At 56.4% G+C, this 43,602-nt stretch carries 35 protein-coding genes and 1 riboswitch (1 of these 36 cut by a window edge); of the genes, 18 read left to right on the top strand and 17 right to left on the bottom strand.

All coding sequences use genetic code 11. From position 1 onward, the window contains the following. The first annotated feature begins 446 nt into the window (after window positions 1–446). Both ACR0CG_RS10700 and ACR0CG_RS10695 read left to right on the top strand, forming a co-directional pair. Window positions 447–2,075, top strand: coding sequence for a L,D-transpeptidase family protein (locus ACR0CG_RS10700; protein WP_480524728.1), 1,629 nt, complete (start codon window positions 447–449; stop codon window positions 2,073–2,075). 112 nt (window positions 2,076–2,187) lie between these two features. Then, window positions 2,188–4,932, top strand: coding sequence for an AsmA family protein (locus ACR0CG_RS10695; RefSeq protein ID WP_480524726.1), 2,745 nt, complete (start codon window positions 2,188–2,190; stop codon window positions 4,930–4,932). Between the two features lie 12 nt (window positions 4,933–4,944). On the opposite strand, the gene ACR0CG_RS10690 is transcribed toward ACR0CG_RS10695, so the two are convergent. The 3 genes from ACR0CG_RS10690 to ACR0CG_RS10680 all read right to left on the bottom strand — a co-directional run bounded on the left by ACR0CG_RS10690 (window position 4,945) and on the right by ACR0CG_RS10680 (window position 8,473). Further along, window positions 4,945–5,445, bottom strand: a complete 501-nt coding sequence (locus ACR0CG_RS10690; protein WP_480524723.1) for a hypothetical protein — start codon at window positions 5,443–5,445, stop codon at window positions 4,945–4,947. 86 nt (window positions 5,446–5,531) lie between these two features. Beyond that, entirely contained in the window at window positions 5,532–7,154 is a 1,623-nt protein-coding gene (locus tag ACR0CG_RS10685) for a mechanosensitive ion channel family protein (protein WP_480524721.1), read from the bottom strand. Beyond that, entirely contained in the window at window positions 7,151–8,473 is a 1,323-nt protein-coding gene (locus tag ACR0CG_RS10680; RefSeq protein WP_480524719.1) for a mechanosensitive ion channel family protein, read from the bottom strand. The genes ACR0CG_RS10685 and ACR0CG_RS10680 overlap by 4 nt, the downstream gene beginning before the upstream one ends. A 716-nt stretch (window positions 8,474–9,189) precedes the next feature. Here ACR0CG_RS10680 and ACR0CG_RS10675 point away from each other — a divergent pair. From ACR0CG_RS10675 to ACR0CG_RS10665, 3 genes are read left to right on the top strand one after another with little or no spacing between them, the layout of a single operon-like run. Then, window positions 9,190–10,407 carry an arylsulfotransferase family protein gene (locus ACR0CG_RS10675; protein WP_480524717.1) on the top strand — a complete coding sequence of 406 codons (1,218 nt, stop codon included), beginning with the start codon at window positions 9,190–9,192 and terminating at the stop codon, window positions 10,405–10,407. Further along, window positions 10,407–10,652 (top strand): hypothetical protein, encoded by a 246-nt coding sequence (locus ACR0CG_RS10670; RefSeq protein ID WP_480524716.1) that lies wholly within the window; start codon window positions 10,407–10,409, stop codon window positions 10,650–10,652. The genes ACR0CG_RS10675 and ACR0CG_RS10670 overlap by 1 nt, the downstream gene beginning before the upstream one ends. After that, on the top strand, window positions 10,649–12,151 hold the full coding sequence (locus ACR0CG_RS10665; RefSeq protein ID WP_480524714.1) for a sulfotransferase: 1,503 nt from the start codon (window positions 10,649–10,651) through the stop codon (window positions 12,149–12,151). Before ACR0CG_RS10670 ends, ACR0CG_RS10665 begins: the two co-directional genes overlap by 4 nt. Before the next feature lie 77 nt (window positions 12,152–12,228). Here the strand turns inward: ACR0CG_RS10665 and ACR0CG_RS10660 are convergent, their stop codons facing one another. Together ACR0CG_RS10660 and ACR0CG_RS10655 are read right to left on the bottom strand one after the other, a co-directional pair. Next, entirely contained in the window at window positions 12,229–13,578 is a 1,350-nt protein-coding gene (locus tag ACR0CG_RS10660) for an ATP-binding protein (protein ID WP_480524712.1), read from the bottom strand. Then, complete coding sequence (locus ACR0CG_RS10655; protein WP_170808303.1) at window positions 13,578–14,237, bottom strand: response regulator transcription factor; 660 nt, start codon at window positions 14,235–14,237, stop codon at window positions 13,578–13,580. The genes ACR0CG_RS10660 and ACR0CG_RS10655 overlap by 1 nt, the downstream gene beginning before the upstream one ends. 23 nt (window positions 14,238–14,260) lie before the next feature. Between ACR0CG_RS10655 and ACR0CG_RS10650 the strand changes: the two genes are divergently transcribed. Next, window positions 14,261–14,794 (top strand): hypothetical protein, encoded by a 534-nt coding sequence (locus ACR0CG_RS10650; protein ID WP_480524710.1) that lies wholly within the window; start codon window positions 14,261–14,263, stop codon window positions 14,792–14,794. Between the two features lie 285 nt (window positions 14,795–15,079). Beyond that, window positions 15,080–16,147, top strand: a complete 1,068-nt coding sequence (locus tag ACR0CG_RS10645) for a hypothetical protein (protein ID WP_480524708.1) — start codon at window positions 15,080–15,082, stop codon at window positions 16,145–16,147. A 226-nt stretch (window positions 16,148–16,373) separates the two neighbouring features. Here ACR0CG_RS10645 and ACR0CG_RS10640 read toward each other — a convergent pair whose 3' ends face one another. The 5 genes from ACR0CG_RS10640 to ACR0CG_RS10620 all read right to left on the bottom strand — a co-directional run bounded on the left by ACR0CG_RS10640 (window position 16,374) and on the right by ACR0CG_RS10620 (window position 21,191). Then, window positions 16,374–16,562, bottom strand: coding sequence for a hypothetical protein (locus ACR0CG_RS10640; protein WP_170617162.1), 189 nt, complete (start codon window positions 16,560–16,562; stop codon window positions 16,374–16,376). A 413-nt stretch (window positions 16,563–16,975) separates the two neighbouring features. Beyond that, window positions 16,976–17,758, bottom strand: coding sequence for an arginine deiminase family protein (locus tag ACR0CG_RS10635; protein WP_480524705.1), 783 nt, complete (start codon window positions 17,756–17,758; stop codon window positions 16,976–16,978). 3 nt (window positions 17,759–17,761) lie between these two features. Next, window positions 17,762–19,366 carry a 5-guanidino-2-oxopentanoate decarboxylase gene (locus tag ACR0CG_RS10630; protein ID WP_480524703.1) on the bottom strand — a complete coding sequence of 535 codons (1,605 nt, stop codon included), beginning with the start codon at window positions 19,364–19,366 and terminating at the stop codon, window positions 17,762–17,764. After that, window positions 19,363–20,547: a pyridoxal phosphate-dependent aminotransferase gene (locus ACR0CG_RS10625; protein ID WP_480524702.1), complete on the bottom strand. Its 1,185-nt coding sequence runs from the start codon at window positions 20,545–20,547 to the stop codon at window positions 19,363–19,365. Before ACR0CG_RS10625 ends, ACR0CG_RS10630 begins: the two co-directional genes overlap by 4 nt. Continuing rightward, entirely contained in the window at window positions 20,544–21,191 is a 648-nt protein-coding gene (locus tag ACR0CG_RS10620) for a TetR/AcrR family transcriptional regulator (RefSeq protein WP_480524700.1), read from the bottom strand. The genes ACR0CG_RS10625 and ACR0CG_RS10620 overlap by 4 nt, the downstream gene beginning before the upstream one ends. A gap of 92 nt (window positions 21,192–21,283) precedes the next feature. Here ACR0CG_RS10620 and ACR0CG_RS10615 point away from each other — a divergent pair, with 92 nt between their 5' ends. The 6 genes from ACR0CG_RS10615 (at window position 21,284) to ACR0CG_RS10590 (ending at window position 26,224) form a co-directional block, all read left to right on the top strand. After that, on the top strand, window positions 21,284–22,075 hold the full coding sequence (locus ACR0CG_RS10615) for an ABC transporter ATP-binding protein (protein WP_480524698.1): 792 nt from the start codon (window positions 21,284–21,286) through the stop codon (window positions 22,073–22,075). Window positions 22,076–22,113: 38 nt separating this feature from the next. Beyond that, a complete protein-coding gene (locus ACR0CG_RS10610) occupies window positions 22,114–22,878 on the top strand; it encodes a transporter substrate-binding domain-containing protein (RefSeq protein WP_170678949.1) in 765 nt (254 codons plus the stop codon). Between the two features lie 9 nt (window positions 22,879–22,887). After that, window positions 22,888–23,634, top strand: a complete 747-nt coding sequence (locus ACR0CG_RS10605) for an ABC transporter permease subunit (RefSeq protein WP_170617150.1) — start codon at window positions 22,888–22,890, stop codon at window positions 23,632–23,634. Further along, window positions 23,631–24,392, top strand: coding sequence for an ABC transporter permease (locus ACR0CG_RS10600; protein ID WP_480524695.1), 762 nt, complete (start codon window positions 23,631–23,633; stop codon window positions 24,390–24,392). Before ACR0CG_RS10605 ends, ACR0CG_RS10600 begins: the two co-directional genes overlap by 4 nt. Window positions 24,393–24,761: 369 nt before the next feature. Further along, complete coding sequence (locus ACR0CG_RS10595; protein ID WP_480524693.1) at window positions 24,762–25,352, top strand: hypothetical protein; 591 nt, start codon at window positions 24,762–24,764, stop codon at window positions 25,350–25,352. A gap of 158 nt (window positions 25,353–25,510) precedes the next feature. After that, entirely contained in the window at window positions 25,511–26,224 is a 714-nt protein-coding gene (locus ACR0CG_RS10590; protein WP_480524692.1) for a sulfotransferase family 2 domain-containing protein, read from the top strand. A 266-nt stretch (window positions 26,225–26,490) separates the two neighbouring features. On the opposite strand, the gene ACR0CG_RS10585 is transcribed toward ACR0CG_RS10590, so the two are convergent. The 4 genes from ACR0CG_RS10585 to ACR0CG_RS10570 form a co-directional block, all read right to left on the bottom strand. Beyond that, window positions 26,491–28,149, bottom strand: a complete 1,659-nt coding sequence (locus ACR0CG_RS10585) for a thiamine pyrophosphate-binding protein (protein WP_480524690.1) — start codon at window positions 28,147–28,149, stop codon at window positions 26,491–26,493. Window positions 28,150–28,152: 3 nt separating this feature from the next. Then, window positions 28,153–30,564, bottom strand: coding sequence for an FAD-dependent oxidoreductase (locus tag ACR0CG_RS10580; RefSeq protein WP_480524688.1), 2,412 nt, complete (start codon window positions 30,562–30,564; stop codon window positions 28,153–28,155). Continuing rightward, a complete protein-coding gene (locus tag ACR0CG_RS10575) occupies window positions 30,561–32,972 on the bottom strand; it encodes a GcvT family protein (RefSeq protein ID WP_480524686.1) in 2,412 nt (803 codons plus the stop codon). Before ACR0CG_RS10575 ends, ACR0CG_RS10580 begins: the two co-directional genes overlap by 4 nt. A 61-nt stretch (window positions 32,973–33,033) precedes the next feature. After that, window positions 33,034–34,572 carry a trimethylamine methyltransferase family protein gene (locus ACR0CG_RS10570; protein ID WP_480524684.1) on the bottom strand — a complete coding sequence of 513 codons (1,539 nt, stop codon included), beginning with the start codon at window positions 34,570–34,572 and terminating at the stop codon, window positions 33,034–33,036. Window positions 34,573–34,687: 115 nt separating this feature from the next. Between ACR0CG_RS10570 and ACR0CG_RS10565 the strand changes: the two genes are divergently transcribed. The 4 genes from ACR0CG_RS10565 to ACR0CG_RS10550 all read left to right on the top strand — a co-directional run bounded on the left by ACR0CG_RS10565 (window position 34,688) and on the right by ACR0CG_RS10550 (window position 38,983). After that, window positions 34,688–35,578, top strand: coding sequence for a LysR substrate-binding domain-containing protein (locus ACR0CG_RS10565; protein ID WP_480524682.1), 891 nt, complete (start codon window positions 34,688–34,690; stop codon window positions 35,576–35,578). A gap of 85 nt (window positions 35,579–35,663) precedes the next feature. After that, a riboswitch (TPP riboswitch) is annotated at window positions 35,664–35,768 on the top strand. A 32-nt stretch (window positions 35,769–35,800) separates the two neighbouring features. Then, window positions 35,801–36,781, top strand: coding sequence for a thiamine ABC transporter substrate binding subunit (gene thiB / locus ACR0CG_RS10560; protein ID WP_480524681.1), 981 nt, complete (start codon window positions 35,801–35,803; stop codon window positions 36,779–36,781). Further along, window positions 36,757–38,304, top strand: coding sequence for an ABC transporter permease family protein (locus ACR0CG_RS10555; protein WP_480524679.1), 1,548 nt, complete (start codon window positions 36,757–36,759; stop codon window positions 38,302–38,304). The genes thiB and ACR0CG_RS10555 overlap by 25 nt, the downstream gene beginning before the upstream one ends. Then, window positions 38,291–38,983 (top strand): thiamine ABC transporter ATP-binding protein, encoded by a 693-nt coding sequence (locus ACR0CG_RS10550; protein ID WP_480524678.1) that lies wholly within the window; start codon window positions 38,291–38,293, stop codon window positions 38,981–38,983. Before ACR0CG_RS10555 ends, ACR0CG_RS10550 begins: the two co-directional genes overlap by 14 nt. An 11-nt stretch (window positions 38,984–38,994) precedes the next feature. Here the strand turns inward: ACR0CG_RS10550 and ACR0CG_RS10545 are convergent, their stop codons facing one another. The 3 genes from ACR0CG_RS10545 to ACR0CG_RS10535 form a co-directional block, all read right to left on the bottom strand. Beyond that, on the bottom strand, window positions 38,995–40,086 hold the full coding sequence (locus tag ACR0CG_RS10545) for a transporter substrate-binding domain-containing protein (protein ID WP_480524676.1): 1,092 nt from the start codon (window positions 40,084–40,086) through the stop codon (window positions 38,995–38,997). After that, window positions 40,083–41,789 carry a hypothetical protein gene (locus ACR0CG_RS10540; protein WP_480524674.1) on the bottom strand — a complete coding sequence of 569 codons (1,707 nt, stop codon included), beginning with the start codon at window positions 41,787–41,789 and terminating at the stop codon, window positions 40,083–40,085. The genes ACR0CG_RS10545 and ACR0CG_RS10540 overlap by 4 nt, the downstream gene beginning before the upstream one ends. A gap of 445 nt (window positions 41,790–42,234) precedes the next feature. Beyond that, entirely contained in the window at window positions 42,235–43,272 is a 1,038-nt protein-coding gene (locus tag ACR0CG_RS10535; protein WP_480524672.1) for an endonuclease/exonuclease/phosphatase family protein, read from the bottom strand. A 226-nt stretch (window positions 43,273–43,498) separates the two neighbouring features. Between ACR0CG_RS10535 and ACR0CG_RS10530 the strand changes: the two genes are divergently transcribed. After that, window positions 43,499–43,602 carry the start of an alpha/beta hydrolase gene (locus ACR0CG_RS10530; RefSeq protein ID WP_480524670.1) on the top strand. Its footprint extends 823 nt past the window's final position, so only the first 104 of its 927 coding nucleotides appear in the window; the start codon lies at window positions 43,499–43,501; its stop codon lies off the right edge, out of view.

Below are 43,602 nucleotides of genomic sequence, written 5' to 3'. Positions count from 1 at the left end.
GTCAACCAGAAAAGATCAGACATGTTCACCGCTCGTTTTTCAGCCGTGAATCATGCCGACCGCTGGAAATCAATGGGTCCTGACCCTACGGGGCTTGTAAATGTATTGAGCTGCTAGCGCGGACATCCGTTTAAATCCGGCAAACCCTCGTCACTGACAACTACGCTTCAGTTGGCGATAGTTCGTCAATAGCACGACCCAGCCGGGCAGCAAACTCGGGAACCAGCATCTTTGGTTTGCGCCATTTGTAAGCCTCCATGTTCTACCAAGCTCATTAATGGGTAACAGTTTCCCATTCGTCATGCTCAGTGCAACGGTCTGTTTAGAAACGAAGTTTGAATCCAGATACTAAATTTACATCTATGGATTACTAAAACCCGAGTATACATCTGGTTGTAGAATTCTCCTCACCAAGGGATAAATGTAGATGAACGTCACGGGAGGGGATGGTGAAACACTATAAGTCGATGCTCGCAACGACGCTAACTGCAATGCTGTTGGTATGTCCCAACCTGAGTATTGCAAATCAAGTCTCGAAACAGATTGAAGCGTTTCTGGTGTCAAGCGACAACGCTGGTAGCGCACTTCCCAACAGCAAAAGCCTGAATGCGAAGGTCCTGGTGCCGCGTTTCTACGAAGAACGGGGCTTTGCGCCGGTATGGACACGCGATGAACTGGTTGACGAACTTTTTGAAGAGTTGGATGGGGCCATTGATCAGGGGTTCAGACCCGATGACTTCAAACTAGACGAACTTCGAACCGCCTTAATAACCTCACAGGGTGGGGATGCCTCGGATCAGGCTTTCTTCGACATTCTGGCGACCGATGCCGCCGTCAAACTTGTGCACCATCTGGTGTTTGGGAAAGTTGACCCAAACGCACTGGACGACGACTGGAACTTCTCAAAACCGGTAGTTCAACAAGATCCAGCCACGGTATTGAACCAGTTTCTTCAGGGGGAGGGCTTTAGCGCATTAATTGAACGCATCGACATCGACAACGCCCAATATGCGATGCTTGTTGACGCACTGAGCAAATACAGAGCCATCGCATCGCAAGGGGGCTGGACCAAAGTTCCCGAAGACACTGTTCTGAAGCCGGAAATGGTGGATCCGGCCGTTGCAAAACTGCGCGAAAGGCTTGTGGCAGAGGGTTATGCTGGAGCAGGCGCTTCGTCGGATACCAGCCAAGATGGTGAAAACCCGGCTTGGGTTTACGATGATAACCTGGTCGAGTTGGTTAAGAGCTTTCAAAGTCGCCACGGGTTGGAAGCAGACGGGGTTATTGGCGGCAAGACGTTCGGGTCACTCAATAAACCCGTAGAAGACCGTGTAAACAAGCTGCGTCTCAGTCTGGAACGAGGCCGTTGGCTGATGCGGGAAATCGACGACGAGTTCGTGCTGGTGAACATTGCCGGCGCCCGCACATACATGGTCAAATCGGATGGTACGCTTTGGACCACCAGGTCGATTACGGGGTCAGCCTATAGAAAGACCCCGGTGTTCCGGGATGAAATCGAATACATGGAGTTCAACCCTACCTGGACCGTTCCCGCTTCGATTTTTCGCAAAGACAAGTTGTCTCGCATCCGCCAGGATCCGACCTATCTGTCGCGTAACAATTATGTGGTGCGGAACAAAGACGGGCAGACAATTCCTGCCAATCTTGTGAATTGGGGGGCAAAGAACCCCGGCGTCACGCTGGTTCAGCAACCGGGCCCGGACAATGCGCTGGGTTTGGTCAAGTTCATGTTTCCCAACAAGTACGCGGTGTATTTGCATGACACCAACGACCCCAGTCTTTTTGACCGAAACGAAAGGAACCTCAGTTCCGGCTGCGTTCGCCTTGAGTATCCGTTCGAATTCGCAAGCCTTCTGATGGAAGGGGAGCCGGACTGGAGCCGACAAAAAATGCAGTCCATTCTGGATAGCGGAAAGACAACCCGCATCAACCTGCCCGAGCCGATGCCGGTTCTCCTGACTTATTGGACGGCGTGGGTTGAGGACGGGGTCGTTCACTTCCGCGAAGACCCATACGAACGGGATGCGCGCATCCTTGCGGCTTTGGACCGCTGAGTGCGCAAAGCGCGGCACAAGGAAACCTTGTTTTCGGGCCAAACTGCCAGAATGGTTGGAGATTTCCGTTTTCGAGGTAAACTAGCCTGTGTGAGCGGCGACAAGGGAACGCATGAGGACTTGGCTATTTAGAATATTCGGCATTGTCGCGTTTCTCGTTTTCGCAGCAATCGCCTTTGCCTGGTTGTTGCTGGCTGCGCCGTTGTTTTCAGACATGCGGCGCGGCCTTGTCGAACAAGTTCTTTCGGAACAAATCGGGCGACCACTTTTGGTCAACGACGATGTGAGCGTCGCGCTTGGACGTATCACGCACATCTATGTCGGCGGCGTGGTTATCCCTAGCTTGACAATGGCAGATACATCACTTGCCGAGCTAAGTCGTCTGGAGCTGGAACTGGATATTGCGGCTTTGGCCAACGGTCGAATTCAGTTTGACAATCTCGTGGTGGACGGCCTTCAGGCCAATTTTCTTACGTCGTCTGACGGCACGACAAGCTGGCAAAAGGGTCAAACGCCACCAAAGCCAAAACCCGCAAGCGCTCAGTCAGAGGACAATCAAGACGCTTTGGCCGAGGTCGAGGAGCCCGCCGAGAGTAACGCGGAAGGCAGCGGAATCCTCGCATTTCTCAGCGACAAGAACGTGAGTTTCAGTTCGATAGGGCTGACCATTGATGACCAAGTCTCGGGCTTTTCGTTTGTGTTTGACCTTCAGTCGCTCGGCCTCGAACAGGTGGATGACGGACAAAGAACAAAGGTCTCAGGGGCAGGTGCCGTCAATGGCCAAAGCTTCAAGATAGACGGCGATTATCCGCACGGCGCGCCGTTTACGACGCGCGCCAATTTCGGGGAGATGACGGTCAACTACGATGGCGAGCCGTTGTCGGAGGACAAAGGCGGAGGCTATCGCGCTGTCCTGCAGATGGACACTGGTGAATTCGGTGATTTTCTTGAAGTCATCGGGTTGGAGCGCGTTCTAGAGGGGAATGGCCAACTTGAAGCCGAGCTTGTGTCGCAGGACACTCTGAAAATCGAGAGTTTCGCAACCACGATTAGCCTCGCGGAGGGACAGCAGCTTTCGGCTGAGGGGTCCATTGAAGACCTCTACGCAGCCCAAGGCGTCGATCTGCTTTTTGACGCGCGACTTCACCCCGAAGGACAGCCACCGCAAGCAGCCAAGAGTATCCGGGAACTGAAGTTTACGGCGTTTGAAATGCACATGGTTGGATCGCTGGAGTCATTCGAGTTTGAAGAGCTTCTGTTTCAAACCAACGCATTTGACCAAGGATTGGACGTTATTGGGCCAGCCTCCATCGAACGCATTCGCCGTATGCCAGATGGTCGGCTTGCGATGTTGGGCATTACCTTGCAAGCCGGGCCGGTCGAGGATCCGGTCCTCAAGGCGGAAGGCGAAATCCTTGACCTGCTTCAGCTTCAGGATGTGACATTTGAGGGAACCCTAAACGGACCTGCCAGATTGATTCTGCCAAATCTGGATGAAGATTTCGTCGACCAGTTTGGTGGTATTAACGCCGACTTCAGCCTGTCCAACAAGGGTGGGCCGGTTTCTCTCGACAGGTTCAACGCAACCACCTACGGTACCGATCTCTGGGCGCTCGATCTAGCGCTGTCTGTGAACGAGATCAAAGGGTTGGCAGGTCTCGATTTCGACGTTGAACTGGATGTGGGTGACGGGGCCGAGTTTCTGACCGCGCTCAATCTGGAACCTGTCCCAGTTGGTGCGCTGGCCATTGATGCAGAAACCTCGAAACAGGGCGACGATTTCGATGCCTCGATCGTGTTTGAAGCCGGGTCGTCACACCTTCTGGCCGCATTGGGCGCAAAGTTTCCCGAGGGCGCTTCTGTTGTTCGTGGCAACGTTACAAGCGAAAGGCTCGATCTTGGCGACCTGAAGAACCTGACTGCGACGCTGAACCAACTTAAGAGCTTGGTGGGCGAGGCCGCGAAAGAAGTTGAAACCGACGTACAGCCCCTGGTTCTGCCGAAGGAAACGGATGTCCAGCCGTTGGTCTTGCCCAAGGAGAATGGCAAGCCTGCCGATCTTCTGGATGTGCAGCGGGTGCTGCAAGAGGCTGATGTTGAGGTGCAGATCGAATTCAAAGAGATTGTAGGCCAACAAGGGGTAACATCTGTTTCAAGCCAGTTGTCCGCAAAGGAAGGGACGGTTGATTTTGGCCCGCTCCAGATGGCCTATGGTGGTGGAAACTTCAGCCTGCGGGCGGTGATGGACCTGATTGACTCACCCGACTGGCTTTCCTTGTCCGGCTCCACGTCTGGATGGGAGTTCGGTGAGATCCTTGATGAACTGGGTATCGGAATCGATGCCTATGGGCGTTTGAGCGGTGAGTTCAACGTTTCGGGCAGTACGGCGTCCGGCAAAGCCTTCATCAATTCAATGCGCGGCGACGCCTCTTTGTCGATGTCGCAAGGCTATGTCAGCACCAGCCTGCTGGAACTGGCAGGGCTTGGTATTTTCCCGTGGCTGTTCTCCGAGGAGTTTCGTCAAGGGTACACCGACATCACCTGTGTGGTGGCGCCAGTACGCATTGAAGCCGGACAGGTGAGCTCGAACTCCATAGTGGTTGAGACGGGCTCGGTCCAATTGGTGGCCAGGGGGCAGGTAGACTGGTTGAACGATACAATTGCGATCAGAGCGGAGCCCCGCCGGGTTGGTAAACCTTTGTCCCGAAGTGCATGGCCGTTCGATGTGACCGGTCGGCTTTCATCGCCGAAATTCAAACTGGACGTGGGCGGTTCAAGAAGTGAAGCACCTGATGGTGCAGACGAAATGCCGGCAGACAGGCAACCTTGCGTGCCGGATATTTCCCAATTGGAATAGCCTGGCATGGTCTTATTCGTTTAGCGGTTGCGGCTGTTCTTCCTGACACGCCAGAACGGCCTCAATGGCTTTGGCGGACCCACTCAAATCGAGCTCTACCTCGGTTCCACTTTCGCCAATGATCGTGACGCTTTGACGCTTTCCGAATTCACCTACAAATGCAGGGTTATCGAAATAGGCGTAACCTCCCGGGACGCCATTCTTGAAAACCCCGACCGCTTCGCCTTCGAACTTAGCGTCACCGAAATCGAACTTAACAATCCCCGTCGCCCCATCCTCGATCTGAACCCAGGCCGGATTGTAGGCTGCGAAAAAGCCGCCACCCTGTTTGGGGGCGGCCCCTATTTCGACCGTCATATCGTTTTCAAAGGGTTTCCAGGCGAGACACCCGTTGCCTTTCTCAGGATCAATCAGGATTTTCCAGTCTCCGGACTTACCCCATTGTTCCATACCGGCAGCGAAAGCAAAGCTCCCACTAAGCACGAAAGCTGCGGACAGTGCCCATTTTATCATCTGAAACCTCCAAACGCCCTGAAGACTACATCTGTAACTCTACCTGTTGCGCGGCCCCGATCCAACTGCTCCCATAGTGGGCAAGGTCACTTGGTTTGTTCGGCTGTATTCGCGAGCTTTCCGTCCCATTCCTCTGTCGGAACTTTCGGTTCTGGTGGGTCCGCAATGTAGGACGGCGTCATTATCTGCGTTCCGTTTTCATTGAACACGTCGACAATGTTCTCATGAAGATCGGACAGTATCTTGGGCAGGCTCGATCCACGAGACGTGTACGCATTGATTTCATAGTTGATTGCGTAGTCGGCCAACTGGGTCCAAAGCACAAATGGTTCAGGGTTCTTTTTCAATCCTTGCGTGCGATGGGCTGCTTCCACAAGCATCGCCTTGATCTTCTTTGGTGACTCTTCGTATCCAATTCCCACCGTCGTATGCACCAATATCCCGCGACCATCCACTTTTCGCGAGTAATTTATGACTTCGGAATTGAGAAGCTGCGCGTTTGGAATACTTATCATTTCGTTTTTGACGGATTTGATAAGAGTTTCCATCAGCTTTATCTCGGTGACGTCCCCGATCTTGTCGCCGACCTTAATGCGATCACCTACGTTTGTACTGCGCCTGTAGATAACGAACAAACCAGCCATCATGTTTGAAACAACGGTGTTCGAGCCAAGCGAAACCATGATGCCGGCCAGAATTGTCAGACCCTGAAAGGCACGGGAGTCAGATCCCGGAATATAGGGGTACGCAAACACCAACGCGATCACGATGATCAAAGCCCTGACCAACATGTTCGTGGGTGCAATCCAGTGATCTTCGAAGTCCTTGAGCTCGAACACGCCGCTCTCAAGGTTTTCAAAGAACAGATCGATGCCGCGAATTGCCATCCGCGTCACAGCGGCAATGATCACAAGCATGATCAGGTTTGGGATGTACCCCACGATAGCCAACACGACACTGATGAGCGGCTCGCTGATGTATTTCAAAAGGATCTGGGCGATGTCCTGTGTTTCCGCGAAAGACAGCAGCACCAATGAAAGGTAGTAGTAAAAGAAGAACAGAAACAGGACCCACATCAATATGTGGATCGAGTAAACGATGATCGAGGCAATTGCCCTGCTTCTCAAGATCGACTTGGTGGCCTCCTCGACGCCTTCTGCTCTCTTCTCCAGACTATTTCTGATGTATCTCAACAGCTTTCGCCGCTTTGCAAAAAACCCATAAGACGCAAGGGCAAAGATCACCGTCCACGCAAATGCAGCCATCGCGCTGTCGACTCTGCCCTCATTGGACCTGGCATCCCGGTATTGCAGGATCGCAGCCTCGATCGCCTCTGCTTGCAGCCCGGCTAGGACTTCGATCGCCATCTGTTCATGCTCGGCATCCGCTTGGGTGGTTATCGTAACCATTTGCCCGTCGGCGCGGATCAGCTTCCCGAATTCAGCGTCCGAAATCAGCAACTGGACAATTGACTTGTTGGAAGCATCAGCGACCTGGGCTATCCGTTCTTCGATTTTTCTGGCTCGTTCCGTGGCAGGCAAAGCACTTGAGCCTCGAACCACGAACAACTCCTCACCGTCGATAACGACCGGAGCGATAAATTCTGGATCCTCTCTTTCTTCCGGCGGGGTAAGAGTTTCTTCTGACTGGGCAAATGCGACACCGCACACAAGCAGAAAGGACGCGAACCAAAGCGATACAGCTCTCATGACTTTGCTCCCTCCACGGGTATCAGATGAACATCCCGTTGTGGGAAGGGGATCGAAATGCCCTCTTGGTCGAACTTCTCTTTCGCTTGCCCAGTGAGGTCCCAATAGACCGTCCAATAGTCTTCGGACTTGGACCATGGGCGACAGAAGATATTGACCGAACTGTCTCCCAGCTCTCCTACGAAAACCTCGGGTTCTGGCGTCTTCAGACATAGCTTGTGCTGCGCCACCAGGTCTTTGAGAACTTCAATTGCCCGGGCCGCGTTGTCCGAATACGCGATGCCGAAAACCAGATCGATCCGACGTTCTTCCGACGCGCTTACGTTGGTTATCACGTCGCCCCAAATCTTGCTGTTCGGAACCACGATAATCTGGTTGTCGAATGTTCTGATTTTCGTTGAAACCACGGACATCTCGTCCACAAAGCCCGATGAACCGCCGACCTGTATATAGTCGCCAGTGTCGAACGGTTTGAGGACCATGATCATCAGGCCGCTTGCCAAGTTGCCCAACGTTTCTTGCAATGCAAAGCCCAGGATGAAGGACAAACCGCCCAGTATGGCAAACAGGGGTGTAACGTTCACGCCGAACAGTGCCAAAACGACCAGTATGCCAAGGACAAATACAGCCCAATATACGGTTGTGGCCACAAACCTTTTCAGCATCCTCGAAATCGTCGGAATTTTGTTTAATCCACGTTCGGTTACCCGTCGCACCATTCGGGCGACGAACATCATGGCCCAGACGGCCAGCAAGACCCCCAGACCAGCCATCAGCAGACCGATGCCCCCGTCCCAGGAAATCAGCCAGGCCCAGGCGTTCTGGAAAAGTGTTTGAAGATCAGTTGTTTTTAGGGCGCCGGCTTTCAGAGCGAGAATATAGTCGGTGTGCGGTGTCAGATCCTCGGCCTTCGCACCTTTCAATGTCCATGCCTCGAGCACCACGCGATAGCTGTCCAAAATTTCGGATCCGGTGTCATTCAAGGAAGACAACTGCGATCTCAAGCCATCTTCTTGAGTTTCGCTTGCTGACCGGAGTCTCAGATTAATCCGAGCAATGTCTTCGAGCTGAGAGCGCACATATCCCTGCCAAGTGGTTGCGACCTCGCTAAGCTCCTCAGCGGTCAAGGGGACTAGCAGGACTTCCAGGTCATCCGCCGATATTGCCTGATCGACGACCTCATCCAGAAGACTACTATCTTCCACTTCAACGGTTTCCGGCTCGGCCGTCGTTTCTTGCGCGCTGGCAGGAAACGTAGTTGAAATCGCTGCGAACCAAAGAAATAGCCAAATAAGCCCGGCTCCGAGTGGTCGTCTCATTTCTCTGTCCCCTCCTTCTATAACGGTTGAAAAAAGCACACAGAGACGCAACAAATCTACACTCATGTTTGAAATCGAATGTTTTGGTGTGATGAACTTGTTGCACGAGGGCTCTGTCGAACCAAAATGATACAGCTCTGGAAAGCTCCACAAATTAGCTCCATGTGACTTCAGTAAGGCTACTTTTGGATGAGCTTCCTGGATAGGCGTATCCGTTTGCTTTCAAACGGAAAAATTAACTGAAGATGAACGGGGCGTTTTCAGTGCGTTCAAAGCTGGTCAAGCATAGTCACCTTTAGGCTGTGAAGCTAAGTGAAAAGCATGTGTCTTGAGGGGGGGAAACAAAACGTTCGAAGAAGGCTGGATTGTTTGAAAATTACGGTCTTCGACCTCTAACTCATACTTCCAGGGGGTCATCTACAGATTTGAACGGCAGAAGTTTCTCGACGCCTCAATAGAAGCGAATTCAATTAGCTAAACAGAACGTTGGGCTATGAGTCTGAGCCGCGTGTCCGGTGACATGTTTGAGTATTGAGTTCGTTGATAGTGAATAAAGTGGGCAATAAGAAACCTAAGTTCGAAAAGCTGCCCGAACGGGTGTTCTGGGCTTGTCTCTTCATCACCGTTGTTTTTCTTCGGTGCTTTTCGGGATAGTCGCGCAAAGGAAAAACTGGCCGCCTGTTCCACAGCTCCGCTCAGTTTACAAAGTCCTATTCGTGGACAAATCCCTGACACGAGAGGCGCGGGCATACCATAAACATCTTCAGCCGACGCGCAAACAAGGCAGCGGTGTTGTAATCAATAGTCAGCCGGGCCGTCAGGACACCATTCTGCTGATGGGTTTCTTTGACGGTGAGAACCAGGTCAGGCTTGTGAACCGTGACGGTAGCGTCATCCGCAAGTGGTCGTTGAATTACACTAAGCATTTTCCCGATGCCGACACACGCCCTTGCGGTCATCTCACCAACCCTTTGATGACGGACGTTCATGGCGCATTGCTGATCGAGAAAGGCGAGCTTGTCTTCAGTTATGAGTATTGCGGAGCTGTGAAGCTGGACCGATGTTCCGGGGTTCTCTGGACGCTAAACGAAAAAACCCACCACTCGATAGTTACATCGGAAAACGGAGGATACCTGACGCGTGGCCGGGACGAATGGATGGCATCTGAAGTTGTTGATCGCTTTCCACCCTTTTCGACCCCCGCAACAAACGAGACGATACTGGAAGACACCATCCTGAGACTCGATCAACAGGGTCAGGTCCTTGAGCGCGTTTCGATACCCGGCATCATTATCGACAGCGGGCTGTCCGCGTTGCTGACTGCCAACGGACGGGAGATTAAGCCATCGCATGTGGCGCGTAATGAGTTGGTTCATGCCAACAAAATTGACGAGCTGCCTTTGGAATTGGCGGACAAGTTTCCATTGTTCAGCGCAGGAGATTGGGTGATCTCTATGCGGGGGCTCAATCTTTTGATGGTAGTTGATGCGACCACCCGGAAAGTAAAGTGGTACCAGACGGGTCCCTGGGTTCGGCAGCACGATCCCGAGTTCCGCTCGGACGGGAAAATTTTGATCTTCAACAACAACGCTTACCTTACGTCCTACACACCAACCGAGAAAACCCGGCTGGATGCGCCCCGCGACACCAACATCATTGCGATTGACCCGGTGAGCCGCGAAACGGAAGCCGTATTCGGAAGCAAACCGGGTCAGGAGATGTTGTCGGTCGTACGCGGGCAGCACGAAATTCTGGAAAACGGCGGCATGCTGATCACCGAGTTTGACGCCGGGCGCGTTCTGGAAGTGGACAGAACAGGCAAGGTGATCTGGGAATACGTAAATGAATATGATGACGAATTTGTTGGTGAGATCACCAATTCGAAACTCTATCCACCGGACTATTTTGAAGTCGATTGGAAGGAATGCGCATAATGAACCGGCTTAGCAAACACACGCTCGTAGGCCGCATCGCCCAGCCTATTTTGGTTATCTGCACCGTCTTATTACTGCTGCCGAGCCCGGCACAAGCCTATATCGGCCCCGGAGCAGGGTTAGGCTCGATAGCCGTTACGGTTGCTGTCATTCTGGGTGTGATTTTTCTGATCGTCGGTCTGGTCTGGTTCCCGCTCAAACGGTGGATCGGGGGGCGGAAGAAAAGGGCCGATTCCGCACCATGACGTCAGCGTTAGCCGTTTCTCTTTTGGCGGTTGCAGGGTTCATTCTGGCCCTGTGGCTAACAAACATCGCAGGGACGGCCCAAAACGGTGTGAGCACCTGCATGGCGGGTGTCACTGCACTGTTTGACAATCAGCTTTCGGACGACGCCAAGGAAAAGGCCGCAAGGCAGGCGGGGTTGAAGCTGTTGGCGGGCGGTCTGAATCTGACATGGCGCATCGCGCTGGCCCTGGCTGCGACAGGTCTGCCGATTGCATTGGCGGATTGGGCAGGCGTTGTGGCAGGTGAAGCGGTACTTGGGCTCATGCTTCGCCTGGATTACATCGTTGTGGTATTGGTTGTTGCCTTTGCGGGCGTCAAGATTGTCAGCTGGCTACGTCGTGCCGATGCTTCGGAAGATAATGAAGGGGGTCAGTACTCGTCGATCGACCAGTTTGTGCATAATCTTGCATTTTCAGGCCCGGCGGTGCTGAAACTGGGCGCGCGGCTAGAAGATCGCCTGGTAAGGGTGTCTTGCACTTCTGATGGGCAGCGACCGGTATTCGTAACCTCTCTCGCTCGCGGCGGCACAACGGCAGTCCTCAACGCACTGCACGATGCGCCCGAAGTAGCTACGCATATGTACCGGGATATGCCATTTATTACGGCTCCTGTTATGTGGAACAAAATAGCCGGCGGTCAGCATCGCGGCGTCCGGCGGCGGCAGCGCGCCCACGGCGACGGGATGGAGATCGACCTTGATAGCCCGGAAGCGTTAGAGGAAGTGCTTTGGAAAGCGTTCTGGCCAGAACGCTACCGGGGGACTTCGATTCCACTTTGGGACGTTGGCGACACAGACCCTCGGGCAGACCAGTTTTTGCGACAGCACATGAGCCGCATCATCAGAGCGCGGAACTGTCAGGCGGGTCCAAATGACGTGCCGAAAACGCGCTATTGCTCCAAGAATAACGCGAACATTGCCCGAATTCCCTATCTGCTCAAATCCTTCCCGGATTGCCGGATCGTGGTTCCGGTTCGGCGACCGGAATGCCATGCCGAGTCTCTGCTTCGCCAGCACAACAATTTCAGCAAGCTTCAGGCTCGGGACAGTTTCGTAACCCGAAACATGGCCGATATCGGACATTTCGAGTTCGGAGATCTGCATAAACCCTTCTTGTTTAAGGACTTCAATCCGGTCGGCAAAGACACACATAGGCTGGACTATTGGCTGGACTACTGGATCTGCGCCTTCAAGGCGCTTCTGAAGCATAAGGATCAGTGCATTTTGTTGTTTCAGGACGACCTGCGTAGCGCCCCACAGGCAACCATGGAAACCTTGTATGACTTGCTTGGGCTGTCACCCGCCACCCAAAGCTTTGAACAGTATTTTCATTCAAAACCCGACCTGGTCAGGACCGATAACTTTGAACTTTCGCGACTGCGAGATGCCCATGAAATCTATGCTGCTCTTAGGGATCACTCCATCACCACCGGATCGGCAGTTGCATCCAATCGAGCTTGAAGCAACTGGTCTAAGCACCAATGGCTAACTAAGCAAATTCGAATTTTACCCGTTCCCGTAAGCTGGACCGCCATGCTTCAACTGGCGCCAGCATGAGAACCCAATGGGATCACGATGCTGCACCTCAGACCACCGAGTTCTTCCGACCTGCCCAGATCAAGACTGGCACCATATGCCGTGAGCAGATCCACTGCGATTGCCAGCCCCAAGCCGCTGCCGGTGACGGATGTGTCGAGCCTCCCCCCGGACCGAAGCGCTTCGCGTCGGTCATTTTCGGGAATTCCCGGTCCGTCGTCTTCGATCCGAATTTCGATAAACTGGTCCTGCCGCGTCGTTGTCACCTGCACAATCTGCCGGCACCATTTCATTGAATTGTCCAGAAGGTTTCCTAGAACCTCTTCGATGTCCTGCTTGTCCATTCGAACCCACAGGCCGGGAATGGTCGCCACCTTTAATGTCTTCTGTTCACGCTCGGCCATCAGGGAAAACAGCTTTGCAAGCCGGTCGATGGAATTTGACAGGTCTGTACGGGAATGGGTCAGTTCGGCAGTGTTCATCGCGCGCATTCGCGCCAGAGAGCGGCCAAGTTGCGCATCGATCCGATCCAGAGATTCCTGTGCGGTTTTGATGTCCACCCCGGCCTCGGACAAACTATCCAGTTCATTCTGCAAAATCGCGGCCGGTGTCTTCAGCGCATGTGCAAGATCAGCCGCCTGCCTGCGGGACCCGGAGACAATGTCGCGGTTGCGTTGCAATAGCTGGTTGAGGCCCTGGACAAGCGGCGACACTTCCTCGGGGTAGTCTTCCGGTCTGAGGTCTTCGTCCACGTTCCAACGCTGGGCCACATCTGACCGCAGTTTGCGAAGCGGCCCAAGAATGGCCGACATCAGCAACAGCGAACCGGCGATGCCTATCAGGCCAACCAGCCCAAAAACCGGGATTAGGCTGCGTTGTGCGGCCCGGCGTTCCGCGATGAGCTTGTCGCGGTTTTCAGCGACGCTGATGCCCCAGATCGTGCCATCTTCATAGGTGATCTTCTGATATATGCCGCGGACCGCTTCATTCTCCGGCCCATCGGTGTTCCACAGCATAACTGTGTCGGGTGCATCTTGCGGCTCGGCGAGGGTTTCATCGAAAAGGGAAGCCGAGGAGTAAACTTCGCCTGCCTCGCTTGTCACCTGCCAGTATCGCCCGGAATATGGAGTACTGTATGCCGGATCGAAAATCAGATCACGCAGTGCTTCGGGATTGTCGGTGGTGACACTCAGTCCAACGATCAGTTGTGTGTGCCGGTCCCGAAGCGTTGTATCGAACTGCTGGGAAACCCGGGAATCGATGTAGGAAAAAACCGCCAGCGTGCCCACACCCACAGACATTGCTCCGGACAATATTCCGCCCAGCAATGCCCGTTGTCGCAGCGAAAGCATCAGGCAGAATCGATCATGTATCCGCGACCCCGAACCGTTGTGATCAGGTCCGGTCCCAGCTTCTTGCGCAGGCGCGTAATAAATACGGCAATTGTGTTGGAATCCCGATCCTTGTCATACTCATAGATATGTTCCGACAATTCAGTGCGCGAGATCAGGCGCCCGGGGTTATGGGCCAGATAGGTGAGGACGGCGATTTCCTGTGCGGTCAGATCAACCGGAATTCCGTCCACGGAGACACGCCCGTTTCTTGTGTCCAAAAGGACGCTTCCCATTTCGATGACCGGGTTCAGCTGTCCGCTCTGTCGCCGTAAAATCGCACGGACGCGGGCCGCCAGTTCGGGCATGTGAAAAGGCTTGGTCATATAGTCATCTGCACCTGCATCCAGACCGTCCACCCGCTCGCTCCAGCCGTCTCGGGCGGTCAGGATCAGAACAGGCGTCTTTATTCCGGCACTGCGCCAATCTCGCAAAACGGAAATCCCGTCACGTTCCGGAAGGCCGATGTCCAAAATGATCATGTCGTAGGGTTCAGTCGACCCCATATGCAGCGCATCAACCCCGCTATGGACTACATCGACGATCCGACCTTCGGCGCTCAGTAGTTTTTTGATCTGCTCGCACAGGCGCGGTTCATCTTCTGCAAGTAGGATTCTCATGATTTGAAACTACAGGCGAATTGATGACGGATCATCAGTTATTTCTTGCCACCGCCATTGCCGTTGCCGCCGCCATTACCGCCACCGTTGCCGCCGCCATTACCGCCACCGTTGCCGCCGCCATTACCGCCACCGTTGCCGCCGCCATTACCGCCACCGTTGCCGCCGCCATTACCGCCACTGTTGCCACCGGCGTTTCCATTGCCGTTGCCACCAGCGTTTCCATTGCCGCCGCGATTGTTGCCGGAATTACCTCTGCTGTCGCTGTTGGCACTTTTGCTATTGGTATTCTGCACGCTTCCTCTACCGGAATTGGCCGAATTGCCGGGTTTCGCCCGCGCTGCATTTGTAATCTCGCGGCTGACGCGAGACCGGTTGGACACGACGACACCCGTCTGGGCGTCCACGATGACGCTGATGATCTTCCCGTCCGGTTTCTTGACCAGGATACGATAGTAAACCTTATCGGATTCAAAGGCGCGGGCGTCGACGGGGGTTCCGCCGAAAACCTTTTCAACACCTCTGATAACCCTCTTCAGGCGAATGGCACCGCCTGATGTTGTGGCGTGCCGCAATTCGGATTGTTTAAGCTCGCGCACAGCAGCGTTGCCGTCACCTGTCACAAAACAGGTAATCAATCCCGCAGTTGCAAGCAGGTTCCCCAATCCTGAAAGTCTTAGCCGCACAAACATACTCAAACTCTACCGGCTTCAATGTGAACTGGTGATGAACCAGCAGTTAGGCGTGAGTTCAACCACAATATGGTCAAATGGGGTCAAATACATTTGCGTCCAACATGAAATGTTGACGCCTGAAGCAACACTGAGCCCGTGAGGTCCGTTATGAAAACCAAATTTTCCGGTCTGCTGAAAGCCTCCGCAGTCGCGATCTCCCTGATTGGGTCAACCGCGATCGTCGCGGCGTTCACGTTTCCCGACATTGCTTATGCGAAAGAAGGAAAAGGTGGTGGAAATGGCGGCGGCAAAGGAGGAGGTAAAGGCGGCGGAAACGACGGCGGTAATGGTGGCGGCAAGGGCAACGACAGCGCCGGAAAGGGGAACAAAGGTGCCGGAAAGGGTCAAGACGCCAAAGGCAAAGTGACTTCCAGAGGCGGCAGCAAGAAGTCCGCCGGGAAGACAGGTGGCAGAAAGTCCGCTTCCGGAAGCGGGAAATCGAACACGTCAAAGAGCAGCAATTTCTCTCTGAAAGATTTGTTTACGGGCAAGAAATCCAGCGACCGAACAGAAAAACCCAAGCGGAAATCGCAGCGCGTGGCGCGGAGCACCGAGTCTACCGTGCAAGTTGCAAAATCCGTTCGGCCTCTGTCCCGCGAAAAAGACGAATCATGGGCTGAAATTCTGGGCGCACACCCCTCTGAACTGGGTGCGTTGAATGCTGCTCACGCCAGTGAGACCGCTCTGAAGAACGCCGCGCCCAACTCGCGTGTCGGTCGTATTGCAACATACCGCGATACGGTTTTGGAAGGAGACGAACTGCGCGACGACCTGCAAGACGCCCAAGATCTTCTGAACGGACTGGAACCACCTTCACGTCCCATAGGTGAAATCGAAGATGAACTCGAAGCGGCCGAAGCTGATGTGCGCGCGGATGAAGAGCGCGTGGCGGAATTGGAACAGGAACTTGCCGACGCCGGGGGTACAGACCCACATATCGAAGCGCAGTTGGACGAGGCGAATGCCGAACTGCAGGAATCTAGGGACACCGCTGCCGAGCTAGCTGCCGAACAGGAAGCTGCAAGCAATTACGACGACGCTGTTTCTGAAGTTGAGGACCTGCAGGGCCAGCTGGAGGATCAGACGCTTAGGGAACGTGAGGCGTTGGAGAATGCGGCCAACAAGCCGGTCACAGATGAAGTCGAAGCGGCGGTCAAGTCGTTGCTGGGGTTGTAAATCAGGAGTTTCGCGCCTTTCCGAATTCGGAGGCGCGAGAGGTCGGGCCAGCCAAATCATTTCCAACCCCTTGGCTGGCCCATCACCTACTGAACGCCAAGACATAACTCGGATCACATCTGAATATGCAAAGAAAAAGCCCGCTCTGGCGCAGAGCGGGCTTTAGCTTCGTATTGTTCCCGGGGAAGACGACACCCAAGGGAACCGAGAGATCGTCTGCGGTAACTCAGACGTCCCTCATCGCCTCAATCAGTCGCTTGTTATTCACAATATTGATGAGTGCGTTTTCAATAGGAGGGAAGCGACCGCTGCTCGAATCTTTGTTTTTCGACACGCCGCTGCAGACGACAGCGCTGGATGATTGCTTTGCCGCGGGGGGGGTGTGCATCGCAATCGCTGTGGTAGTTTTTTCCATGCATGTTCCCTTCCATCAAACCGGACGCATTTCGTTCCGTCCGACTTAGTGAACCCACTATGGTCGAAAACGGTTGAACACATAGAGAATACATTGTTCACTTTCAGTTAATGTTGTTGTCAGGTTGTAAACAAAGAGCCTGAGGTAGTCCTTTTCGCGCGCAATTTTGCTGTGCGCAGACGGTTTTTTCGAGAAACCGAGTTCCCTTACGACTGTTACAACCCGCCCGTTAGTTACTCGCGAGGGTAATTGAAACACAGTTCAGCGCGAGGTCGCCTATGGTGAAGCTATCATCGCCGACCGTGTAGTCTCCGTTTCGATAGGGGTCCGACACAGGCGGAAAGTTCCGCCAGTGCTATTGCCAGAACCGTGCCTTGGACCGAGACTCTATTCTTGACGCGTTGCCCGACTGATCAAAACCGCAGGGACAGGCAAGACATGCCGCCGTCCAGCTTGGCGCAATCGGTGTTGTCGATCTGGATAACCTCATATCCCGCTTTGTCCAACATCTCTGCCGTGCGTGGAAAACCAGCGGCCATAAGAACAAGGTTGTTGAAGCGGATAGCATTTGCGGCGGCTTCTTCACCATCGGCCACATGCAGGACTCTGTAGCCTTCGAAACAGCCTGACGCATCAAGGCGCCTGGTCGACAGGATCGTCTCGGCATCCATCAACGAACAATCCGTTTTGAAATGCAAGACGCCGTCCGGCGTAAAGACTTCACGCAGGGAGTGGCCCCATTCACTGGCGATCTTGGTCAGTTCTGCCACGCCTGCAGCATCTGTGCGGTCAGAGCGGCCGACAAGGATTTCTTTTCCGGTCACCAGAATATCGCCGCCTTCGACATGGCCGGGGCCTTTGATCTCGCGAACATCGTCATAGCAGGCGCGGATTGTCGGTGCCATTTCAGCCACCTCGCCCAGCCGCGAGGGCGCGCCGGGTCGCATCAGGATAGCGCCTTGCGGTAGGCACAGCGTAGTGTCTTCGACAAACTGGGCGTCCGGGAACGCGTTAAGCGGTTCAAGCTCAATGACGTCGGCCCCGGTGCTGCGCAGGGCTTCGACATAGGCTGAATGGGCAGCCAGCATACCATCCAGGCTGGGATTGCCGATGTCCTCGGCGCGCAGACCGTCAGCAATGGTCGAGGCGGGCCTACGGGTGATGGCCCGGGTAAACTCAAAGGTCGGATTTCGCATTGGTCACTCCTGATCCGGATTGCGTCCGGCAATGTCAATTTCCAGAATGGAGGGGCAATTCTGAGCGCTGGCCGCTGCCAGAGCGGTCGCAATGGCCCTCGGGTCTGGTGGTACGCGTGTGTAGGGTATGCCGAACGAGGCAGCCGCGGCGGAAAATTTAGGCGGGGTCGGGTCGCACCCGATCACCTTCACATCCACGGCTTCCATCGAGGTCGCGATTTCGCCGTAACCGTGATTGTTCCAAAGAACAAAGGTGATGCGCAGGTTTTCGTCCACTGCGGCCATGACCTCGGGCAGCGAGAACTGAGCGCCGCCATCGCCAGCGATACAAATGACATGGGCGTCCGGGGCGGCGATCGCAGCGCCGATGGCTGCAGGTATACCATAGCCCAGCGCACCGTATCCGGTAGCGGCATTGAACCAGCCGCCGGGGCGGTCGTGGTCGTAGTAGAGGTTGCCCGCATAGATCGGCTGAGTGGAATCTCCAATCATCAGCGCGCCCGGCACCGCATTGCGCATTTCGTTCAGAATTTGGACCTGAGCACGATAGTTCGGACCGATCTCTTCATACGCGGCGGTGCGGGTCTTTTCAGCGCGGGCCACCCCTGCGTTTTGGTTTGATTTGCCGGGCAGGGCTTTCAACAACGCGGTCATAGCTTCGTCAGCGCGGCCTTCGATAGCAATCGCGACATCGTGGCGAGCCAACTGGTGCGGACAAATGTCAACGCGTATAAGCCGGGACATGGCCGCAGTTTTCCCCGTTGCATACATATCATAATCGGTGGGGCCCAGCTCGGTTCCCACAGCGAGGACACAATCGGCATCTTCGATAAGTGCTTGGACGGACTTCAGGCTGGGGCTTGCTGGTACGGTAAGCGGATGACCATGAATCAACCCGCGGGCATTCGCGGTTTGCACGACCGGCGCATCGAGGCGTTCTGCCAGAGCTTGCAACTGCGATCCGGCCGATTTTGCTCCGCCGCCAGCAAGGATGACCACTTTCTTCGCCGCCGATAATTGGTCTGCCGCGTCTTGAATCCGTGTTGGGTCCAATGCCGGGCAGGCCTTGGCACTCGGGGCCACGGCGCTCTGCGCTGCGAGTCCTGCGACATCCAGCGGGATCTGGATATGAGTTGGGCCGGGTCGACCCGCGGAGTAGGGTGCAAAAGTGCGGTCCAGAGCGGTGCCCAGGTCGTGAGCCTGCTCGACATGCTCGGAAACCAGCGCAACAGTTTTGGCCAGCGCGTGCTGATCGGGCAGTTCGTGCAGATGGCCAAGTCCCCGATTCAAGGTGCTGCGTTCGTTAACGCCTGAAACCACCAGCATTGGGACTGAGTCCGCCCGGGCCTGGGCCATTGGTGTCAGCGTGTTTGTCAGGCCAGGACCCGTGATCACAAAGGCAACGCCCGGTTTCCCCGAGACACGGGCATAGCCGTCAGCCATGAAGCCAGCGCCCTGTTCGTGTCGTGGTGTCACGTGACGGATGCCAGAGGCTGCAAGACCGCGATAAAGCTCGACCGTATGCACGCCGGGAATGCCAAAAACACAGGAGACTCCCCTTTGCTTCAACTCGGCGACCAGCGCTTCGCCGACTGTTTGGTTGGTCATGCAACGCTCCGTTTCTTGCGGTTTGCGTGGGCGACGATGCGGTCCAGTGCGGTGGCAAAACTGTCGTCGTCAATGGTGAGAGCAACCCGAACCCAGTCCCTGAGGCTTTCGCCAAAGGCAGAGCCGGGCATGACCGAAACACCATGCTCCAGCAGGTCCCAGGCATAGGCGTCGCCGTCCAATCCGCTGGCCGAGACGTTGACCAAGGCAAACATGCCGGCATCGGGCCGGTGGACGGTCAGCCCGGATTCGGTGTGCAGACGGTTTTCCAGCAGCGCAGCACGCGCCGCGAAGCGCGAAGCCATACCGGCAGCCACCGATGACCCCTCGCGCACGGCCTTTTCGGTCATGTCAGCAATAAAGGGCTGGTTGCCAAACAGCATTGTTTCCGAGACTGGCAACAGCGCGGTGCAGAACTCGGCCGGGCCCACACACCAGCCGCTGCGAAAGCCGGGGGCCGCGTGCGACTTGGAGATCGAAGAGACTGTAATGACCCGGTCTGCCAGCGCCGGATCAGAGAGGGGAGATGCAAACTCTGCACCCTCGAAGATCAGATGCTCGTAGACTTCGTCGGATATTATCCAAAGATCGTGTTCTATCGCGAGTTCACCAATCTTCCGAACGTCCTCGGGCGTCAGGATGGCGCCTGTCGGGTTGTGCGGAGTCGTGAGAAGAATGGCGCTGCTGCGGGGGGTAATGTGCGCGGCAAGGTCTTCTGCCTGCAACCGAAATCCGTTTTCGGGGCGTAGCGGCACCGGCACCGGCTCGGCACCTGACGCTCGGATCACGCCCTCATAGGTGGCATACATTGGATCACCTACAAGAACTTCGGTGCCAACTTCTGCGACGCCCTGCATGACAGTGAAAAGGGCGGTCTGGGTGCCGGGAAAGCAAAGTATGTTCTCTGGCAGAAACCGGCGTCCGCGGGTTGCGGTGTAGGCCTCGGCCAGGGCTGCGCAAAGTCCGGCTTCGCCGCGTCCGTTGGAATACCCTGTGCGACCCAATTGCAGCGCGGCCGCTGCCGCGTCGCACAGTTCAGTTGGGGTTGGAACATCTGGTTCGCCAATGGTCATTTCCACGATATCGGCCCCGGCCTCGACCATAGAGCGTGCTTTCAGATGCACCTCCCATTTCCCGCCGCCCAAACCGGCCAGCCGTTCGGTAATTGCTGTCAGCCTCATTGGCGCTCACTCTCCTGCGTTAGATCCAAATCAATGATGGCGGAAACGGATTGCAGCCCGATTTCGACCAGTTCGCCCGGCGCAAAAGCATCGGGAAGGGCGCCGCCCTCAAGCCAGAGGCCGTCAATAACCGCGTTGCAGGCGATGGCCAGTTGACGCAGGCGGGCGGGAGAGGGGGCGCGGCCCGCTTCTTTCATCGAAGCGGCGATCAGCCCCTCCAGTTGGTCGCGAAAATAGGCGTATGTGCGTTCGTGCGTCGCCTTCATCTGTGGGTCGCGCTGCACCTTGTTCAGAAAGCTGGCCCACAGCGCGATTGCCCTTGGGTCGACAACCGGGGCTGTCAAAGACGCCGTCACAAAAGCGATCAACCGGGCGCGTGCGCTGGCCGCCGCGCCGTTTGCCGGGGCAAAGGTTTGATCCGTCATTGTGTTCATGTGGTGCTCGTAAGCGGCGACGATCAGTTCCTCTTTGGAACTGAAATAATGCCGGATCAGTCCCTGGGTGACATCTGCGCGCTCGGCGATTCCCCGCACCGTCGCCCCGCGCACGCCTTGTTCGGCCACCAGCTCAAGCGTGGCCAGAATCAGCGCCTCCTGCCGGGATTCAGCCGATTCCCGCCTGAATTTTTTGCGCTCTTCGCTCACGATAGTTCCTTTTTTCTGACGGCTGTAATTATACACTTGCATAATTACTAGGTTCACGGCTTACTGCAATCAGAATTTTGGGGTCACGGAAAATGGACACTGCCACTGCATCAGTTCAGCTGACGGACACGCGCCGCGAGGCGATCCGAGTCGAAGACCTGCACAAGTCCTTTGGAAATCTGGAGGTGCTGAAAGGCGTGGATCTGACCGCGCATCAAGGTGACGTCGTGGCGATCATCGGCGGCTCGGGGTCGGGCAAGTCGACCATGCTGCGCTGTATCAATTTTCTTGAGACGCCAAGCTCAGGCAAGATCGTGATTGGCGGTGAGGAAGTGGCGATGCGGGCTGATGGCAGCCCGGCCAGCCAGAAGCAAATCGAACGAATCCGAACCAAGCTGGCGATGGTGTTTCAACAGTTCAATCTGTGGACACATCGAACCCTTCTGGAAAACGTGATCGAGGTGCCGGTGCATGTCCTGAAGGTTCCGAAATCCGAGGCGATCGATCGCGCACACGAATTGTTGCGCCGGGTAGGGCTGGGCGGCAAGGAAGACACGTTCCCGGCCTACCTGTCCGGCGGGCAGCAGCAGAGGGCTGCAATTGCCCGGGCATTGGCGGTGGACCCTTCCGCCATGCTGTTTGATGAACCGACCTCGGCGCTGGACCCTGAACTTGTGGGCGAAGTTCTGACAGTGATCCGCGATCTTGCCGCCGAAGGGCGCACCATGCTGCTGGTCACCCACGAAATGAAGTTCGCGCGCGAAGTCGCGAACCATGTCGTCTACCTTTACCAAGGTCGTATTGAAGAGCAGGGGAAGCCTGCCGAGATCTTTGGAAACCCGCAATCCGAACGACTGAAACAGTTCCTCAGTTCCGTCGGGTAGCACACAAAAAACCAAATAATATCAACAGGGAGAATCCTATGAAACTCAAAGCACTTCTGACTGCGGCCTCTGCCGTGGCTGTTCTGACTGCAGGCGCCGCTGCCGCTGAACAGGTCAAGATTGGCATCGCAGCCGAGCCTTATCCTCCGTTTGCCTCGCCCGACAGCTCGGGCAATTGGGTCGGCTGGGAAATTGAGGTGATTGGTGCCGTCTGCGCTGCGGCGGAACTGGACTGTGTGATCACACCTGTCGCATGGGACGGCATCATCCCGTCGCTGACCGGCCAGCAGATCGACGCCATCATGGCTTCGATGTCAATAACCGAAGAGCGCCTGAAAACCATTGATTTCAGCGACCCTTACTACAACACCCCGGCGGTGATCGTGGCGGACAAGTCGATGGACATTGAACCGACCCCTGAGTCGCTGGCGGGCAAGATAGTCGGCATCCAGGCCTCGACCATTCACCAGGCTTACGCGCAGGAATACTTCAAGGACGCAGAGCTGAAGGTCTACCAAACGCAGGACGAGGCCAATCAGGACCTGTTCGCGGGCCGCATCGACGCGACCCAGGCGGACAGCATTGCCATGGCCGACTTCGTGAACTCGGACAATGGCAGCTGCTGCGAGATCAAGGGTGCCGTTGCGGATGACCCGGCGATCCTGGGCCGTGGTGTTGGTGCCGGTGTGCGCAAAGGCGACACCGAGCTTCTGGAGGCGCTCAACAAAGGGATCGCGGCGATCCTGGCAGATGGAACCCACGAGAAAATCACCGCGGGCTATTTCACGACCAGCATCTACTAAGGCGCTGCTGTGACCGGACTGTTCGAGACACTGGGCCTCGGCGCCAGCGCCGAGTTGCTGTCGCTGTCAAGCTGGGGAGGCAACCTGCTGCGCGGGCTTGCCAATTCGCTGCAGATCGCCTTCGGCGCATTTGGGATGGGGCTGGTAATCGGGCTGTTCGGAGCCTACGGAAAGCTATACGGCGGGAAGGTCACACGCGACCTTCTCGCCATCTACACGACTGTGATCCGGGCGGTACCTGAGTTGGTGCTGATCCTGATCCTCTATTACGTCGGCAGTGATATCATCAACAAGATTTCTGAGGCGGTGGGCGGAGGCCGGGTTGAAATCAACGGTATCGCGGCAGGCATCTGGGTGCTGGGCGTGGTACAGGGGGCCTATGCCACCGAAGTTCTGCGCGGTGCCATCAAGGCTGTTCCGGTGGGACAGATCGAAGCGGCAAAGTCTTACGGAATGCCAGCTTTCATGATCATGCGTCGGGTAACGATACCCGCGATGATGGGGTTTGCGGTGCCGGGGCTTGCCAATTTGTGGCTCATCGCAACCAAGGACACGGCGTTGCTGGCCGTTGTCGGATTTAGTGAATTGACCCTGGAAACAAGGCAGGCGGCAAGCAGCACTCGGGCCTATTTCACTTTCTTTCTGGCGGCGGGCTTCCTCTATCTGATGGTGACCCTGTTTTCGGGTGTGGTTTTTGCCCGAATTGAGAAATGGGCACGGCGCGGTCAACCTTCGCTGAAAGGGGACGCCGCATGACAACCTTTAAAGCCCTGATGCAACCGCACCGCATCGTTATGATGCTTCTGTTTGCGGCATTGGTGATCTGGTGCGCGTTTTCGCTACGCTGGGACTGGATCCCAAAATATGCGCCCTTGGCACTGCAAGGTCTTTGGACCACGGTTTGGCTTCTGGTTGTTACAACTGTTCTGGGCTTTCTTTTGGCTGTGCCGCTTGGATTGGCGCAGGCGGTCGGGCCTTGGTATCTGGCCACTCCAGCTCGGGTATTCTGCACCATAATTCGCGGTACGCCGCTGCTGCTGCAGATTTGGTTGCTGTATTATGGGCTGGGCTCTCTGTTTCCCCAGTTTCCCTGGATCCGTGCATCGGAACTGTGGCCGTACCTGCGCCAGGCGTGGCCCTATGCAGTGCTCGCGCTAACCTTGTCATTCGCGGGCTATGAGGGCGAAGTAATGCGCGGCGCGTTTTCCGGGGTGGCGAAAGGGCAGCTTGAGGCCGCAAAGTCTTTTGGTATGCCTCGTTTCACCATGTTCCGCCGGATCTGGTTGCCGCAGGCAGTCCGCAACGTGCTGCCGACTTTGGGTGGCGAAACAATTCTGCAACTTAAGGCAACGCCATTGGTGGCGACCATAACAGTGGTCGAGATCTATGCAGTTTCTTCCCGGGTTCGGGCAGACACGTTTATCGTTTACGAACCACTGCTGCTGCTTGCGCTGGTTTATATGGCGATTGCGGGCCTGATTGCTCTGGCATTCCGGCGGTTCGAAGGGGTTTGAATCGCTTTGACGCTTTTCAGATAAACTCGACTTTAGGCTACGTAAGCGTTTCGCCTGCTTCAGTTTTCTTGCCAAGTCTTGTCCGTTAAAGATCTGCCAAAGAAAACAACCGCTCACTTCCAGGCGGCTGTAAAGAACCGAACAATGGTCAACTCTTTGAAGAATGACGGTTGCTGACCCAGCGGCAACACGGCATTCGAGTAAGCGTTTGGACGCAGAGCGCATCAGGGGCTTTTGTGTTCCGCGACCATTGCCGTATTGACACAACAGCCATGGCAAATTTTCTGGATTTCCGGGTCCCACATGGAACATTACGTGGCATCTGCGCTAAGGTAAGGTGTTAATTCAGTTGCTATGGATATGATCAAAATGACTATTCGCACCCAAGCCGTCGCCCTTGTCCTTGCTGCGATGTACCCGGCAGCTTCAATGGCGAGTGATACTGAAGTTTCCCGTGTCATGGCACCGTTCCAAAAGCCAGCTGTACTCCCTGCATCCGGCGTCGACTGGACAGGTTTTTCCGTTGGTTTGGAACTTGGTTATGCCCCCGACGTGGAAGGCTCCAGCGGTCCGATCTACGGCGCGAAATTCGGCTGGGACTACGATTTCGGCAAGGTCATAATCGGGTATTTCCTGCAATACACCCGGACGAATCTGGACATTGACCCTGGTTTCGAACTGGGTTCATACAAGCGTTTTGGCGCGCGCGGCGGCATCGACAGCGGGTTGAACATGTACTACGCCAGCGCCGGCTATGCTGAACTCGACACGCACGCCAGCGGCGATATTAACCCTGGCGAAGGCGATGGTTATTTCGTGTCTCTTGGTTATGAACGTTTCATCCGCGAGGAGATCACGCTTGGCGCCGAGTTGGTCTATTCTGAGTACTCGGATTTTGAACGTGACTTTAAAGATTTAGGTGTAACCACGCTTTCATTTTCCTTGAACTACAGGTTCTGAATCGGAGCGGGCCACTGGCCCGTATTCGATCATGCGGTCCGGGCAGCGCGGCAAGGGCGTCGCGTGGATTTTCCATTAGATAGGCGCGGCACATGGTATCTGCATGATATCGATATGCTTTTCTTGCCACCCGTCTGAGTGTACCATTGGTCTTGCGCATGTTGCGCGAGGCCTTCGGAGCACTTGCGCCCCACGCGTTGTCTGCAAGGAGGCGTAGCAATTCGGTGCCAATCTATCCCACGCTAAAGACCGTATTCATTCATATTCCAAAAACTGCGGGATCGACGGTTTCAACAATTTTGCGCCGCCCGAACCTCCTGAATTTTACGAAACATGATCCTTCTCCTTCGGTCGATAAGCACTCGTCATTATTTGTGCATCTCGAGCAATTGGGGCCAGAGGCGGCAGACTACTTCAAGTTCAGTTTTGTTCGGAATCCTTGGGACAGGTTGGTCTCGGCCTATCACTATATCATCGCGCGGCGTCAGGAACTGGAACTGGTGGCCAATCACCCCGATTTCGAGAGCTTCCTGTCTTCATTCACGGAAGAACCTTCAAAGTACCTCGACATACCCTATTTCAAACCCCAATCCAGTTTTCTCGTAAATGACGACGGTGAAATGCCGTTGGATTTCCTGGGCCGCTTCGAAACCCTCGATAAAGACCTAAAAGTCGTGCTTCGGGAAATTGGCAGCAGGCGTATGTTCTTCAAGCATCGAAAGAAATCGAAAAGGCGGGATTACCGGGAATACTATTCCGATGAAAGCAGTAAAGCGGTTGGTGAGGTTTACATCCGCGACATTGAGAATTTCGGGTATGATTTCAACGACGGCTTGGTTCGCAAGAAGAACTTCTCTCTCCGAAAATTGTAGCCCCAAGGGGTGACTGAAGGTAAAATAGAATTGGTTTCTACCCGGGCATTGAGTTCGCGCAAAGCGCAAGAATCCTCCGACTCGGTGCCTTAATTTAGGCAGGTTCAATCCCGACCGTAGTCAACCCGATCAAACAAATGGTTCGGCAGAGCTTGCGTCTGGAACCCGCCGTCATGGGAGCGCCACGAGGTCAAGATGGGTCCAAACTGGTGCCATCAATTCGCTAAGCCCTGGAATTTGGCTGGCTTCAAACGACCCTCTGCAAATCACCTTTGAAACAAATCCTTGCGCAACGTCGTAAGGGCTTTGGCGTCGATCTTGGCGTGAATAACAGTTGTTGCCCCGCTGGAAAATGCGCTGGTCAGGGCTGGCCTCAGATCCTCCGGCGACTCTATCCAGATTCCTTTGCCGCTACACAACTCAGCGAACCGGTCGAACCGGGGCGAGGCGATTTCGGCACCAAGCAGACGGCCTTCGAAAAACTCCTGTTGATACGCTTTTTCCGCTCCCCAGGCCTCGTTATCCAGGACCACGACCACGATCGGCAATCCATATGAGATTGCTGTCTGAATTTCGATCATCGTGTATCCGATCGCGCCGTCGCCCATGATTGCCACGACCGGTCGATCCGGGGCGGCGGCCTTGGCGCCAATAGCCGCCGGAAGACCAAAACCGACCAATCCGAAGTCCAGCGGTGTAATCAGTGACTTGGGTGCATAGTGGACCAGGCGGTCTGCTGCCTGAAGACACGTGTTGCCGGTATCCAGCGTTACAATTGCAGTCTCGGGAAGGACATTCCGAATTTCCGCCAAGGCGCGTCTGGGGTGCATTGGCCGCGTGGCGATTCTGGCCTCCTCATCGCGTTCAGCACGCAAGGTTTTCATGTCGTCCTGAAAAGAAATACGCCATGGATCAGCGGCGGGCTTTGAACATTTTTCGGTCAATGCGACGGCCGTTTGGCAGGCGTCTGCCTGAACTGCGATCTCAGCCGGAAAATAGCGACCGACGGCGGACCCTTTGATATCGACATGGGCAATTCGGGTATCGGCCCCGACATAGTCATTGCTGTGAAAGGTCGAGTTGAACCCCAACCGCGCGCCCAGAACGATCATAACGTCTGCCTCTTTGGTCAGGCGCGAGGCGACGCGATTGCCACGTGGCCCCGCCTGTCCGGCGAACCAGGGATGACCATGCCGCATGACATCCGCATGACCCGTCGACGCGACCACCGGAATCTCGAGCGTTTCGGCAAGCCTTGTCAGCGTGTCACACCCGGCACTCCACTTAAAACCGGCACCTGCGAAAATCACCGGGCGCTTTGCGCCGGACAGCAGTCTGGCTATCGCGGTCACATCCTCGGGTGCAGGCGGGCCGGGGCGGGCTATTTTGACGGGCTCCGGCGCAATGGACAGAACCTGGGCCGCGAAAAGATCGCGTGGGACATGCAATACCACCGGCCCGCGTCTACCCGAACTTGCTAGTCGGATTGCATCTTCGAGCATTGGCGCCAGTCGGCTGGGATCGGTCACCATCACCGAACGCTTGCAGATCGGAGCAAACAACGCGACCTGGTCGACTTCCTGAAACGTATCCTTGGCCTGATCGGACCGGCTGATCGCCCCCGCTATGACGACAAGCGGTGAATAGGCCAGATGAGCTTCGGCCACCGCCGTTACAATATTGACCACGCCGGGGCCGGCCTGCGCGCCAAGGACAACCCCGGGTTTGCCCGTCATGCGCGCCCAGGCATCCGCCATGTGCCCGGCCGCGCGTTCATCGCGGGCGCCGATATAGGCGATATCGCCGCCGCGATACATTGCGTCGTAAAGTTCCAGCATCGAGCCGCCGAGTAATCCGAATACCGTGTCGATACGGTTGGCCTTCAAAACGCGATAGACGGCCTCACCGCCATTGATCGTGGTCATCATTTACTCCTCGGATCGGGGGCGCAGGTTCTTTGGGTCGAAAAGCGCTTCGTCATGGACTGTAACGGGTATGTCCTGATTCAGAATCTGCACCGAAAGCCCACTTCGCGCCGTACCCCTGCGCACGAACAGCCAGCCCAGAGATTTTCCGATCGTGTAACCATATCCACCCGACGTTGTCAGGCCGACAACAACGCTGTTATGCAGGACGGGTTCTCCGCCATGAATGTCGATACGATCTGAGTGCAGTTCGCAATAAAGCAGTTCCCATTCCGGCACGTGGGCCAACAAGGCATTCCGCCCAATGAAATCGCGTCTCTCTGCACGCACGAAACGGTCCAAACCGACATCCAGCGGACCGACATCGGTGGTCAGTTCGCCCGACGCGCGGTAAGCCTTCTCCATTCGCATGCCGTTGAAGGCGTAACTGCCAAAATCAATCAGGCCGTGCCCGGCACCTGCCGCGTGGAGCGCATCATAGATCTCCGCGGTCCGGTGGAGTGGCGCGTGAGTCTCCCAACCCAACTCTCCAACAAAAGATACTCGCAAGGCATAGACTGGCACATCCGCCACGGTGATTTCCTGCCCCGACAACCAGGGGAAGGCGGCAGTCGACAGATCCACGTCGGTAAGTTCACGCAGGATTTTGCGCGAGTTCGGACCGGACAGGGCCAGCATCCCCCAGTTCGAAGTTCGGTTGATCATCCGCACGTCCTCGCCTGGCCGAATGTGCGATCGGATCCAATCAAAGTCCGGTTTGGCGCGGGCTATTGCGGAGCCTGTGAAATACCGATCCCGGGCAATGCGCCAGATCGTCATCTCGGTTTCGAACCGTCCATTGGGCGTTAACAGGTGGTTCAGGCTTATGCCTCCGTCGCGGGAGGGGATTGTGTTTGCAGACAACCTGCCCAGCAGATTGCAGGCATCCGGGCCGGTAATTTCGAACTGAGCAAATGCGCATAGATCAATTACGCCAGCAGACGCACGGGTTGCTTGCGCCTCGGCCATCGCGTTGGTGTGCCATGGCTGGTGCCCCCAGCCTATCTGCTCGACTTCACCCGGCATGCCAAAATACCGTGGGCGTTCCCACCCTGCGATCTCGCCGAAAACCGCGCCTTTGGCGGCCAACCGATCATACAGCGGATGTCGCTTGATCGGGCGAAGGGACGTGAACTGCTTGCCAGGGCAGGGCGTGTCATGGCGGCGCATGAATTCATCTTTGGTGCGTTCGAGGATAAAGGTGTCACTGGCAAAATCGCCGTAACGGCGCGGGTCCATCGACCTTGTGTTGATCTGCGTTTCGCCGTGAACCATCCAGTCGGCCAGCACCTTGCCCGCACCGCCGCCCCACGCGAGGCCGATAGACGACCCACAGGACAGCCAGACATTCGGCGCACCCGAGGGCCCAACCAGCATCCCCCCGTCGGGTGTGTGTGTGATTGCACCCCGAACAACTCGCTTGATGCCCAGATCAGCAAGGACAGGCATTCTTTCAAAGGCGATCATCAGGAAGTCGCCAATCGAGTCGAAATCGGCCTCGAACAGTTCATTTTCGGCCTTCCAGGGCGCACCCTGCGGCATTGTCCAGACGGTTGGGCAAACATGGCCTTCGTATATTCCGATCAGGCCGGACTTCTGTTCCTGTCTGATATACCCGCCAAAGGCGTTGTCGCGCATAACCGGCAGTTCCGGGCGGTTTTCGAATTCAGGCACGGCATCAGTGACCAGATAGTGATGCAGGCACGAGACCGAGGGGATTTTCAAACCAAACCACTCTCCAACCTGATTGGCATAGCTGCCTGCGGCGATCACCACGTGTTCGGCCAGTACTTCACCATTTTCCGTGCGCAGCAGCCAAATGTCCCCTCGTCGGCTTGCGCCCAGAACCTGATTGCGGCGGTCAATTTTGGCCCCACGCGTGCGGGATGCCGCTGCCAGCGCCTGGGTCACGCCGGACGGGTCGATATGTCCGTCTTCGAACGTCCGGACTGCCGCCTTGACGTTGTCGACCTTGTAAAACGGATTGCCTTTTGCAACCTCATCCGGCCCGACCAGTTCCATCGGCAGATCGAGCATCTTGCCCACACCCATGATGGATTTCATCCAGTCAACCTCATCATCGGTGGTGGCAATGCGAAAACCGCCGACTTCATGCCAGCCGATGCTTTGGCCCGTTTCTTTTTCAACCTGCTTGTAGGTTGCGATCGAGGTCTTGTTGGTCCATCCCGCGATACGGCTGCTCACGGCGTGAGCGATCTGCCCCGCGGCGTGCCAGGTCGAGCCACTTGTCAATTCCGCTTTCTCGAACAGAATCGTATCTGTCCAGCCGTTTTCGGCCAGCTGAAACTGCGCAGCGACCCCCATGATACCGCCGCCAATGATGGCGACACGGGTGGTGCGCGTCACGTCCGTCACGAAAATGCTTCCTTCGCGGGTTTCAAAGTGGCCTGCGCCGAAAGCCGCACACAGGCGATTTCAACTTCAACAGGCAGCGTGCCGTCCGCAGTCCAGGATTTTTCTTCGAAAGACCGCTGGATATCGTGCACAACTGCCAAGGCCACAGATCGGTTGAACCGATAACTCCAGGCCGAAGACGTTATCTGCCCGATGACGTGGCCGTTCAGATAGATCGGCTCATCGTGGATCGGTATCGCGGCCGGATCATCAAACAGCAGCGAAACGATCCGTTTTTTCGTTTCCAGCTCGAGCAGCGCATCTTCACCCACAAAACCAGAGCCAAATGCGCAAAAGGCCGCAAGCCCGGCTTCGACGGGTGTGGTGCCGGGGGTCAGTTCGTGGCCAAAGGCCCGAAAGCCGCTTTCAATCCGCAAAGAACCACTAGCAAAGAGACCAGCATGGGTCGCCCCGGCCCTCACCAGCGCCTCATGCGCGGCCATCGCCATTTCGGCAGGGATATAGAGTTCGAACCCTTCTTCGCCGGTAAAGCTCAGGCGCCCGACCCAGCCACGCGCGAGGCTGATTTCAGCGGGCCTGAATTGAAATCTCTTGAGATCGGGCAGGGGAGTGTTTGTGGTCGTTTGAAGAACATCGCAGGCCCTTTGCCCGGCGAGACCCAGGATGGTATATCCGCTGGTTACATCAGTAAACTCAACGCGATACATGCCCCGTGTTTCACGCATCCTTTTCAGGTTACGCACAACTTCACTTGCACCCGTGATCATCAGGAAGGTTTTCGGGCCGTGCCGCTGAACCGTCACGTCGCTCTCGATCCCGCCACGTTTGTTCAGGATTTGCGAGTACACAATCCGACCCTCGGCAACATCCATCTGCGCCGCACACAGCCGGTTCAGAAAGGCGCAGGCATCGGGGCCTTGGATCATGATCTTGCCGAACGCACTCTGGTCCAGAATGGCGGCACCCTCGCGGCAGGCGGCCACTTCGCGGCCGACCTGCTCGCGCCATGTGGGCACACTGAAGGTCAGCGGCAAGTGGGTGGCTTCACCGCCGAAATGCACTGCACGTTCCCATCCGCCGCGGGATTCAAAACGTGCCCCTGCGGCCACCAGCCCCTCGTGAACAGGCGAGCGACGCTGCCCCCGCACAGTCTCCATCGAGCGCCCGGGGTAGGGATTGTCGTAGTGGCGTCCCAGAACTTCGGGAATTCGCGCCTCCAGCGCGCCCAGTACGTTCATCTCTGGGCTGAACCGCCGGATATCGGCTTCGGCCAGTTCCATCGTTGGCTCGCCGGCAATGATCCACTCGGCCATTGCCTTGCCCGCGCCCCCGGCCAGCGCGATGCCTGTGGAGTTCATCCCGCCGATGAGAAACAGGCCAGGAACATCCGGGCTTTCGCCCAACATGAATTGGCCGTCGAGGGTGAAACTCTCAGGACCGTTCAGCAGCATCCGCACTTCGGCACGCTCCAGCGCGGGAATGCGTCGCAGCGCGTTTTCCATCATTGGCGTGAAATGATCCCAGTCTTCGTCCAGCAGGTCGAAGCTGAAATCAGCAGGCAGGCGATCCAGCGGCAGGCCTTTGGCATGGGTTTCGAATGAACCCACCAGAAGCCCTTCGACATCGTCGCGGGCGTACAGGAACGCATCCTGATCGTTGAGTGTCGGCAGATGTGCGCCCGGCCCAAGCGCCTGCACTTCGGGCAGCGGCTTGGTCAGCATGTAGAAGTGCTCGCAGGCGTAAAGGGGCATGTGCGCGCCGGCCATGGCCGCCACTTCGCGGGACCACAGTCCACATGCGACCACCACCTCTTCAGCTTCGATCAGGTGGTCACCGACTTCGACGGCTGCAATCTGACCGCCTTTTTTTTGCAGGCCCGTTACCTTGGTGTCCTCGAATATTTGCACACCGCGCGCCCGGGCCCCTTTCGACAACGCCAGAGCAACATCGGATGGGTTGACCCTGCCGTCGGCGGGTGACCAGACTGCCCCCAGGACGTCGTCTACTTTGATCAGAGGCCATAGGTCCTGCGCGCGGGCCGCATCGACCACTTCGGCCTCAAGCCCGAACGCACGGCCCAGTGAAACCTGACGTTTGATGTTGATCAGGCGATCATCATTTGTGGCCAGCGTCAGCGACCCGGTTTGAACCCAGCCCGTCGCTTGCCCGGTTTCACGTTCGAGCGCCCCATATAGGTCAATCGAATAGTTGATCAGCTTTGTCAGAGTGGCCGACGGGCGCAAGCGACGCACCAGACCCGCCGCATGCCATGTGGTGCCCGAGGTCAGTTTGGACCGTTCGAGCACGATGATGTCTTTGCGACCCTCACGGGCCAGATGGTAGGCGACCGAGCACCCGATGACGCCTCCGCCTATCACGATGGTGCGCGCATGGTGGGGCAGAGTCATGCAGCATCCCCATGGAATGTTCTTGTTTCGAACGCGCTGAAAGCGCCGGCGGTACGACCGGTCATGGCTCTCTCCCGATCCGGCGGCGGCTCAGTCGAATGTCGAATTGCTGTCGCACATCGCGATCGACCGCATCCGGAATGTGTGAGGGGAAATGATTTGCAAGCAACTCACGCGCCTTGGCTTTCGCAACTTCACCGACTGGACGCGCGCCATCTTCCTGCCAGTCAACCGGTGTGCGCCTGTCGCCAACATGAGGATAGAAATAGTCCGATTTCATTCGGTCGTAGGTATGAACCTCACCCAGGTAGTGACCCGGACCCCGACACACATCGGCGATCACCTGCGCTGCAATGTTGTCGGTCGTAACTTCGATCCCACGGATTGTTCGAAGCACATTGCCCAAAAGGTCGTTGTCGCTGACATAGCCTTCCAATGAAACGCCCAGAAGACTGGCATGACTGCCAGCGGCCTGCGTGACAATGTTCGATCCCGCATGCGCCGCCATGGCGACTGCCAGGCATTTCTCGGCCCCGTATTGGGAATCCAGTGTCTTGGCGTCGGTAATCCCGGCTATGGACGAAGTGGGCAGGTTGAAATGCCGCCCCATCTGCGCGGCACCCGCCATCAGGATCGCCTGTTCCCCTCCGCCACCAGACATCGACCCGGTGCGCAGGTCGGCGACCAAAGGTTTGGGTGCAAAAATCGCGCGAACCTGCGGATCGACCAGGCGGGCAAAAACCAATCCGGCGAGCGTTTCCGCTACGGCCTGTACAAGTGACCCGGCCAATGTGGCCGGGCTTGTGGCCCCGGCCTGTCCGGCGCTGATCAATTGCACCGGAAAACCCGCAAGAATAGCGGCCTCGAGCACTTCACAAGCCTCGTCCGCGAACCGCATGGGTGGCACAACATGGCAGACCATGACAGTCAGGAACGGTCGCGCGCGAAAGGCGGCCTCGTTACCTGCGATCCTGTAACAAAGGCGGGCAATGGCCGGGACGTTTTCGGGTTCGGTAATCGAGACGGAAACATGCTTGGACGTGCCCATCAGGCAGGCATAAGCAGTGTTGAGGTCCATTGCCGCAGCAGGGTCAACGTCACGCGCAACGACCGGACGGCTGAAGTGATGGATGTTCTCCATCCTGTCGACCAGTCGGGCGGCATCATACAGGTCGGCCAGGGTTGAAGGGCGGTAGTGGCCCGTATCGATGTCGAAGACACCCGGCGCGGCGCCGCCGGTGGACATATGGACCCGCGTGCCTTCTATCCGCAGATCGTTTTCAGGAACCTGCCCGCAAAGGACAAAGTTCCGCCTTGCCTGCTTGATCGACTTGCGCACAAGGGCGCGCGGGAACAACAATCGTCCGTCATCGCCCAGCGTCCCGCCCGCTGCCGTCACCTTGTCGACCATGGATGGGGTCGGTTGACTTAGTCCGAGGGTCTCAAGCAGCAGTAATGCGGCTTCTTCGGTCTGAGCGACTTCATTCGGGGACAGCGGTTCCAGGCACCCGCCAACCACACCCGGCCATACCGCAGGGCTGGCCTCGTCGCTGTTATCTTGTGTCAGACGGTCCTTGCGACCGCGCCGGCGCGTAGACATGGGCCTATTATCATGAGCTCAGCTTCATTCAAAGTCAGCCTACACAGCCATAGGGCTTGTTTACAAAAGCCATTTTCTCAGCAATTGATGAGTAAAACTTACATTAGGGAAATTCGTGACCGCCTCTCTTCCCGCCCTTCGCGCCTTCGATGCAGCCGCCCGCCAGGGCAGTTTTCGAATTGCGGCTGAGAAACTGTCAGTCACACCCACGGCGATCAGCCATCATAATCGAGGGCTGGAAGAGCAGCTGGGCGTCAAGCTGTTTGAACGGGCCGGGCGCGAGGTCGCGTTGACCGAAGATGGCAGGCGTCTGGCGGCAGCAACGGCTCAGGCATTTGAAATTCTGGATGACGCGGTGCGTTCGGTTCGCCGCGGCTCCCGCAAGGTGGTCCGACTTGCTGCGGGGCCGATTTTCACTGCCCGCTGGCTGATGCCCCGGATCGGTGATTTTTGGGACGACCACCCCGAGATCGAGCTGGAGGTGGTTCCTTCTTATCAACCCGGCACGCTGAACCGGGCAAACATCGACATCGTGATCCGCTGGGAACGAATGGCCGAGATGCCCGAAACCGCGATCAAGCTGATCGAGCTCGCCCCCGTTGCCATAGCGTCGGAGGCATTTGTCCTGAAGCACGGCCCGGTGAATGAGCCCCAAGACCTGTTGCAGCTTCCCCTGTTACATCAAAGGAACCACTGGGGTTGGCTCGATTGGTTCCGGGCGATGAATGTCACGGTCGATGGCCCTTTGCGTGGTCCGATCTTTGAAGATGCCAATGTTCTGCTGCGGGGTGCCGCAGAAGGGCAGGGCGCGATTGTCGGCTGGCTGCCCTTGATCGATCAGGATCTGGCCGAAGGTCGCGTCGTGCGTCTGTTTGATGAAAGCATCACACCCACTCATGGTTACTTCGTCGAGAGCACGGGACCTGGCCGATCGCGACGCGAGCCGCGAGCCGCGATTGAATGGCTGCAGGTTCAAAGCCTGGGCTCGCAGGCTGATCTGCCCTGATCCCGCCAGTTGATAGGCATCCTTCATGCCAGTGAAGCGTGAAGGGCGAATTTGGTTGAAATTGTTTCGACATCACCCTAATCACGGCCTCACCTCGGGGTGCGCGGAATGCCGCGCTGAGACGCCCATAGCGAACCCGTTGAACCTGAACCGGCTAGAACCGGCGGAGGGAAAGGTGACGGTTTCATCCATCCTTGCCCTCTCGCCGCAATGGAGGATGACATGAAACATCTGCTGATTGCTGCGGGAATTCTGAGCGCGACTTCGGCTATCGCCGCCGACAAACCTCAGTTGACCGTTTATACTTATGACAGCTTCGTCTCGGATTGGGGTCCGGGTCCACAGGTCAAGGAAGCATTCGAAGCGGTCTGCGACTGCGAACTGAACCTTGTTGGTGTGGAAGACGGTGCCGCCCTGCTGTCGCGCATCCGTCTGGAAGGTGAAAACTCGGATGCAGACGTCGTCTTGGGTCTGGACACCAACCTGATTGCGGCAGCAAAGGAAACCGGCCTGTTTGCGCCCAGTTCGGTCAGCGCCGAATACACTTTGCCCGTAGAATGGAACGATGACGTATTCGCGCCTTACGACTGGGGGTATTTCGCGTTTGTCCATAATGCCGACGCACCAGCACCGGCCAGTTTCCGTGAGCTGGCCGACGGTGATACCAAAATCATCATTCAGGATCCGCGTTCATCCACGCCAGGGCTAGGCCTGTTGCTGTGGGTCAAAGCCGCCTATGGCGACGAAGCCCCCGAAATCTGGGCAGGACTGGCCGACAATATCGTGACCGTCACCAAGGGCTGGTCCGAGGCGTATGGACTGTTTCTTGAGGGTGAGGCTGACATGGTTCTCAGTTACACCACATCACCTGCCTATCACCTGATCGCTGAAGAAGATGCAAGCAAGGCGGCGGCCGCATTTGACGAAGGTCACTATATGCAGGTCGAAGTAGCCGGAAAACTGGCCGGAACCGATCAGCCTGAACTGGCGGACCAGTTTTTGCAGTTCATGGTTTCGGATGCCTTCCAGCAGATCATCCCGACAACAAACTGGATGTATCCGGCGGTAACGCCTGCGGCGGGCCTGCCCGAAGGGTTTGATACACTGACCGTACCGGAAAAATCTTTGCTGCTGGATTCTGATCAGGCGGCAGCTGTGCGGGACGAGGCGTTGGCGGAATGGCTGGGCGCGCTCAGCCAGTAAATCCGACGCCGGGTATTGGCGCGGCGACACTGGTTGCCGTGCTTATTCTTGGTACGCTCGCCGCAGTTGCCCTGCGCGCCGATTCCGCAAGTGGGTTCGGACCGGCCGATTGGTCAGCCCTTCGGTTCACGCTGGTTCAGGCGGTGTTGTCCGCCATTTTCAGTGCAGGGCTTGCCGTTCCTGTCGCCCGCGCGCTGGCCCGGCGGCGTTTTCGCGGGCGGGCGGTTCTGATCGCGCTGCTGGGGGCGCCGTTCATTCTGCCGGTCATCGTCGCCATCATCGGCTTGCTGCAGGTTTTCGGCCGAGCGGGCTGGATTTCAGACGTTCTAGCGGTTTTTGGGCTACCGCCGATCCGCATCTACGGGCTGCATGGCGTGGTTCTGGCGCATGTCTTTTTCAATCTCCCCTTGGCCACGCGCCTGATCTTGCAGGGGTGGCAGGAGGTCCCGTCCGAAAGGTTTCGATTGGCCGCCCAGTTGGGTTGCAACGGATGGGCCATGTTCCGGCTGATCGAAATGCCTATGCTGGCGCGTATCCTGCCCGGTGTTCTGGCCGTTGTTTTTGCCATTTGCCTGACCAGTTTTGCCGTTGCCCTGACTTTGGGTGGTGGACCACGCGCGACCACGATAGAACTCGCTATTTACCAGGCCTTTACCTATGATTTCAATTTGGGTCGCGCCGCGCTTCTGTCCGGGGTGCAACTGGTTCTGACCGCGGTGGCGGCCCTGGCAGCGCTCAGGTTTTCCAGGGGTGACGGGTTTGGCGCCGGGCTGGATCGTTCGATCCGACGCTGGGATGAAGGGACGCGGGTGTCTGATGCCTTCTGGATCAGCGCAGCGGCGGCCTTTCTCCTGCTGCCGTTGACCTCGGTCGTGATCTCCGGACTTTCGGGAATGTTCGAGATACCGGTGCTGGTGTACCGGGCGGCCTTGATATCCGTTTTGGTCGCGGCAGCCAGCACCGTCGTTCTGCTGCTTCTGGCCCTGCCGATGGCGATGACGGTTGCAACCGGGCGATACGGGATCGTTGAACTCTGCGGTATTCTTGGATTGGCGGCGTCACCTCTGGTCATCGGCACCGGGCTGTTCATCCTGATTCGCCCACTTGCCAACCCTACTGTTCTGGCCCTGCCTGTAACGGCTCTGGTGAATGCCGTCATGGCGTTGCCCTTTGCCCTGAGGATACTTGTTCCATCGACGCGCGAGATTATTGCGCAATACGGTCGTCTGGCACTGTCACTGAATATGAGCAGATGGAGTTTTGTGACACGCATTCTGCTGCCCCGCCTGCGACCGCAAATCGGATTTGCCGCGGGTCTGGCGGCGGCACTCTCCATGGGGGATCTGGGGGTCATCGCACTATTTGCCGATGCACAAATTGCCACGCTTCCGCTTCAGATTTACCGCCTGATGGGTGCCTATCAGATGGAGGCAGCGGCCGGTGGCGCCCTGTTGCTGCTGGCGTTTTCGATGGGGGCATTCTGGCTTTTGGATCGAGGAGGGCGCTGGCATGCTGAAGCTTGATGGCTGTGCGATTTCAAATGGCGATTTCGTATTACGCGCGAACCTGCAAATCGAAACCGGATCACGGGTTGCGATCATTGGTCCTTCCGGTGCGGGAAAGTCGACCCTTTTAGAAGCGATTGCTGGGTTTCGCGATCTGGCCGCGGGGCAAATTTACTGGCGCGGCAGCGATATTACCGGATTACCGCCGAGGCAGCGCCCGCTGGCGATGCTGTTTCAGGATGGGAACCTGTTTCCTCATCTGACCGCTGGCCAGAACATCGCCCTGGGTTTGCATCCGAACGGCCGGTTGTCAGCCGATGAGCGGGCACAGGTGCATTCCGCGCTGGATCGTGTTGGTTTGCCCGATATGGCGGACCGGCGACCGGCACAATTGTCGGGCGGTCAACAAAGCCGTGTTGCCCTTGCCCGCGTGCTGGTACAACAGCGGCCTTTGCTGTTGCTGGACGAGCCGTTTGCCGCTCTGGGACCGGCGCTCAAGGCGGAAATGCTGGATCTTGTCTCTGCCCTGACGACCGAGGCCGGAACGACAATGATGATGGTCAGCCATGATCCACAGGATGCAAGACGGATCGCAAGTCATTCGGTTCTGGTGGCGGATGGGCTGGCGCACCCGGTCACCGAGACATCCACACTTTTTGATAACCCGCCGCCTGCGCTGCGAGACTATCTTGGGTGACACGTCCGCCGTCAGTTGGCCCCGGCGACCAGATTCCACAGGAACAGATCCAAGGAGCGTGAAATCTTGTTGCGGTCAAAATTATCCGAAAAACTTCGCACAAGGATTGAATCGTGACCCTTGTGGATCTCGATCGTGAGCTGCTGCAGAAACGCCAAGGCGAGTTGGTCCGAACTGTTCATCTGATCTGACAAGTGGACGAAAATGCCATAGCGCTCTTCGGAATAGACCTGAGCGTCCGCGCGGGCCTGACAGTCCGGGTTTCTTTCAATGTAGGACTTCAATGCCAGCGTCACGATCTCAAGATCGCCAACCGAGTAATAGATTTGCCCGTCGCACAGCGCTTGCGCCAGTTTTTCATGGTTTGGGTAACTGCGGACAACATAGGCAGCGTCAGGATCTGTATCGGCCGCATCGGCGCTGACATATTTAGCAAGCGAACCCACATCCCACGTCAACCCAGCCATGGCATCCGGGCAATCGGTCAGGCGTTTTTTCTCATCGTCGCTGAGAACAACCTTGTCTACATCCGGATGCATTCTGACGATTTCCGAGAATGTCTCGCCGAAACCGTATTTTTCTGCAATCAGCCTAATAGAACGCGGTGCCGTGGTGCCTTCCACGATCCCTGCGACCGGGCCGATACAGGGCCAGTGACCAGCCCACTGGTCACGCGTCGTCTCCGCCCTTCCGACACCAGACAGATAGACCGGCGGGGAAACAAGCACGCCGGGATAGGACAAACGCTCTTGGGTAATGGTGGCCGGATCGCAGAGAATGTTGATTTTGCCGCTTTGCAGGTCGGTGAACCGGTCCCGCGCCTCGATAGCCTTCCATTCGACGGTGAAATCGCGGGACTTCTGCAGTTCTTCAAGGACCGTGGCGCAGATATTGACCATGTAGCCAGTGAACACCTCACCCGACGCAAGAGGCGGCGTATCGCTGGTCAAACGTCCTTCGCGATCACGCACCGCGAGATACGAAAAAGGCGGGGCGTCCGTTCGCACCCCAACGATCAGATCCGCTTCGGCCGTGACAGAAGAGGCAGTGCCTTGCCAGGTCAAAGCCGCCAAGGCGAACGCCAAAACAGCAGGGCGTGTCATGAGCGACCATCCGATCTCTGGGGCTCGCGGATGCGGGTGCCGACAACTGACAGGATTTTCTTCATCGACCCGGTTTCAGCCAGTTCGGCGGCGATTGCGTAAAAGACCAGGAAAATGGAATAGGGAAGCGTTACCATGATTGCGATGTCCAGCAGGCCAAGACCCGTCGCCGGGGGGACTATATTGAACAGGCTTGCGGCCAGATTTGCCACCATCAGAAGGAATGCCGATACCACCAGGGCGATACCGACCGTCACGAACCAGCGCATCCGGTCATGCTGATCCGCAAGGAACAACAGGGCGCAGGCCGTCACGTAAGACAGCAAAAAGATACGCGGCAACTGTTCGATTTCATCCTTCAGGAAATTCAGGCCTGTTGTGATCATAGCGCTGCCGTCACCGTCCAGCGCGTGTCGAACGACACCATCCGCGCCGATGCAGGTTATCGCACCATAGAGAACCGTGGCCAGGAAGGCGGGCCAGAAAGCAAGCTTGGCATAGTCCCAGAACGGAATCTGTATATCGTCACTGCGGGGCCAGCTGCCCTGATCCATCCTGAGATGCCGCAGCAGTATGGTAAGAAACGCCAGCAGGATAAGTGACGGGATCAGGGGGATCAGCATGGCGGCGCAGATTTCGCGCAATTCGGTCGCATCGCTTACGTTGCTGCTGAACATGGCCACCTGTTCAACCAGGACATAGCTGAAAACCGCCCCGAAAATACTTGCAAGCGTGATGTCGTGCAGGGATTGCGCGGTGTCTTCACCAGTCACTTTTTCGATGATCTGTGCCGTTGGCGTGTTCATCAGCGCTTCGGGCACTTTGCGCGACCTGATCGAATAAAGCGCAAACAGACACTGCATCGAGTCCGCCAGCTTTGCGGTTTCATCCTGCAGGCTCTGCAAGGTGTCTTTTTCCAGCTTGAAGTTGGCAATGCGGCCAAGAATGCTGGCGTACCGTGATCGCAGGTCGTCGATCCGCGCCAGAGGGGTTTCTTCGTTGAACAATTGCCGGAAGGCCGAGCTTTGCGGCCCGATGATTGGCGGTTGCAGCAAATCGATACAGCGCAACGAGCTTTCGATGCTTTGCACCATTCCATCCATGATCGGGTCAACCTTGCTTGCCGCGATCTTCTCGCGAAAAGCTTTCCACAGCGGCAGGGTCTCGCCATCCCCATAGCTGCCGTAATTCAGATCTTCGAGAGATTGCAGCACCCGAAAAATGTTTCTGGGCACACCGGCAAAGAAATAGGCGATGGCGCGGATTTTGCGCTCGATGACCTGAAAGGTGGGCGAAGCGGCCCCAAAGGTGATGGCGATGGCCAGCCAGAACGGCAGAGTACGCGGATCAACGGCAGGCCCCGTACCAGCCTCGGGGTTAACGATGGATCGGGCCACAACGTTGGACCCGCCTGTCGCAGCCGTCGCTTCCTTGCTGCCCATCACAAAGGTCGCGATCAGTTCCGGCGACATCAGCATCACGAAGTAGATGCCGACAAAAAACACCATATATATCGCCAGACCACGCCGGTTTTCGGCCTTGGTGGTCAGTGCCGACATTCGGACGTTTTCAAGCTCTTTACGAGATGCCTGGTTGTTGGATTTCAGATTGTCCACGGCGTCAGAGGTTGTGTATTCCTTGTACGCCTCGAACAGCAGTATCAGCCCACCCAGACCGATGGCCCAAACAGCATAGTTGCCCATGTTTTCGGTTCCCCGACTCTGTTGCGTCAATCAAAGAGTTTCGCGTAACCGCACTACCAGCCGCATTTTTCATATTTGGGATTGCAGGAAGTATTGGCGTAGGCCGCAGACTCTTTGATCACCGCGTTCGCGGCAACCAATATCAAAATGATAACAACAAGATACCGCATCAGTCACTCCATAAAAAAACTAAAAAACGGCTGCGCCGATCAAATGTTCATACTAAATATCTAAAAACATAACATAAAACTTGCAATTACGCAACCTGAGGGGGAGCGTTCCGCCTGATTACACCGATGCCGTCTCAAGCCGCTATGGTTGTCCGCGTTCAATGGCACAGGTTGTGGAAGTGCCAAAAAAGCTATCCAGGTAGCCGGGTGGCGAATCCGGCGTGATCCCATATGGCCATAAAAATGGTCAGGAAGTACCCGGAAACCAAACAATATCAACTGCCTTGGCCGGGCGCAGGCTTCCACTGAAAACCCACGCGAATAATCCCATGATCCGTGGTTCCGCTTTCTTTATGATCGTCATGGTTCAGGTGATCATTCTGCACCAGCATCTCGTCAAAGGCCCAAAGGCGCTTCTTCGAATTGTCGTAGAATTCCTGACTGAACATGATGTGGTCCAAGCTTTCGCGCTGTCCTTTGAACACATGCGTGTAATATACGTCGCGCGTCGAACGGTATTCCTGCATGGTTTGCGCGGTATAAAGCGCGTTGTCGGCTCCTCCCGAAGACAGAGGCGACAGGTAGGTTGGCTGTTCTGACAGAATATTGAGCGTGTTGCTTTCCTTGCCGTCATTCATGTCGCCGATCAGAACCACAGGGGTATCCGTTTTCTTTGTCAGGTTGGTTATGATCACGCGCAAAGCGGCCGCTTCGGCGGTCCTGCGCACGGTCGAGATAGCATAGCCCAGTGACGTGATATGCGGGCCGTGAACCTCCCGGTCGTACCAACCCCGCTCGCGCCAGATCTGGGCCGGGCGGCGGGATTTGAAATGGCAGACGAACACATGAATAACCGGTGTCCGAGGATCGGGGCGGACCTGAAAATGCATGACAGGGCGGGAAAAGCCATCCAGCGCCACGGAAATATCAGGTTGCTGCGGATCATCTCCTGTCGACTGCAAAACGCATTCCTCGGGAAAATCTTCGATCCATTCTGGTTGATCCACCAGAATGTCCGAACGCACAGCGGCGGCGCATACGATCTTCTTGTCATTGTGATCCTCGGGTACCAACAGTGTATGGGTTCCCGTCAAGGACGAGTTGTCCAGCGCCGCTTGCAGCGCGTCCTCGGCCCAAAGCTCCTGCACGCCGACCACGTCCGCATCAATTCTGCTCAGCGCCTTCGCGGTGAACGCTATCTTCTTTTCATAGGTGGCCTGATCCCATCCATCTGAGTCGCCATAGATGGCCTGACCAGGCAGGTGAAGGTTCAACAAATTGAAACTGGCAAATGAAATATCTCGCGCGGTCATTATTCCCTCCAAGGTATTTAGATAGAAATTTCTTTGGAACAGATCCCTCTCGAATACTCTTATTCCCGGGCAGTCGGGTCCTGGTGTCAACTCTGCGGCCAGCTGTCCGAAATTCGCAGGCTTCGGGTCAGTTGCACGGTTACATAGTATCAGAAGTTCTCCAATATTTTGCCAGAAACGCTTTTCTGTGGCAGATTTTATGAATTGGTTAAAAGGAGTTCACAGGATGGCTTTGTTTTTCTCCCGGCGCACTTATAACGCTTCAAAAAAGAAGTTCACGATAAAACCTGCCGCGAAAACCCGGTACGTCTCGATCTCACATACAAGTTC

The sequence above is a fragment of the Ruegeria sp. AB8 genome, assembly GCF_056542605.1.
Note: the sequence above shows the minus strand (reverse complement) of the source record. Positions and strands in the feature narration are given on the sequence as shown.

Excerpts from the sequence above, each read along its gene's own strand:
- ACR0CG_RS10700 (WP_480524728.1), top strand. The coding sequence starts at position 447 with ATGGTGAAACACTATAAGTCGATGCTCGCAACGACGCTAACTGCAATG.
- ACR0CG_RS10695 (WP_480524726.1), top strand. The coding sequence starts at position 2,188 with ATGAGGACTTGGCTATTTAGAATATTCGGCATTGTCGCGTTTCTCGTT.
- ACR0CG_RS10690 (WP_480524723.1), bottom strand. The coding sequence starts at position 5,445 with ATGATAAAATGGGCACTGTCCGCAGCTTTCGTGCTTAGTGGGAGCTTT.
- ACR0CG_RS10685 (WP_480524721.1), bottom strand. The coding sequence starts at position 7,154 with ATGAGAGCTGTATCGCTTTGGTTCGCGTCCTTTCTGCTTGTGTGCGGT.
- ACR0CG_RS10680 (WP_480524719.1), bottom strand. The coding sequence starts at position 8,473 with ATGAGACGACCACTCGGAGCCGGGCTTATTTGGCTATTTCTTTGGTTC.
- ACR0CG_RS10670 (WP_480524716.1), top strand. The coding sequence starts at position 10,407 with ATGAACCGGCTTAGCAAACACACGCTCGTAGGCCGCATCGCCCAGCCT.
- ACR0CG_RS10665 (WP_480524714.1), top strand. The coding sequence starts at position 10,649 with ATGACGTCAGCGTTAGCCGTTTCTCTTTTGGCGGTTGCAGGGTTCATT.
- ACR0CG_RS10660 (WP_480524712.1), bottom strand. The coding sequence starts at position 13,578 with ATGCTTTCGCTGCGACAACGGGCATTGCTGGGCGGAATATTGTCCGGA.
- ACR0CG_RS10655 (WP_170808303.1), bottom strand. The coding sequence starts at position 14,237 with ATGAGAATCCTACTTGCAGAAGATGAACCGCGCCTGTGCGAGCAGATC.
- ACR0CG_RS10650 (WP_480524710.1), top strand. The coding sequence starts at position 14,261 with ATGACGGATCATCAGTTATTTCTTGCCACCGCCATTGCCGTTGCCGCC.
- ACR0CG_RS10645 (WP_480524708.1), top strand. The coding sequence starts at position 15,080 with ATGAAAACCAAATTTTCCGGTCTGCTGAAAGCCTCCGCAGTCGCGATC.
- ACR0CG_RS10640 (WP_170617162.1), bottom strand. The coding sequence starts at position 16,562 with ATGGAAAAAACTACCACAGCGATTGCGATGCACACCCCCCCCGCGGCA.
- ACR0CG_RS10635 (WP_480524705.1), bottom strand. The coding sequence starts at position 17,758 with ATGCGAAATCCGACCTTTGAGTTTACCCGGGCCATCACCCGTAGGCCC.
- ACR0CG_RS10630 (WP_480524703.1), bottom strand. The coding sequence starts at position 19,366 with ATGACCAACCAAACAGTCGGCGAAGCGCTGGTCGCCGAGTTGAAGCAA.
- ACR0CG_RS10625 (WP_480524702.1), bottom strand. The coding sequence starts at position 20,547 with ATGAGGCTGACAGCAATTACCGAACGGCTGGCCGGTTTGGGCGGCGGG.
- ACR0CG_RS10615 (WP_480524698.1), top strand. The coding sequence starts at position 21,284 with ATGGACACTGCCACTGCATCAGTTCAGCTGACGGACACGCGCCGCGAG.
- ACR0CG_RS10610 (WP_170678949.1), top strand. The coding sequence starts at position 22,114 with ATGAAACTCAAAGCACTTCTGACTGCGGCCTCTGCCGTGGCTGTTCTG.
- ACR0CG_RS10600 (WP_480524695.1), top strand. The coding sequence starts at position 23,631 with ATGACAACCTTTAAAGCCCTGATGCAACCGCACCGCATCGTTATGATG.
- ACR0CG_RS10595 (WP_480524693.1), top strand. The coding sequence starts at position 24,762 with ATGACTATTCGCACCCAAGCCGTCGCCCTTGTCCTTGCTGCGATGTAC.
- ACR0CG_RS10590 (WP_480524692.1), top strand. The coding sequence starts at position 25,511 with ATGTTGCGCGAGGCCTTCGGAGCACTTGCGCCCCACGCGTTGTCTGCA.
- ACR0CG_RS10585 (WP_480524690.1), bottom strand. The coding sequence starts at position 28,149 with ATGACCACGATCAATGGCGGTGAGGCCGTCTATCGCGTTTTGAAGGCC.
- ACR0CG_RS10575 (WP_480524686.1), bottom strand. The coding sequence starts at position 32,972 with ATGACTCTGCCCCACCATGCGCGCACCATCGTGATAGGCGGAGGCGTC.
- ACR0CG_RS10570 (WP_480524684.1), bottom strand. The coding sequence starts at position 34,572 with ATGTCTACGCGCCGGCGCGGTCGCAAGGACCGTCTGACACAAGATAAC.
- thiB (WP_480524681.1), top strand. The coding sequence starts at position 35,801 with ATGAAACATCTGCTGATTGCTGCGGGAATTCTGAGCGCGACTTCGGCT.
- ACR0CG_RS10555 (WP_480524679.1), top strand. The coding sequence starts at position 36,757 with ATGGCTGGGCGCGCTCAGCCAGTAAATCCGACGCCGGGTATTGGCGCG.
- ACR0CG_RS10550 (WP_480524678.1), top strand. The coding sequence starts at position 38,291 with ATGCTGAAGCTTGATGGCTGTGCGATTTCAAATGGCGATTTCGTATTA.
- ACR0CG_RS10545 (WP_480524676.1), bottom strand. The coding sequence starts at position 40,086 with ATGACACGCCCTGCTGTTTTGGCGTTCGCCTTGGCGGCTTTGACCTGG.
- ACR0CG_RS10540 (WP_480524674.1), bottom strand. The coding sequence starts at position 41,789 with ATGGGCAACTATGCTGTTTGGGCCATCGGTCTGGGTGGGCTGATACTG.
- ACR0CG_RS10535 (WP_480524672.1), bottom strand. The coding sequence starts at position 43,272 with ATGACCGCGCGAGATATTTCATTTGCCAGTTTCAATTTGTTGAACCTT.